Source organism: Richelia sinica FACHB-800, assembly GCF_014698825.1.
GTDB lineage: Bacteria > Cyanobacteriota > Cyanobacteriia > Cyanobacteriales > Nostocaceae > FACHB-800.
On sequence record NZ_JACJTT010000030.1, the window covers coordinates 1 to 57,671 of the forward strand.

General features: G+C 40.4%; 56 protein-coding genes, 1 tRNA gene and 1 pseudogene (1 of these 58 running past the window's edge). 22 read left to right on the forward strand and 36 right to left on the reverse strand.

Going from position 1 to position 57,671, the window contains the following annotated elements:
* Positions 1-221, reverse strand: a pseudogene (locus H6G73_RS17860) (photosystem II D2 protein (photosystem q(a) protein)); the annotation flags it as partial.
* 288 nt (positions 222-509) lie between these two features.
* Between H6G73_RS17860 and H6G73_RS17865 the strand changes: the two are divergent.
* From H6G73_RS17865 to H6G73_RS17880, 4 genes are all read left to right on the forward strand, one after another.
* Positions 510-782 carry a hypothetical protein gene (locus H6G73_RS17865; protein WP_190606929.1) on the forward strand — a complete coding sequence of 91 codons (273 nt, stop codon included), beginning with the start codon at positions 510-512 and terminating at the stop codon, positions 780-782.
* Positions 783-795: 13 nt separating this feature from the next.
* The gene (locus H6G73_RS17870) at positions 796-1,473 is read left to right on the forward strand and encodes an ABC transporter ATP-binding protein (RefSeq protein WP_190606932.1); all 678 of its coding nucleotides are present in this window, start codon (positions 796-798) and stop codon (positions 1,471-1,473) included.
* A 448-nt stretch (positions 1,474-1,921) separates the two neighbouring features.
* Positions 1,922-2,473, forward strand: a complete 552-nt coding sequence (locus tag H6G73_RS17875) for an NYN domain-containing protein (protein ID WP_190606935.1) — start codon at positions 1,922-1,924, stop codon at positions 2,471-2,473.
* Between the two features lie 153 nt (positions 2,474-2,626).
* Positions 2,627-2,698: transfer RNA gene (locus H6G73_RS17880), tRNA-Asn, on the forward strand.
* A gap of 235 nt (positions 2,699-2,933) precedes the next feature.
* Here H6G73_RS17880 and H6G73_RS17885 read toward each other — a convergent pair.
* Complete coding sequence (locus tag H6G73_RS17885; protein WP_190606937.1) at positions 2,934-3,542, reverse strand: hypothetical protein; 609 nt, start codon at positions 3,540-3,542, stop codon at positions 2,934-2,936.
* 399 nt (positions 3,543-3,941) lie between these two features.
* Here H6G73_RS17885 and H6G73_RS17890 point away from each other — a divergent pair, with 399 nt between their 5' ends.
* Complete coding sequence (locus H6G73_RS17890; RefSeq protein ID WP_190607042.1) at positions 3,942-4,331, forward strand: biotin carboxylase; 390 nt, start codon at positions 3,942-3,944, stop codon at positions 4,329-4,331.
* Positions 4,332-4,433: 102 nt separating this feature from the next.
* Here the strand turns inward: H6G73_RS17890 and H6G73_RS17895 are convergent, their stop codons facing one another.
* The 3 genes from H6G73_RS17895 to upp form a co-directional block, all read right to left on the reverse strand.
* A complete protein-coding gene (locus H6G73_RS17895; protein ID WP_190606938.1) occupies positions 4,434-4,685 on the reverse strand; it encodes a YggT family protein in 252 nt (83 codons plus the stop codon).
* Between the two features lie 137 nt (positions 4,686-4,822).
* Positions 4,823-5,170, reverse strand: a complete 348-nt coding sequence (locus tag H6G73_RS17900) for a hypothetical protein (protein WP_190606940.1) — start codon at positions 5,168-5,170, stop codon at positions 4,823-4,825.
* 74 nt (positions 5,171-5,244) lie between these two features.
* Positions 5,245-5,895, reverse strand: a complete 651-nt coding sequence (upp, locus tag H6G73_RS17905) for a uracil phosphoribosyltransferase (RefSeq protein ID WP_190606942.1) — start codon at positions 5,893-5,895, stop codon at positions 5,245-5,247.
* Positions 5,896-6,310: 415 nt separating this feature from the next.
* Between upp and crtH the strand changes: the two genes are divergently transcribed.
* Together crtH and H6G73_RS17915 are read left to right on the forward strand one after the other, a co-directional pair.
* Complete coding sequence (gene crtH, locus H6G73_RS17910) at positions 6,311-7,813, forward strand: carotenoid isomerase (RefSeq protein WP_190606944.1); 1,503 nt, start codon at positions 6,311-6,313, stop codon at positions 7,811-7,813.
* An 88-nt stretch (positions 7,814-7,901) separates the two neighbouring features.
* On the forward strand, positions 7,902-8,903 hold the full coding sequence (locus tag H6G73_RS17915) for a serine hydrolase (RefSeq protein ID WP_190606946.1): 1,002 nt from the start codon (positions 7,902-7,904) through the stop codon (positions 8,901-8,903).
* Between the two features lie 169 nt (positions 8,904-9,072).
* On the opposite strand, the gene purT is transcribed toward H6G73_RS17915, so the two are convergent.
* From purT to topA, 7 genes are all read right to left on the reverse strand, one after another.
* Positions 9,073-10,242, reverse strand: a complete 1,170-nt coding sequence (gene purT, locus H6G73_RS17920) for a formate-dependent phosphoribosylglycinamide formyltransferase (RefSeq protein WP_190606948.1) — start codon at positions 10,240-10,242, stop codon at positions 9,073-9,075.
* 35 nt (positions 10,243-10,277) lie between these two features.
* Positions 10,278-10,766, reverse strand: coding sequence for a pentapeptide repeat-containing protein (locus H6G73_RS17925; RefSeq protein ID WP_190606950.1), 489 nt, complete (start codon positions 10,764-10,766; stop codon positions 10,278-10,280).
* Positions 10,767-10,852: 86 nt separating this feature from the next.
* Positions 10,853-13,456: an HD family phosphohydrolase gene (locus tag H6G73_RS17930; protein WP_190606952.1), complete on the reverse strand. Its 2,604-nt coding sequence runs from the start codon at positions 13,454-13,456 to the stop codon at positions 10,853-10,855.
* 61 nt (positions 13,457-13,517) lie between these two features.
* Entirely contained in the window at positions 13,518-14,429 is a 912-nt protein-coding gene (locus H6G73_RS17935) for an ADP-ribosylglycohydrolase family protein (protein WP_190606954.1), read from the reverse strand.
* 91 nt (positions 14,430-14,520) lie between these two features.
* Positions 14,521-14,979, reverse strand: a complete 459-nt coding sequence (gene aroQ / locus H6G73_RS17940; protein WP_313948453.1) for a type II 3-dehydroquinate dehydratase — start codon at positions 14,977-14,979, stop codon at positions 14,521-14,523.
* 14 nt (positions 14,980-14,993) lie between these two features.
* Entirely contained in the window at positions 14,994-15,128 is a 135-nt protein-coding gene (locus tag H6G73_RS24890; protein WP_256443811.1) for a hypothetical protein, read from the reverse strand.
* A 281-nt stretch (positions 15,129-15,409) separates the two neighbouring features.
* Complete coding sequence (gene topA / locus H6G73_RS17945; protein ID WP_190606957.1) at positions 15,410-18,052, reverse strand: type I DNA topoisomerase; 2,643 nt, start codon at positions 18,050-18,052, stop codon at positions 15,410-15,412.
* 979 nt (positions 18,053-19,031) lie between these two features.
* Here topA and H6G73_RS17950 point away from each other — a divergent pair.
* On the forward strand, positions 19,032-19,340 hold the full coding sequence (locus tag H6G73_RS17950) for an RNA recognition motif domain-containing protein (RefSeq protein ID WP_190606959.1): 309 nt from the start codon (positions 19,032-19,034) through the stop codon (positions 19,338-19,340).
* A 458-nt stretch (positions 19,341-19,798) separates the two neighbouring features.
* Entirely contained in the window at positions 19,799-21,361 is a 1,563-nt protein-coding gene (locus H6G73_RS17955) for an NAD(P)H-quinone oxidoreductase subunit N (RefSeq protein WP_190606961.1), read from the forward strand.
* Between the two features lie 423 nt (positions 21,362-21,784).
* On the opposite strand, the gene H6G73_RS17960 is transcribed toward H6G73_RS17955, so the two are convergent.
* On the reverse strand, positions 21,785-23,770 hold the full coding sequence (locus tag H6G73_RS17960) for a PP2C family protein-serine/threonine phosphatase (RefSeq protein ID WP_190606962.1): 1,986 nt from the start codon (positions 23,768-23,770) through the stop codon (positions 21,785-21,787).
* 216 nt (positions 23,771-23,986) lie between these two features.
* Here H6G73_RS17960 and H6G73_RS17965 point away from each other — a divergent pair, with 216 nt between their 5' ends.
* The gene (locus H6G73_RS17965; RefSeq protein ID WP_190606964.1) at positions 23,987-24,421 is read left to right on the forward strand and encodes an NfeD family protein; all 435 of its coding nucleotides are present in this window, start codon (positions 23,987-23,989) and stop codon (positions 24,419-24,421) included.
* 46 nt (positions 24,422-24,467) lie between these two features.
* The gene (locus H6G73_RS17970; RefSeq protein WP_190606966.1) at positions 24,468-25,454 is read left to right on the forward strand and encodes an SPFH domain-containing protein; all 987 of its coding nucleotides are present in this window, start codon (positions 24,468-24,470) and stop codon (positions 25,452-25,454) included.
* 105 nt (positions 25,455-25,559) lie between these two features.
* On the opposite strand, the gene H6G73_RS17975 is transcribed toward H6G73_RS17970, so the two are convergent.
* On the reverse strand, positions 25,560-25,958 hold the full coding sequence (locus H6G73_RS17975; RefSeq protein ID WP_190606968.1) for a Fur family transcriptional regulator: 399 nt from the start codon (positions 25,956-25,958) through the stop codon (positions 25,560-25,562).
* Positions 25,959-26,076: 118 nt separating this feature from the next.
* On the opposite strand from H6G73_RS17975, the gene purS reads away from it, so the two are divergent.
* The 5 genes from purS to H6G73_RS18000 all read left to right on the forward strand — a co-directional run bounded on the left by purS (position 26,077) and on the right by H6G73_RS18000 (position 31,638).
* Positions 26,077-26,355 carry a phosphoribosylformylglycinamidine synthase subunit PurS gene (gene purS / locus H6G73_RS17980; RefSeq protein ID WP_190606970.1) on the forward strand — a complete coding sequence of 93 codons (279 nt, stop codon included), beginning with the start codon at positions 26,077-26,079 and terminating at the stop codon, positions 26,353-26,355.
* A 132-nt stretch (positions 26,356-26,487) separates the two neighbouring features.
* A complete protein-coding gene (gene purQ / locus H6G73_RS17985; RefSeq protein ID WP_190606972.1) occupies positions 26,488-27,162 on the forward strand; it encodes a phosphoribosylformylglycinamidine synthase subunit PurQ in 675 nt (224 codons plus the stop codon).
* Positions 27,163-27,382: 220 nt separating this feature from the next.
* Positions 27,383-29,317, forward strand: coding sequence for a hypothetical protein (locus tag H6G73_RS17990; protein ID WP_190606974.1), 1,935 nt, complete (start codon positions 27,383-27,385; stop codon positions 29,315-29,317).
* A 205-nt stretch (positions 29,318-29,522) separates the two neighbouring features.
* A complete protein-coding gene (locus H6G73_RS17995) occupies positions 29,523-31,046 on the forward strand; it encodes an ATP-binding response regulator (RefSeq protein WP_190606977.1) in 1,524 nt (507 codons plus the stop codon).
* Positions 31,047-31,260: 214 nt separating this feature from the next.
* Positions 31,261-31,638: a response regulator gene (locus H6G73_RS18000; protein ID WP_190606979.1), complete on the forward strand. Its 378-nt coding sequence runs from the start codon at positions 31,261-31,263 to the stop codon at positions 31,636-31,638.
* A gap of 22 nt (positions 31,639-31,660) precedes the next feature.
* On the opposite strand, the gene H6G73_RS18005 is transcribed toward H6G73_RS18000, so the two are convergent.
* From H6G73_RS18005 to H6G73_RS18060, 12 genes are all read right to left on the reverse strand, one after another.
* Complete coding sequence (locus H6G73_RS18005) at positions 31,661-32,404, reverse strand: tetratricopeptide repeat protein (RefSeq protein ID WP_190606981.1); 744 nt, start codon at positions 32,402-32,404, stop codon at positions 31,661-31,663.
* Positions 32,405-32,598: 194 nt separating this feature from the next.
* Positions 32,599-33,630: a hypothetical protein gene (locus H6G73_RS18010; RefSeq protein ID WP_190606983.1), complete on the reverse strand. Its 1,032-nt coding sequence runs from the start codon at positions 33,628-33,630 to the stop codon at positions 32,599-32,601.
* Between the two features lie 10 nt (positions 33,631-33,640).
* A complete protein-coding gene (locus H6G73_RS18015; RefSeq protein WP_190606984.1) occupies positions 33,641-33,886 on the reverse strand; it encodes a hypothetical protein in 246 nt (81 codons plus the stop codon).
* A 1,266-nt stretch (positions 33,887-35,152) separates the two neighbouring features.
* Complete coding sequence (locus tag H6G73_RS18020) at positions 35,153-35,617, reverse strand: Hsp20/alpha crystallin family protein (RefSeq protein WP_190606986.1); 465 nt, start codon at positions 35,615-35,617, stop codon at positions 35,153-35,155.
* Positions 35,618-35,948: 331 nt separating this feature from the next.
* The gene (gene lpxD / locus H6G73_RS18025; RefSeq protein WP_190606988.1) at positions 35,949-37,001 is read right to left on the reverse strand and encodes a UDP-3-O-(3-hydroxymyristoyl)glucosamine N-acyltransferase; all 1,053 of its coding nucleotides are present in this window, start codon (positions 36,999-37,001) and stop codon (positions 35,949-35,951) included.
* A 270-nt stretch (positions 37,002-37,271) separates the two neighbouring features.
* Entirely contained in the window at positions 37,272-38,504 is a 1,233-nt protein-coding gene (locus tag H6G73_RS18030) for a BaiN/RdsA family NAD(P)/FAD-dependent oxidoreductase (RefSeq protein ID WP_190606990.1), read from the reverse strand.
* A 138-nt stretch (positions 38,505-38,642) separates the two neighbouring features.
* Positions 38,643-38,807 carry a rubredoxin gene (gene rd / locus H6G73_RS18035; RefSeq protein WP_190606992.1) on the reverse strand — a complete coding sequence of 55 codons (165 nt, stop codon included), beginning with the start codon at positions 38,805-38,807 and terminating at the stop codon, positions 38,643-38,645.
* 25 nt (positions 38,808-38,832) lie between these two features.
* Positions 38,833-39,027 carry a hypothetical protein gene (locus H6G73_RS18040; RefSeq protein WP_190606994.1) on the reverse strand — a complete coding sequence of 65 codons (195 nt, stop codon included), beginning with the start codon at positions 39,025-39,027 and terminating at the stop codon, positions 38,833-38,835.
* Between the two features lie 60 nt (positions 39,028-39,087).
* The gene (gene rdgB / locus H6G73_RS18045) at positions 39,088-39,669 is read right to left on the reverse strand and encodes an RdgB/HAM1 family non-canonical purine NTP pyrophosphatase (protein ID WP_190606996.1); all 582 of its coding nucleotides are present in this window, start codon (positions 39,667-39,669) and stop codon (positions 39,088-39,090) included.
* A gap of 314 nt (positions 39,670-39,983) precedes the next feature.
* Positions 39,984-41,426 (reverse strand): phosphoglucomutase/phosphomannomutase family protein, encoded by a 1,443-nt coding sequence (locus H6G73_RS18050; RefSeq protein WP_190606997.1) that lies wholly within the window; start codon positions 41,424-41,426, stop codon positions 39,984-39,986.
* A 72-nt stretch (positions 41,427-41,498) separates the two neighbouring features.
* Positions 41,499-42,149 carry a phosphoribosylglycinamide formyltransferase gene (purN, locus tag H6G73_RS18055; RefSeq protein ID WP_190607044.1) on the reverse strand — a complete coding sequence of 217 codons (651 nt, stop codon included), beginning with the start codon at positions 42,147-42,149 and terminating at the stop codon, positions 41,499-41,501.
* A 5-nt stretch (positions 42,150-42,154) separates the two neighbouring features.
* Positions 42,155-43,153, reverse strand: a complete 999-nt coding sequence (locus H6G73_RS18060) for a type IV pilin-like G/H family protein (RefSeq protein WP_190606999.1) — start codon at positions 43,151-43,153, stop codon at positions 42,155-42,157.
* An 8-nt stretch (positions 43,154-43,161) separates the two neighbouring features.
* Between H6G73_RS18060 and H6G73_RS18065 the strand changes: the two genes are divergently transcribed.
* Complete coding sequence (locus H6G73_RS18065; RefSeq protein WP_190607001.1) at positions 43,162-44,049, forward strand: carbohydrate ABC transporter permease; 888 nt, start codon at positions 43,162-43,164, stop codon at positions 44,047-44,049.
* Positions 44,050-44,063: 14 nt separating this feature from the next.
* Here H6G73_RS18065 and H6G73_RS18070 read toward each other — a convergent pair whose 3' ends face one another.
* From H6G73_RS18070 to fraC, 3 genes are read right to left on the reverse strand one after another with little or no spacing between them, the layout of a single operon-like run.
* Positions 44,064-44,843, reverse strand: coding sequence for an ABC transporter permease (locus tag H6G73_RS18070; RefSeq protein WP_190607003.1), 780 nt, complete (start codon positions 44,841-44,843; stop codon positions 44,064-44,066).
* A 26-nt stretch (positions 44,844-44,869) separates the two neighbouring features.
* The gene (gene fraD, locus H6G73_RS18075) at positions 44,870-45,874 is read right to left on the reverse strand and encodes a septal junction protein FraD (protein ID WP_190607005.1); all 1,005 of its coding nucleotides are present in this window, start codon (positions 45,872-45,874) and stop codon (positions 44,870-44,872) included.
* 33 nt (positions 45,875-45,907) lie between these two features.
* Positions 45,908-46,441: a filament integrity protein FraC gene (gene fraC, locus H6G73_RS18080; protein ID WP_190607007.1), complete on the reverse strand. Its 534-nt coding sequence runs from the start codon at positions 46,439-46,441 to the stop codon at positions 45,908-45,910.
* Between the two features lie 238 nt (positions 46,442-46,679).
* Between fraC and H6G73_RS18085 the strand changes: the two genes are divergently transcribed.
* Complete coding sequence (locus tag H6G73_RS18085; RefSeq protein ID WP_190607010.1) at positions 46,680-47,816, forward strand: cob(I)yrinic acid a,c-diamide adenosyltransferase; 1,137 nt, start codon at positions 46,680-46,682, stop codon at positions 47,814-47,816.
* Between the two features lie 37 nt (positions 47,817-47,853).
* Here the strand turns inward: H6G73_RS18085 and H6G73_RS18090 are convergent, their stop codons facing one another.
* The 3 genes from H6G73_RS18090 to queG form a co-directional block, all read right to left on the reverse strand.
* Positions 47,854-48,420, reverse strand: a complete 567-nt coding sequence (locus H6G73_RS18090; protein WP_190607011.1) for a peptidoglycan-binding domain-containing protein — start codon at positions 48,418-48,420, stop codon at positions 47,854-47,856.
* 555 nt (positions 48,421-48,975) lie between these two features.
* Positions 48,976-49,623: an HAD-IA family hydrolase gene (locus H6G73_RS18095; RefSeq protein ID WP_190607013.1), complete on the reverse strand. Its 648-nt coding sequence runs from the start codon at positions 49,621-49,623 to the stop codon at positions 48,976-48,978.
* Positions 49,598-50,572, reverse strand: a complete 975-nt coding sequence (gene queG, locus H6G73_RS18100; RefSeq protein ID WP_190607015.1) for a tRNA epoxyqueuosine(34) reductase QueG — start codon at positions 50,570-50,572, stop codon at positions 49,598-49,600. The genes H6G73_RS18095 and queG overlap by 26 nt, the downstream gene beginning before the upstream one ends.
* A gap of 212 nt (positions 50,573-50,784) precedes the next feature.
* On the opposite strand from queG, the gene H6G73_RS18105 reads away from it, so the two are divergent.
* On the forward strand, positions 50,785-51,306 hold the full coding sequence (locus H6G73_RS18105) for an orange carotenoid protein N-terminal domain-containing protein (protein WP_190607017.1): 522 nt from the start codon (positions 50,785-50,787) through the stop codon (positions 51,304-51,306).
* A gap of 172 nt (positions 51,307-51,478) precedes the next feature.
* On the forward strand, positions 51,479-51,901 hold the full coding sequence (locus H6G73_RS18110) for a ketosteroid isomerase family protein (protein WP_190607018.1): 423 nt from the start codon (positions 51,479-51,481) through the stop codon (positions 51,899-51,901).
* Positions 51,902-51,957: 56 nt separating this feature from the next.
* On the opposite strand, the gene H6G73_RS18115 is transcribed toward H6G73_RS18110, so the two are convergent.
* From H6G73_RS18115 to H6G73_RS18130, 4 genes are all read right to left on the reverse strand, one after another.
* Entirely contained in the window at positions 51,958-52,398 is a 441-nt protein-coding gene (locus H6G73_RS18115; protein ID WP_190607020.1) for a hypothetical protein, read from the reverse strand.
* 484 nt (positions 52,399-52,882) lie between these two features.
* Positions 52,883-53,329 (reverse strand): ATP-binding protein, encoded by a 447-nt coding sequence (locus H6G73_RS18120; protein WP_190607022.1) that lies wholly within the window; start codon positions 53,327-53,329, stop codon positions 52,883-52,885.
* Between the two features lie 3 nt (positions 53,330-53,332).
* Positions 53,333-55,003 (reverse strand): SpoIIE family protein phosphatase, encoded by a 1,671-nt coding sequence (locus H6G73_RS18125; RefSeq protein WP_190607024.1) that lies wholly within the window; start codon positions 55,001-55,003, stop codon positions 53,333-53,335.
* Positions 55,004-55,144: 141 nt separating this feature from the next.
* Positions 55,145-55,846, reverse strand: coding sequence for a response regulator (locus H6G73_RS18130; RefSeq protein WP_190607025.1), 702 nt, complete (start codon positions 55,844-55,846; stop codon positions 55,145-55,147).
* A 244-nt stretch (positions 55,847-56,090) separates the two neighbouring features.
* Here H6G73_RS18130 and H6G73_RS18135 point away from each other — a divergent pair, with 244 nt between their 5' ends.
* Both H6G73_RS18135 and ftsE read left to right on the forward strand, forming a co-directional pair.
* The gene (locus H6G73_RS18135; RefSeq protein ID WP_190607027.1) at positions 56,091-56,855 is read left to right on the forward strand and encodes a WecB/TagA/CpsF family glycosyltransferase; all 765 of its coding nucleotides are present in this window, start codon (positions 56,091-56,093) and stop codon (positions 56,853-56,855) included.
* A 96-nt stretch (positions 56,856-56,951) separates the two neighbouring features.
* Positions 56,952-57,671 carry the 5' portion of a cell division ATP-binding protein FtsE gene (gene ftsE, locus H6G73_RS18140; RefSeq protein WP_190607029.1) on the forward strand. 27 nt of this gene lie beyond the right edge of the window, so 720 of the gene's 747 nt are visible here — the first part of the coding sequence; the start codon lies at positions 56,952-56,954; its stop codon lies beyond the right edge, outside the window.

Consider the following 57,671-nt stretch of genomic DNA (forward strand, 5'->3'; position numbering starts at 1 on the left):
AGGAAGTTACATCCTTCTAGGTAGGATGAGGCTAGTCCGTGGGTGTACCAGGAGGTGACGAAGGTTGTCCCTGTGAGCCAACCGCCTAGTGCTAGGAAGGCGCAGGGAAATAATAACACCCCTGACCATCCTATGAATACGAAGCGATCGCGCTTCAACCAGTCGTCTAGTACGTCAAACCACCCTCTGCTACTTGTGGGGCGGCCTACTGCGATGGTCATTAGAGAAAATCTCCAAATGTTTATAAGTACGGTTTTTAAAGATGTTAGAGATGACAATATTGCAGTCTTCGGCTAACCAGAAAGTAAGTAGATTGTCAATTTACTTAACAATTATTTACTCTCTCTCATCATAATAAGTGTAAATCTCTAATTTTTCCAGTGCTTGAGGAGATAAAATTTAATCTTGGCTATAATTCACTGATCAACAAGCAACTGGTAACTAGCGACTACTAGCCACCAACTAATAACGCTAGAATGAGTCCTACAGTGCAAATTTATTAATCCTAAATGTTTACCATTGACTTAAGCATCAAAAATACAGCGTTTCCGATATCAGTACAACGTAAGTCAGCCGAAGACGCTGAAGCTGTCTATCAGCTGATTTTGGCGGCGATGCGCTCTGGTAACCCTGATATTGTGGAGTTAAAGTGCGAAGGCAAGACCGAGAAAAAAATTGCTGTTCGCGCTAGTGAAATTTCCGGGGTACAGATTGTACAGAAAGATGGTGCTGCTACCAGTAGTGGTAGGGCACCAGGATTTTTTGCCTTAGCTGCTGAGTAACTAAGGTAAATACATGACGGTAGCGGGCATCGAAGTTAAAAATTTAAACTTCTTTTGGCCTAATGGGGAGCAAGTAATCAAATCTTGCTCTCTCCAAGTACCCAAGGGCGAATTTTGGATGCTTTTGGGTACTAATGGTAGTGGCAAATCAACTTTACTGAGATTGATAGCTGGTTTACTAGCTCCCCAAAGTGGAGAAATCGGGGTTTTACCTCCCATTGGCTTTGTGTTCCAAAATCCTGATCATCAACTGGTAATGCCTACAGTTGGTGCTGATGTGGCTTTTGGCTTGGTATCTGAAAAGTTGGCTCCTGCTCAGGTAAAAGCAAGGGTGGAAGAGGCCTTGGGGGCAGTTAATTTGCTGTCTTTACAACGTAGACCGATTTATGCGTTGTCTGGTGGACAAAAACAGCGTGTGGCTATTGCTGGTGCGATCGCTCGCCACTGCGAAGTTTTATTATTAGATGAACCGACTGCTTTACTAGATCCAGATAGTCAACTGGATTTAGTAGCTAGTGTGCGTCGTCTGGTCAAAAGTCGCGGTATAACTGCTTTATGGGTTACTCATCGCTTAGATGAATTAAATTATTGTGATGGTGCTTTCTTACTTGAAAAAGGCATATTAGTTGATACTGGTGATGCCGAACGTCTCAAACAGCGTCTAATGACTGTGGAAAATGAGGTTGTTTGATTAGCAGTATTTGCTTGTGCTCAAAATTATTATCAACTCATACTCACCAGATTTCCAGTCTATGGGTCTGGTGTTTTAGTTTGATGATGCTCAGAAGAGACTAGGGAAGAAGAAAGCAAGAAAATCTATTCATCTTTCACAGATGCAATAATTATTAACTTTACTGCACCCATATCACAATCATCTTTATACATTCGTATAAAAAACAACAAAATAATTCATTAAATAATATTCAAACATTTTAATAATTGGTTACATATCTGCTAAAAATGGGGAAAATCAGGATTTTTAGCAGCAATTTCCAAATTGGTGCTTCTATCTTCAGGTCTATATTTGCCGTACTTGGATACTTTTTATCCTATGTAACATAGTGTTACAAGGGATGCTTCAACTACTATAAAACTTATGAATGATTTTTGTTAACTCTAGAAAATTGTGATTAAAAACCATGCTCCGTTCCATCGTCCCGGCCGTTTTACTAGTAGACGGCTACAATATTATAGGCGCTTGGCCTTGCTTGAAGAAAACTCGTGATCAAGCTGGACTTGAAGCTGCACGAGGGGAATTAGTGGAAGCAATGACTAGTTATAGCTCTTTTCAGGGTTATGCAACTCAAATTGTTTTTGATGCCCAATATCAAAATGCTTCCAGTAATAGGGAAATTATTACCGAATTGGTCTCTGTTCATTACACCGACTTTGGGCAGACCGCAGATACTTATATTGAAAAAGCTTGTGCCGGATTACGAGAACAAGTCACACAATCTTTGATTTCGCGCTTCATTGTTGCGACTTCAGACCGAGCGCAACAATTAATGGTGCAGGGGTATGGTGCCGAATGGTTGTCAGCACAACAACTATGCGGTGAAGTTGAAGCAACTGTGTGTCGAATGCGGCACAAATATAATCCGCGTAAACAATCAAAAAGCCGCTTTTTAGCTCATGCTATTGATGCTAAAGCTAGACAGCGTTTGACTGAGTTGCGGATGGGATGGAAATAACGCCTCTATCCTGTCCTGGATGGCACTTTTGGATCTGTTTTTGGCTAGGTAAATTCAGTGCTTGAGCCGATTTTCCAAAAAAATCCAAAAATTTTTCCAAAAGCACTTGCCATATTCTGAAACTGGCGCTATGATAATAAACGTTGTGAGCGTTCCTCAGTAGCTCAGCGGTAGAGCGATCGACTGTTAATCGATTGGTCGCTGGTTCGAATCCAGCCTGGGGAGTTAAGTAAATTCTCAGATTATTTGCAAGGTGTGAATCTTAATTCACACCTTTGCTATTTGGTACATCTGCTACTTAAGTCTGTGACTGACAGGGTACAGGGAACAGGTGACAGAAAGAGAGGGGGATAAAAAAGAAGATATTCCTCCTTGTCTCCCTTGTCCTCTGTTTCCCCCCCCTGCCTTGTGCCTCCTGCCCTCTATTGAAACTGATCCCATATTTAATTTTTACTATCACCTAGCTTTTTGACGCACGCCAGTTACAGCGATTCCATTCGTAAATGCCTTGAATTTCGTATTCGGTGCCGTTGAGGAAGCGAATTAGACAGGTGGTTAAGGATTCATTCCCATTGTTGATTTCATTGACCTCTATGACGATACAGGGAAACCATTCCCGTTGACAGGGGCCGTTATCTTGTACCCATTCCCACAAAGCGTTGGAAACTTCGATGCGATCGCCTACTTTCAGTTTGATAGAATCTCTAGTATCAGCATATTTGTCAAAGTGATGTAATTGCACGCGATTTAACCACTGTAAACCATAGCGATCGCGGATAAACTGTACTCTACCTGAATCTTTTGCCTGCAACCAATCATTGAGCAACTGCACTTTCCAAAATCGGTTTTGCTCTTGTTCTGTTGTGACAAACTCCAACAAAGCTGTTACCTCTTCTGAAGTCAGTTCGTCTAAAGGATTATCGGCATCTGATAACGTGGTAGAATTGCCCTGAAATTGCTCAACTATTTGCAGTAATATTTGTTTTTGTTGCTCAGAAAGAGGACAGCCAGATGCACAGCATTGGTTAAAGGCCATTTGCAATGCTGTATCAATTTCATCTGGAGTCATAGTGAATAGCAATTTAAGGTTATTTATAGCAGGTGACAGGTGACAGGTGACAGGTGACAGTGCTAAAAGCCTTTCAGTATTCAGGTTTTAGTTGTGGTTCATGTCCTAACCATCTTGTCTACGGCTATATATAATTATTGCAAAGGTTAAATTAAAGTTTATAATCCCTGCATTGTAAAATTTCTGTAAGGTGATGTGGGACACAGTTCTCGGAAATCAATGCTGAAGCGATAATTGACAACGCAGTATAGTTAAAACTTATTGTGATTATTTGTTTGAGATATGGAAAGGAACAACAGCCGCTTATTACCAATTTTTCTAGCTGTCGGGGTAGAGGCTTACTTAAAAATCAAAACTCAGTTATCAAAATTGCTTAAGTTGAGCTATCTTGCTGCGGTCATGTTTTTAATTTTGGGGGTATTTGTACCTTCAGCATTGGCACTCACCCAAATTAAATTATCAGACCTAACCTACAAAGATTGTCCTCCTGAACTAGCGCAAGGTGCTGTCACTAGTAACGGTTCTGGTGCTGCCAATTGTTTTATCGTCACTGGCAAGGCTGAAAATGGTACTTATAAAACCGTTTATGATGCAGACATCTATGGACGCATTTACGACGCTAACAATGACCCTATTTTGCAAAATCGTACTCGTCTAGGTTCAATTCCTGAAGTGCCACCAGGTGTGAGTGATTTTGAATTAAGAATTTCTGTACCTGTGAACCAGCCAACACCTTTGAAGTTAAAGCAGTTTAAAGCGTCTGGTTTTACCGCCCCAGTCAGGAAGTAGGATAGCCACAAAAACTTGTAGAGACGGTGAGAAAGGGAACGTCTCTACAAACATCAATGATGCTATTAGCGAAATCCAGTACAAGCATTCAGGCTGGGGTGATTAAAATGCTGTCAATAGACTTCCCAGGAAATTGAGTGCCAAAATGGCCAGCACGGGGGAAAAGTCCATTCCACCTAATGGGGGAATAATTGAGCGAAACAGATTTAGATAAGGGTCTGTGATTTGGCTCAAAGCAGCAAATGGTTGGTTGTACCAGTTGATGGTGGGAAACCAGGTCAATAACACTCGAATAATCAACAAAGAACTATAGAGGGTAATGAAGCTGGCTAGGGTAGGAATAAGTAAACTCATGGTTAGATAGGTTTCCTGCTCAAGGTTGAGATATGATTTCTGGATTGATTTTAATTTAGCTTATGTCATTGTGTCTGTAGATATTTGGGGTCTGTATCTACGAAAATAGACATTTTTTGCTCAAAAATCACAACTTTTTACACATCTTGGGAAAGGGAACGCTCATTCACTGTCTGGGATGAATTACCATTGACGTTGCCTAACTGCTTTCGCACATCATCAATTGTGGCATTCAATTGGGCAATTTTATCTTCCAGCGATCGCCTGGCCGCATCCATTTCTATACTTTCATTAGTAGTGGCCCGCATCTGCCTTCTTCTGGGGAGAACTTCAGCGTCGCTCAGATTATTGTCGCTCAGAACATTGTCATCTGCTAATAATTCACCTTCACGACGGGAAGCCAGAACTGCACCTAAGATTCCTCCCACTAAACCACCAACAAAGGCTCCAGCTAAAAAACCACTGGTAAAACCATCTCTACTCATATTTTTACCACCTTCAACAAACCTGCAACTGTCACATAATTGAAGCTATTGTCCCGCTCTAGGTGCATCCTAGCTTAAGTTCCAAAGATGCGATCGCCAGCATCACCCAATCCCGGTACAATAAATCCTCGATCATTCACCGTTTCGTCAATAGTAGCAGCGTAAACGGTTAAACCAGGATATTCAGCACTGAGCTTCTGTAAGGCTGGGGGTGCTGCTACTACACAAATAATTCTCGTTAAGGCTGGATCGACACCTCTGTGCGTCAATTCTGCCATCGCTGTCATTATAGACCCTCCCGTTGCCAGCATCGGATCAGTAATCAAAACTCGTGTTTGTGGGTCAAACTTCTCTGGCAGTTTATTCAAATAACAGGAAGGTTCCAAAGTCTCCTCATTTCGCACCAAACCCAGATGGTAAATTGACGCTAAAGGTAATAAAGTCTGCGCTCCTTCCAACAATCCTAATCCCGCCCGTAAAATTGGTACAACCGCCACAGGAACTTGTGGGTCAACAAAAGTAGCTGGACATGCTGCTAAAGGGGTTTGCACCGTCGTATCTTGGGTTGGTAGCCAGTCTCGTGCTGCTTCATAGGTCAGCCATCGTCCTAACTCTGTAATGGCGCTGCGAAATAATACCGAAGGTGTAGCTACATCACGGACTACGCCTAGCCAATGTTTGATGAGGGGATGGGGTGGGACATAAACAAGCAATCTTTGCGTCATAGCTAGAAACGGGTAGCTTTCGATTTAGATGAGAACTGAAACACAATCATACCAAGTTTGGATTTTGGATTGAGAATATTCACGGCTAGGCATTTTCATTCCCTCACTCCAGCCATAGCACCCCAGATTATTGAAAATATTTTGCATTAACAGTTGACAGCCATTCTCAATCAAGGCTATATTGTTATACAGTGTTCTCCTCTCTTTAAAGGATCGGCAGACGGGATGAGCCGGCGGTAGCAGGCTTCTCCCTCTTTTTTATGTCTAGAGACTATTTAAACAACCAAAAAATATCTAAATTGCCTATTTCATCAACAGATTCCTGGCGTGGTATTATCTTACATATGTTTTGAAAAATACAAAAATTGAAACTCCTATCACTATCCCTAGAGTTATTTTTAATTTTTAATTGTCTATGTCCCCTGATTCCACTTTTGATGTCATTGTGATTGGTTCTGGTATTGGTGGTTTAGTTACAGCCACCCAATTAGCAGCAAAAGGGGCAAAAGTATTAGTTTTAGAACGTTATCTTATTCCTGGTGGTAGTGCAGGTTATTTTGAACGCCAAGGTTATAAATTTGATGTTGGTGCTTCCATGATTTTTGGTTTAGGTAATCAGGGGACAACAAACTTACTAACTCGTGCCTTAGCTGCCGTGAATGTACATATTCACAGCATTCCTGATCCAATACAGATTCACTACCATCTACCTAATGAATTAGATATCAAAGTAGACAGATTGTATGAAAAGTTTTTGCAAAACCTGACGGATTATTTCCCCCATGAAGCAATGGGTATTCGTCGTTTTTATGATGAATGCCAAAAAGTTTTTAACTGCCTTAATAATATTGAGTTGCTATCTTTAGAAGAACCTAAGTATTTATTGCGTGTATTTTTTCAACATCCCTTAGCTTGTTTAGGATTACTTAAGTATTTACCTCTAAATGCCGGCGATATTGCTCGAAAATATATTACAGATCCACTATTATTAAAATTTATCGATATAGAATGCTATTGCTGGTCAGTAGTACCAGCAGATATGACACCAATGATTAATGCGGGGATGGTGTTTTCTGATCGACATTATGGTGGTGTAAATTATCCTCAAGGTGGAGTGGGAGTAATTGCCCAAAAGTTGGTTGAAGGCTTGAAACAAGCAGGTGGTGAGATTAAATACCAAGCCAGAGTAACGAAAATCATCACCGAAAAAGGACAGGCTGTAGGTGTACGACTAGCCAATGGTACAGAATTTTATGGTAAAAAAATAGTATCCAATAGCACACGTTGGGATACTTTTACAAAATTACTTCCCCAAGAACACCTGCCTAATAATGAGAAAAAATGGCAACAAGCCTATGAAAAATCACCCAGCTTCTTGAGTTTACATATGGGTGTGAAGGCAGAAGTTTTACCTACGGCAACAGCATGTCATCATATCATCTTGGAAGACTGGCAGCAGATGACAGCATCAATGGGGACTCTGTTTGTTTCCATTCCCACCTTACTAGACCCAAATTTAGCGCCTCCAGGACATCATATTATCCACGCCTTTACACCAGACTGGATTGTTCATTGGCAAGGACTTTCAGCAACGGAATACAGAGAAAAGAAAGGGCTAGTGGCAGGAAAAATCATTGAACGCTTAGAAAAGGTTTTCCCTGGCTTAAATGCAGGATTAGATTATTTAGAAGTAGGGACACCACGCACCCATCGTCGCTTTTTGGGAAGAATGGATGGAACTTACGGCCCCATACCCAGACGGAAATTGTGGGGGTTATTGTCAATGCCGTTTAATCGCACCGCTATTCCTGGTCTGTATTGTGTGGGAGATAGTACCTTCCCTGGTCAGGGTTTGAATGCAGTGGCTTTTTCTGGTTTTGCGTGTGCTCATCGTATTGCTGAAGATTTGCGACTTTGAGATGTTGATATTTTCGGCATCCAAATTTTTCAGCTTGTGTTTTAATCAAACGAATGCTTCGTGTTTCCACATCGGTTATTGTTCATTCATGCAACTCACACACAAAACTCATATTTTCAAAGCCAGTTTGCTGCTATCTGGTGTTTTTAGTGCTTTTCTCTGGGGTGCAACAGTCAAAGCTGCTATTCCCAGTAGTCAACCGGTACAGGAAAATATTCCCCAGGTGACTAATGGCAATCAATTTGCTGGTGTGGTGCCTTTGAATTCTCCTATGCAGGAATTAGAACCACAGATTAAAGCATTGATGCACCGCTATAGCTTTCTAGATACGGGAATGTTTTTCCTAGATTTGGAGACTGGCAATTATTTGGATATAGGAGGCGATCGCGTTTTTCCCGCAGCCAGTACAATTAAATTGCCAATTCTTGTGGCTTTCTTTCAAGATTTAGATGCTGGTAAGGTCAGTCTGGATGAAAAGTTAACCATGCGGAGTGACTTGGTAACTGGTGGTTCTGGAGAAATGCAATATCAGCGGGTTGGCAAAAAGTACACGGCCTTAGAAACCGTGACCAAAATGATTGTCATCAGCGACAATACTGCAACCAACATGATTATTGATCGTTTGGGTGGAATTGCCAAACTGAATCAGCGTTTTCGCAGTTGGGGACTGCAAGATACAGTCATTCGTCATCTGTTAGCTGACTTGCGGGGAACCAATACCAGCAGTTCGGAGGATATGGCACGGGTATTAGCTTTATTGGTGAATGATAAACTCGTTTCTAGCTCCAGCAAAGAACAAGTATTAGATATTCTCCGTCATACAAAAACCCGCACATTACTTCCCGCAGGTTTAGGGAAAGGTGCGGTTATTGCTCACAAAACCGGCGATATTGGTTTTCTCATCGGCAATGCTGGGTTTGTCACTATGCCCAATGGAAAGCATTATTTGGCAGCAATTTATGTTAAACGCCCTTACAAAGACTCTAGAGGTAGGGACTTCATTCGCCAAGTTTCCCATCTAGTTTATGATTACCTCAGCCACCCTCACCCTGTGGCATCAGTGAATTCTTCTCATAGTTTTACTAGATAGAATGTGTTGAGTAGTGAGTAGTTAATTACTCACTACTACATGGGATTTTTTGCGTAAATGTTTTTTGTTTCGCGCTTCGCGTTCACGTAGTGTGCCGTAGGCATTCCCGTTCACGTTAGCGTCTCCGAAGGAGAAGGGTAGGCGCAAAGAAGAACGCAAGAGGTCTTCTCTAAACTAGTTTCACTTTACTTGCTGCTTTGGTGGCTTTTTCCCTAGCTGCTTGCACATTGTCACCTTTAGCTAAAGCTACTCCCATGCGTCGATAAGGATGAGCAGCAGGTTTACCAAATAATCTAATATCTACATCTTTTTCTGCTAAGGCTTCTGCCACCCCTGTAAAAGCAATATAATCTGATTTTTCTGAGGCTAAAATCACTGCACTGGCAGCAGGGCCTAGTTGTTCAATGTGGGGAATTGGTAAACCTAAAACAGCGCGGAGATGCAATTCAAATTCATTCAAATTTTGAGAGATTAAAGTTACCATTCCCGTATCATGGGGACGGGGAGAAAGTTCTGAGAAAATTACTTCATCTTTGGTGATAAAAAACTCTACTCCAAATATACCTGCACCACCTAAAGCATCAGTAACTTTTTTCGCTATTTCTTCGGCTGCGAGGATTTTATCTTCAGAAATATTTGCAGGTTGCCAAGATTCTTGATAATCACCTCTTTCTTGACGGTGGCCGATGGGAGAACAGAAAATTGTCGGTGCATCCCACTGTTTAATGGTGAGTAAAGTAATCTCAATTTCAAAATTAATAAACTCTTCAACTATTACTTTTTGACTGTCACCACGAGAATTAGCGATCGCATAATTCCAAGCCTGTTCTACTTCACCTCGATTTTGCACCACAGATTGACCTTTACCAGAGGATGACATCACTGGTTTCACCACATTAGGAAAGCCAATTTCTGCGGATACTGCTATTAATTCTCCTAAGGTGACAGCATAACCATATTTAGCTGTTCTCACTCCCAATTCTCGATGTGCTAATTCCCGAATTCTATCCCGGTTCATGGTGTAATTAGTCGCAGCGGCAGTGGGAATTACTGTAATTCCCCTTTGTTCAAATTCTAATAACTTTTCAGTTCTAATTGCTTCAATTTCGGGAATAATCAAATCTGGCTGATGCTTACTGACCACTGCTTCTAAATCTTCTGCACTCAGCATGGAAATTACTTCAGCACAGTCGGCCACTTGCATTGCAGGAGCATTAGCATATCTATCAACCGCAATGACATAATTACCCAAACGTTGGGCAGCAATGACAAATTCTTTACCAAGTTCTCCTGAACCTAGCAGCATCAATTTTTGGGGAAGTTTTAGCACCTTGTTCATGAATTTATGCAATAAATAGTCACAATCTTTTCATGTTAATCATCATCTGAACTATTGAATAAAGCACCACGCATTTGTAAATCTTTACGTTGTTTATCTGTTAATCCAATCCCTGCACCAAATTGACATCCTACTACTAAAGTATCGTTCCACATAGTTTCATTTAATGTAGCATCAGTTAAATTAGCATTGCTCAAATCAGCTTGAGTGAAATTAACAAATAGCAAATCAGCATGAATTAAACTACTACCTTGAAGATTGGCACCACATAGGTTACCTCTAATCAGATTCACGTAATCTAAATTGAGATTTGACAAATCTGCTCCCACTAAATTAGGAAATTTTAAAGATTTTGGCTGATATAAAAATTTTATTATACAATTAATATTGGCTTCATTTAAAGCTAACTTAGCTAAATAATCATAACGAGCAATTCCTAATTTTTCAAGAATAGATAAACGCTGTTGATAATCTTGGTTCAGAAAATTCACAGCATTATCTCTCGGATTTTGATAATCAAGCATCTTGGGTTCTAATCAGATTGACAATTAATCAATTTATTTTCACTATTTTTCCATAGCAAACTACCCTAATGGCTATTTAGCAAAGCCTATTTTATCCTCTGCTTAGGATAGGCAATGCGTTTGTGGTGGAATTGTTGCCATACTTCGACAAAAATTTGAGCAATTTGCGTCATCTCTTCCCTTTTTAATCCTGACTCTGCCAATTGCCCATCTTGCCACCTAGCGCGGAGAATATTGTTTAACATATTTATTGCTTGTTCTGGTGTGCCATCCTTTAAACTCCGCAAGGCAGCTTCACTGGAATCTGCTAACATCACAATTCCCGTTTCTCTTGATTGGGGAATTGGCCCATCGTAACGAAAATCAGCTTCATTAACTTCAATGTTGGGTTGTTCTTTAGCTATTTGTTGTGCTTGGTGATAGAAATAGGCAATGGTCATTGTTCCCTGGTGTTCGGGAATAAACGCTTGAATTGCTGTTGGTAAACTGTGTTTTTTTGCCATGACCAACCCTTCGGTCACGTGCTTTTTAATAATTGCGGCACTTTGCCAAGGGTCTTTAATTTCTGTTTCATGTTTATTGGGGCCTGCCATTTGATTTTCGATAAATCCTTGGGGGTCGTGCATTTTCCCAATATCGTGATACAGTGTACCAGCCCTAACTAGTTCCACGTTACATCCCAATTCTTTAGCAGCAGCTTCTGCTAAGGTAGCAACTAGTAAAGTATGTTGAAAAGTGCCTGGTGTTTCTGTCGCGAGTCGCTGTAACAAAGGTCGATTGGGATTTGCTAGTTCTGCTAACCGAATGGGGGTTATTAAATCAAATATTTTTTCGAGATAGGGACTGATACCTAAAGCCACCACACTCCAAGCTAAACCAGAGACAGCAAATAAACCTGTTTCTTGGAGGACAAAATACCAACTGGAACCAAAAACTGCACCGGTGAAGATTTTGAAAATCAGGTAAATACTGCCTTGAATCACAGCAATCACTATACCTAATAATGCTAACTCTTCACGCGATCGCAATTTGGGTGCAACAACACTGCTAAATACTCCCCCTACCAACCCTGCAACTAAGCCAATTTTACTAGCATCTAAGCCGATGGGAAGGATGAATGATAGTAACCCAACTACGGTGACACCCAAGGTAGAACCATAGAAGCTACCTAGTAATAAACCCATGCCACTCCAGGTAGTATAAGGCAATCCCAAAGCTAACACACCCGGTGTACTTAAGGTTAGCAATAAAATCAACAAGCGATCGCGTTGTCGTAATTGACTTTTACTGAGCTTTTCTACCCAAACAAATATTCCCACAGCCGCAGTTACTACCCCAGTTAAAACCGTCAACTGCAACCAATTCACCCTGATGCCAACTAAATGATAGTGCTTTAAAACCTCTAGTTTCCACTCAGTAATTATCTCGCCTTTTTTGACAATTACTTCTCCTTGTTTAACTTTCACCATCACAGGTGTAACATTATCAGCAGCTTGTTGTGCTTGTTGTTTAGTTTTATCTGCATCTGGTTTTAAATTTGCTTCTAATACGGACAATAATATTTTGCTAGCTAAAGATTCTGCTTCATTAGGTACAGTACCTTGGATTTGTAATTTCACTGCTTCACTTAAAAGCTCATCTGGCAATCCTACTGCTATACCTTGGGTGAGGATTTTTTCTACACTTTGATGAATTGCCGCTTGGGTTGTAGACCAATCATCATCAGATAATTCCAACAACACAGTTTCGTTATATATATTTTCTTGTGCTGCTAATTTATTTTTTGCTGCGTTATATTTTTTTCTCGCTTGATTAATTGGATAAATAATACTAGACAAATTTTTGTTGGCATTGGTAGCAAGATAAGTTTCTAATTCCTTGAAAGCACGATTTAATTCTACGTTGTCGATTTGTTTGATTTCTGATTGAGGCAAATTTTCGGGTTCTAATATTGGTAGGGAGACAACTGACCCGTGGGGCTTGAGAACTGGATTAGCTTGAAACCGTTTTTGATCACGATTTTGGAGAATCAATTGTAATTGTTGCCATTCTGATTCAGAACAGGAACGCAGATAACGTTGGCTAGCAATCGATAAAAATGAAATATCAAAGAAAGGAAAAGCACCAGCCACATTTCTCAATTCTTTGCCAGTAGTAATTATTTGTTGGAGATTTTGGTTAATTTTTTGATTAATTTCCTGGTCAATCATTAAAATAGGCAGTGCTTGTATTTTCGCTGCCTTGCGGTTCATTTCTGTTTTTTCTTTATCTTCCACTTCATCTGTAGAGGGAGCAATGAAGGTTTGATTAGCTGGTATTCCTACCTTTAATTTTGGTTGTCTATATAAATCTTTACCTACTACACCTGTGAGAGAAATAATCGATATAACCAACAACACAGAAGAACGTTTTTTATGCACAAAACTCAACATCACTGTTTCCATTCTGCCTGGTGATGTAGTTAATTGGGCCGATTTTCTACGTTTTTGTTGTCCACCCTGTTTACTTCCCGGTGATAAATACAAAAGTAAATCTTTGAGAATTTTTTGGTGTAATTTTGGGTTTCCCTGTTGTCCCATTTGAGTAATTACTAAATCTAACCATGTAGTTTTAGGGGATAACAGTTGGTGCTGTTGCTGCCATTCCCTTAACCGCTGGCTCAAGGATTGCCAAAATTCCTTGGTGTTCATTACGCTGATTTATGTGTTACTCAATAGAGATAGGAAAATCATGGAAATTACTTGACTAAATTTATCTTGGGCGAATAATATGAGGAGCTGCAAAGATAGACAAGGGAGTGAATCCTAAGGATATGCTATCTTCTGTTGGGGCGATCGCACTATTTTCTGGAGCAAGATTATACACCCCTGACCACACTGCCACAAGTTTATCGGCTAATTCTAACATTTCCACAAAATTGCTCAATCCCCATGTGGGTAACTCCGTCGCTGCGGCTAAAATCTGCCAATTAATGGGTATGCCTAAACTACTGTTATAAGCCCCGGATAAAGCCCCTGCCAGAATGCCTCTGACATCCTGCTGTTTTAAGCTTAAATGAGTTGCTCTGCCTATGGTGAGTGGAAAGTCTTCTAAGGTGGTAAGAAAACAATACAGGGCAATAGCTAGGCTTTGAATTAGTGGTTCTTCCTTAGCCAATAAAGCCTCTACCTGTGCTAGTGCTTTTCCTTGTTGGACAAATATATTGACTTTTTCTAAAATTTGTGGTAATTGGGTGTCAGTTTGATGGAGAAATTCTACAGTTGAAGGGATAAAAGTTTGATGATCTAACTTCTCATTCAAAGACTGAGCGATCGCATATCCTAATATTAAAGTTGTATCTTTGACCACTGGGTCATCTGGCCAGAGATTTTGGAGTTGAAGTAAACCTGATCTGAGTTTGGCAGGACTTTCGTGGAAAAAAATTGCTAGTGGTATGGTGGTGAAAAGAATTTTGTCCCAACTCTGGTGATTTTCTGCACCCACAGATAATTGATTTTGCAGCTTTAACCAATGCTCTAGGTCAAATCTCCCCAAAGAGATTAAACTTTTTGTGCCCACAACAGCCATTTCCCCCAAATGACTGATATGTTGGTCAGCTAATCTGGCTCCCAGAAAAGCCCCTAAAAAAGTTCCCCTTACCCGATTTACCAGAGAATAACGCATAAAATTGGATATTTTAAATTTTAGACTTTGGATAAATCTCACCAAAATCTAAATAAGGGTGATTACCATCAGATAATCAACCCCAAGACAGTTAAACGGATTTTTCTCGCAAATGGTGAACTAGTGCTTGTAAACCCAATACATAACTTTGAGCGCCAAAGCCACTGATTTGGCCAATTGCCACTGGTGCTATGTAAGAATGATGACGAAATTCTTCTCGACGATATATATTACTAAGGTGTACTTCTACTGTAGGCAAATTTACCCCAGCGATCGCATCACGTAATGCCACACTAGTATGGGTATATGCTCCAGCATTAATCAAAATTCCCTGATAATCACCCAAAGCGCTGTGAATTTTATCTACTAAAACCCCTTCGTGATTGGATTGCACAGGAAATACCCCCACTTGCAGTTTAGTAGCTTCTAACTCCAGCAACCGATTAATATCTGCCAAACTTAAAGAACCGTAAATACCAGGCTCCCGTTGTCCTAGCAAATTTAAATTCGGCCCATGTACTACCAAAATACTTATAGGTGGCAACGTCAACTCCCTTCAGGACTTTAGCGACGACGCGGTTCATTTACAGGAATCGGAATCAGTTCCGGTTCAGCCTCAGCCTCTGGCCCTAGCAGGGCTTCAATTAGCTTACGTGCTAATTCTTTAAGCTTTTCCAGTACCTTTTCTATATAATCCATTGAACTGACCGCTCCTGAGTAATACCTCAATATTAATTTATTGGTTCGCAGAAACTGGTGTATTGTTGCACCGCAGGCCTCGAATCTGGCTGACACTTTCATGCAAAGTTGCTGATTAGGCAATGAAAAAATCCAGTTTTGTGTCTTGCCTTACTTCTTAGAGTATCACATTCATTTAAATAGGTGGGGAAGGAGTTGAGAAGTCCAGAATTACCTAGCTCTGCAACTAGCTGTTAAAAGAGTCACCTATCTAGAATCTCTCCCTCCTCCCTGTACCCTGCCTATTTCTTCTTCGTACTCGTTGTCGAAGATTTAGCTGTTGATTTAGTAGTTGATTTAGTGGTTTTGGTAGTCGTTGATTTAGTAGTTTTGCGCTTGGTTGATGATTTTGCTGCTAGTAACTCCAAAGCCATCTCTAGAGTCACATCTTCTACTGTCTTACCTTCAGGAATTCCCACATTAGTTTTGTTGTACTTAATGTAGGGCCCATAGGGGCCGTCGTAGATATTAATCGGTGAATCATCTTCTGGATGTAAGCCTAGTTCGCGCAAAGCTGCTTTTGACTTGCTGCTGCTAGCCCGTCCTTTTTTCGGTTCTGCCAATAACTGTAATGCCCGTGCCAAGGTGACTGTTAAAACATCATCTCCAGCTTTTAAAGAGCGATAGTCTTTACCATCCTTGCCTTGGTCATGAACCACATAGGGGCCAAAACGTCCTAAACTCGCTTGAATTTTGCCACCAGTTTCTGGATGTACTCCCAATGTACGAGGTAGGGCCAATAAACCCACAGCCATATCTAAGGTGATATTTTCGGCTGTGACTCCTTTGGGTAGGGAAGCTTGTTTTGGCTTGGGGTTTTCCTCTGTTTTGTCTCCTAACTGCACATAGGGGCCATAGGTGCCAATTTTCATATAAATTGGTTCACCTGTTTCTGGATGGCGACCTAATTCATCTGGACCCGTGGTTTTTTGTTTGAGAATCACCTCTACTTGTTTGGGGTCGAGGTCTGCGGGGGTGAGGTCTTTGGGAATGGATGCAGTAACTACGCTTTCGCCATTGTCCACTTCAATATACGGGCCGTATTTACCAATGCGAACTTTGGCATCTAAATTTTCTAGTTCTACAGTTCTAGCTTTATTAGCATCTATTTGGCTTTCTTGTTCCTTGACAAGAGTTTCTAAGCCTTTTTCCCCTAAATAAAACTCTCGCAGATAGGGCAACCAGTTGACTTCTCCTTCGGCAATGTCATCTAGAGTTTGCTCCATTTTGGAAGTAAAACTGGGGTCAACAATATCTGGGAAATGCTTTTCCAGCAGGTCTGTGACGGCGAAGGCGGTAAAAGTAGGAATTAGAGCGTTACTTACTAATTGGGCGTATCCTTTATCCAGGATAGTGCCAATAATACTGGCGTAGGTACTAGGACGGCCAATACCTTCACTTTCTAGGGTTTTAACTAAGGTAGCTTCAGTATAACGGGCTGGGGGCTGGGTTTCATGTCCTACTGCTGCCAGTTCGGTACAATCGGGATGATCCCCTACTTTCAAGGCTGGTAAAATTACTTCTTGGTCTTCTAATGCCGCTTCGGGATCATCGGAACCTTCAACGTAAGCGCGTAAATAGCCGGGGAAGTCAATGCGTTTACCAGAGGAACGAAAGCCAGCGTCTTCTACTTGCAGTTGAACAGTAATTTGTGTTTGGCGAGAGTCTGCCATTTGACAGGCAACGGTACGCTTCCAAATCAAATCATAAACCGCTAGTTCTCGACCGCTTAAGCCGGTTTCCTGGGGTGTGCGGAAACTACTACCTGCTGGGCGGATAGCTTCGTGGGCTTCCTGTGCGCCTTTGGATTTGGTGGTGTATTGTCGAGGTTGGGGACTAAGGTACTGTTTACCGTACAATTGTTCCACACAGCTACGAGCAGCAGCGATAGCTTGTTCTGACAAATGCACCGAGTCTGTCCGCATATAGGTAATATACCCTTGCTCGTACAGATTTTGAGCAATACGCATGGTGTCCCTAGCGGACAAGCGGAGTTTACGGTTAGATTCCTGTTGCAGTGTCGATGTAGTAAAGGGTGGTGCAGGTTTGCGGGTGACTGGTCTTTCTTCAATATCAGTCACCTGCCAGATTTTGCCTGTTAACCTTTCTTTCAAGGCTTCTGCTTGCTCTTCATTTAACAACACCACATTGCGCCCTGGGGCAATTTGGCCGGTGGCTGGGTCAAAATCACTACCTGTAGCAACTTTTGTGCCACCAACTGTCACCAACTGGGAGGTAAAGGGGGTTTTTTCCTGTAATAAGCTGGCTTTTAAATCCCAATAACTGCCAGCATGAAAAGCCCGTCTTTGTCGTTCCTTATTGACCAACAGCCGCACCGCTACAGACTGGACTCGTCCAGCAGATAAACCCCAGGCAATTTTTTTCCATAACAATGGAGATAGGGTATATCCTACCAACCGATCTAAAATCCGTCTGGTTTCTTGGGCACGAACTAATTGCTCATCGATGTTACGGCAATTTTTCAAAGCTTTTTGGATAGCGTCTTTGGTGATTTCGTGAAACACCATCCGCTTGGTTGGCACTTTTGGTTTTAATAATTGGTACAAATGCCAACTAATGCTTTCACCTTCACGGTCTTCGTCAGTTGCCAAAATCAACTGGTCTACATCTTTTAAGGCATCTTTGAGTTGGGTAACAACTTTCTTTTTGTCTTTGGGGACAACATACACCGGTTCAAAGTCGGAGTCTATATTCACCCCAAGCTGTGCCCATTTTTCCCCTTTGACGGCCGCGGGAATTTCGCTAGACGACTGGGGTAGGTCACGTACATGACCCATCGAAGCCTCTACCCGATAGTCTTTGGGCAGGTAGTTACGAATGGTACGAGCTTTGGTCGGAGATTCGACGATGACGAGAGTTGACATGGAAATTTTAAAAAAAGAATAGCTGTGAAGCTAAACAGTCAAGTTGAGATAATTTCGACGAAATGTCAAGATGCTCTCCTTCGCTAGAGGATGAAGTGAGGCATTTGGATTGAACTAGTAAACCCCCTAGCTGAAAGCAGCACCTATAATTTCATCCACCAAAGTGTGACGGTTACAGGACACTGTTAGGAGTATTTTCTCCTTTATCCTTTATAGTTCATCTGACTTGGGGGCTAATATCGCTTTAGTGATTTCATCCTTACACAAACTGTCTGATAGAGCAAAGGAATTATATTTTTGATCTATTTTCTTTGATCTACTTTTGCCCTGATGATGAATGAAATCTCTGGCGTTCTACTTTATTAATGTTTAACTGATGTCATCCATAACTGGCGAATTAGGTGTTTAAAATACCCCTTGCAGTTTCATCCTGCCATAGGTTACGGTTTTGAGAACTGGGAAAAATGCGTAATCTCAAGATTAAATTTACCTAACGTTTTTCATTCCCCACACTCTCCTCTTCAGCTTGTGCCACAATTCAACCATACTGGAGTGAAAAAGCAAAGTCAGGTGTTGAAGAAGGTGGATAAAAGAGCGATCGCACAACAGAGAAGATTAAATTATACATGCTTCCCTAGTATTCAAGTTGACGATCTCCACAGACAATCGGATGGTGAAGGAACATGGTCGGTATCGTCACTCCCTGCCAATATAATATTGTTCACATTGGCTACCCCAGATTGCAGAAAATTAGGAAAATAATGTTATTGTACTACTAGTGCAGGTTGCTGTACCTGTTGTAACTGTTCATAACCATCCCCAGCCTCGAAAATCTCCTACTTGCGCCTTGCACCACAGGCAATTGTGCTAGTATATATATGGAGAAGTAAGTTCGGCGGTACTGTATCTTGGTTTTAGCAATAATTTCAAGCGGCTCTCCGAATAAACATCTCTGCATCAATGGATTCTGGAGAGTTTCATGTCAATTTACGTAGGTAACCTATCCTACAGCGTCACTGAGGATGACCTATCTAAAGTATTTTCTGAGTATGGTTCTGTAACACGTGTACAGTTGCCCACAGATCGAGAAACTGGCCGCGCACGCGGTTTTGGCTTTGTGGAAATGGAATCATCAGCTGCTGAAGAAGCAGCCATTCAAGCTCTTGATGGTGCTGAATGGATGGGTCGCGTGATGAAAGTGAATAAAGCTAGACCACGGGAAGAAAAAGGTACTCGTTCTGGTGGTTGGGGAAAAAATAATTCTGGATACTCACGAGGCGGTTATTAAGTCTTGATCTAGTTCCCCTTAATAAAAGCTAATTCAGCTTTTTCAACTAAATCATCCCAAAGTCAGCAGTTCAGTCATTTACTGGACTGTTTATTTTGTGCTGGGCAAGAAGATATGGGAAGAAATTAATGTATAAATTCTGATTGGGCAAAGCGGTGTCAGCCTTACTTCTGTTCACCATAGCTCCACTCACTGTGCGAAGCACTCCTAAACTCCTTTCAATTTAAACATAATTTAATCTGATAGTTAGTATAGTATCTAGACTAGGGAAAAGCTGCACAATTGACTGGAAATATCTGATATTTAATTACGGAATAGAGGCTGATTCTGTATGATTTGTGTTCTTTGACTAAAAACTCAGAAAAAACAGAGAAAGATAAATGCAATTTTGGTCAAGAACTATAGATAGAATGAACTCAGTTAGCCTTGATGTCTAATCGCCAAAACCTATACATATCATGGATTTTGCTAATCTTGCATCTCAGTTGAATGCTGGCACTATTTTGCCGGAGGGAATTGTCATTATCACCCTGTTGGGGGTTTTGATTGTTGATTTGATTTTAGGGCGTACATCTTCTCGCTGGATTGGATATCTAGCGATCGCAGGTTTACTAGCCTCGATTGCTGCCCTGTGTTTACAATGGGATGCTATCAATCCCATTGCCTTTAGCGGTGGCTTTAATGGCGATGATTTAAGTATTGTGTTTCGCGGTATTGTCGCTTTATCTGCTGCCGTGACAATCTTAATGTCAATTCGCTACGTTGAGCAGAGTGGTACTGCTTTAGCAGAATTCATCGCGATTTTATTAACTGCTACTCTGGGCGGAATGTTTGTTTCTGGGTCCAGTGAATTAGTGATGATTTTCATCTCCCTAGAAACCTTGAGTATTTCCTCTTACTTATTGACAGGTTATACAAAGCGTGACCCCCGTTCCAATGAAGCAGCACTGAAATACCTGTTAATTGGTGCTTCTAGCACAGCAGTATTTTTGTATGGTGCGTCGCTGTTGTACGGTTTATCTGGTGGACAGACAGAACTAAGTGCGATCGCTAATGGTATTGCGACAGCTAACGTAGGTCAATCTCTAGGTTTAGTGATTGCCCTCGTGTTTGTGATTGCAGGTATTGGGTTTAAAATCTCTGCTGCACCCTTCCACCAATGGACACCAGACGTGTATGAAGGTGCACCCACCCCAGTCATTGCCTTTTTATCCGTTGGTTCTAAAGCCGCAGGTTTTGCTCTAGCTATTCGGTTGTTAACCACTGTTTTCCCCCTTGTCGCGGAAGAATGGAGATTTGTGTTTACAGCCCTAGCGGTACTGAGTATGATTTTGGGTAACGTGGTAGCCCTGGCTCAAACCAGCATGAAACGGATGTTAGCCTATTCTTCCATTGCCCAAGCTGGCTTTGTGATGATTGGTTTAATTGCTGGAACTGATGCCGGCTATGCCAGCATGATTTTCTACTTGCTGGTTTACCTGTTCATGAACCTGTGCGGTTTCACCTGTGTGATTCTCTTCTCTCTTCGCACCGGTACCGACCAAATCAACGATTACTCTGGCTTGTATCAAAAAGACCCCTTGTTAACACTCGGTTTAAGCATTTCTTTGCTCTCCTTGGGTGGTATTCCTCCTCTCGCTGGATTTTTTGGCAAGATTTACTTATTCTGGGCAGGTTGGCAAGCTGGTTTATATTGGCTAGTCTTACTAGGCTTAGTTACCAGCGTTGTTTCTATTTACTACTACATTCGTGTCATCAAGATGATGGTGGTCAAAGAACCACAGGAAATGTCGGATGTAGTCAGAAATTATCCAGAAGTACGTTGGAATTTGCCTGGATTTAGACCTTTACAAGTTGGTTTGATTGTCACTTTAATTGCTACTTCCATTGCTGGTATTTTGTCAAATCCCCTCTTTACTTTGGCAAATAATTCAGTAACTCATACTGCCATTTTGCAAGCAGCAACTATTGTGCATACACAAGCCAGTGCAATCACTACTAATCAAGCAGAGGATTTGTAATTGATTGGTTATGGTTAGTGGGTATTGGGTGATGAAGTTTTCTTCTCCCCAATTCCCATTTATATAGCAGGTGACAGGTAACAGGTGACAGGTAAGCCAGCGCGGTCTTGGGGGTTTCCCCCATGAGCGACTGGTGCACCCCGAAGGGGTGACAGTGCTAAAAGCCTTTGTTTGTCTCTGTTTTAGCTGTAGTTAATGTCCTAACTTCCTTGTCTACGGCTATAGATGGCAGAAAGTAGAATTTTAAGCTAGTTAAATTAGTACACCAATAAGATAAAAAATTGATTTTAGAACGTATACAGTAATTAACTGTAGGAATTCTATTTTGATGTTTGAAAAAAGCTTTTAAATTTTGATTTCTTCTTTTCTATTCCCTGTTTCTAAACCAAGGTGTGGGAACAGTAATCACACAGGTTGACCATATCACCTATTCCTATTGCCTGTTACTTGCTTTATCTGCAAGCATATTTGCTGCACAGAAGGTGGTAGTTGACTACAAGTCTTCTCAAAGGAACGAGGATATAGATAAGACCAAGCAAATAAGCCTATACCTGTACTTCCTAGTAGCACTACCAATAATCCTCCCAGAAGTACGAGTTTTTTGCTGCGACGTTTGGGTAGTATCTCTGGGTCAGGGATAGGTTCTGCTGCCATTTCTGTATCTGTCTCAGGAGATTCAGGTTCTGGTTCAGGTTGCGGTTCAGGTTCTGGGACTGCCGCTGCTGGTGGTTCAGGTTCTGGGATGTCTGGGGTCTCTAGGGCAGAAGCATCTATTTCTGGTAAAGGTAGGGGTACATCTTCCTGTAAGGATGGGGGCGACACTTGGCAAACAGTCATCACTACAGAAGTGTTGTCATGACCATTTTTTTCATTGGCTAAGTTAATCCAACTACTGACGGCATCTCCTACAGACATTTGACCATTCAAGACCGGGATGGCAAATTGTCGCCAAGATTTTTCTACCCAGTGGCGATCGCTTAGTCCATCAGAACACAATAATAAAATGCCATCTTCTTCCAAAATTAAGCGTTGAATCTCGAAGTGCAAGTGATCCGCTTCTCTAATTCCCAAGGCTTGGGTTAAGGCATTTGCCTCTGGCTTTTGTAGTGCTTGACGGTACAAACCCCGTCCCAGTCGCACTTCCCTTGTAGCCATATCATCGTCAATGGTGAGTAGTTGGCAATAGTTCCGAGTTATCCAATAAGCGCGGCTATCACCTATATGGGATATGTACAGTTCATGGGCATTTTCTAACTGTCGGTCATCCCAGGTTGTTACTTTTTGGGGTATTTGTACAGCCATCACCAAAGTAGTTGCCATCCTTTCCCTACCTTGGCGTTGTTGTTCTTCATTCCGTGCCCAAATTAAATTATTGACCACCCGCAAACTAGCTTCTAGCTGCTGTTGCAATAAATCAGGTGGTACAATTTGTGTTTCTTGTTGTACTTCCGTCAGCAAAGCACGGATTTGTAATTTTAAAGACTGTACTGCTAATTGACTAGCTACTTCTCCACCTTCATGGCCACCTATACCATCACACACAATTGATAAGCGGGGCAGTAAAAACTCATCTCCAGAGTCTAAGCCATGGGGATAGCAATTGTCCTCATTATGCTTCATCCTGGGGCCTGTATCCGTTGCCCCTGCCACTGCCAATGTCAGAGGCAAATCTGCGGCTAATGTGAGTAAGAGTTGATTGAGTTGATGACTAATGGCAAGTAAATCAACTTCAGGTGCATACATCTGTTGGATGATATGAGCCAAGTCTGGGGTAATGGTAGTATTACCCCCAGCCACCCAAGACTGCCATACAGTGGCTAAATCTTTTACAGTCAGCGGTTCTTCACTCTGGTGCAGTTCTAATAAGCGTACACACCAACCTTGAACACGGATATTGTCCGGGAAAGTTAAACTTTTGGCTACCCCCAAGGTAGACAAAGGCAACCACAATTGAAGAATTTGCCATAGCCAGTATACTTGTCTAACTGTGGTTGCCTGATCCCAAGCTTCTGTAATGGTGGGATAAAGATTGCCCATTTCATCTATGGGTGCATTTTCTAAGAGGAGAATATTACCAACCGCTGAAGAAGTAACTATTCCATAAGCTTGGGGAATATGCAATTGATATGGATATAAGCGTAGATAGGGGATAACCTGGGTTGGTAATTCTGGGGGAATATCTGGTGTGAGTGCTGGTTGGGTATCTAGCCAAATCCGCTGTGTAATGACTTCATACCTATCTATAACTTTTGTACCAACGGCAAATTCGGTGGCTACAGGGCCTACTGCCCAAAGATATCGATAAACCAGGGGTGTCTGACAATGACCACACACACTATATCCTATGGGGTTAATGGGGCGATCGCACTCTGGATTAGAACAATGAATAATTCTTTCGGTAGAAATCATGAAAGTTTATATCTTAAAAAAAATTAACTCGTAAATTTCAATTAACTTTGGCGGTCACTGCACAGAAGGGCGGAATAGACTGGATTTTATATACCTGTAACTTTAAATTTTGACCTTATGCCATCAGAATCAATTTATTTTTTGTAAATCAAAAGAGTCTAATTGTATCTAATCGTAGAAATGCCTTCATGTAAATGTAGTGTCTAAGGTGACGCTATGCCAAGTTATACCTCTATTTGGCTTCTGGCAGGTTCAGTTCTGTGTTTAATGGAACTTTTCTTCCCCTCGGCTTTTGTGGCTTTCATGATGGGGATTAGTGCCTTTGTGATTGCTGTACTGTCCATGGTGGGTTTAGTCAATACCTGGTGGCAGGTATTGCTATGGCTATTGCTTTCTTCCCTATTGGTTGTGTTGTCTCGACGCTTTCTGCAACCGCGACGGCGTAAATCCAAGATTCAGGATGCAGTTATGGCGGAAACTTTAACGGAAATTCCCACAGGACAAGTTGGTCGAGTTTTATACGAAGGAAATTCTTGGCGGGCAAAATGTGATGATGACAAACTCAGCTTACCCGCAAATCAAAGAGTGTATGTGGTGAGAAGGGAGGGAACCACTTTAATTGTCATGCCAGAAAATTTACTGCATAGCTAAGTAATATCAACAAGAAAAACTGGAAGATTTTCAGGAAAATAAATATATGGAACAGTTTTTATTACTAGTGTTTTTAGCCTTGGGTGGTTCTGCCGTAGCTGGTTCTGTCCGGGTTGTTAATCAAGGGAACGAAGCCTTGGTGGAACGATTGGGGAGTTATAACCAAAAGTTAGTTCCTGGTCTCAATTTTGTCTTCCCTTTCATTGATAAGGTGGTATATCAAGAGACGATTCGGGAAAAGGTGTTAGATATTCCGCCCCAAAAGTGCATTACCCGTGACAATGTGGGAATTGAAGTGGATGCGGTCGTTTATTGGCGGATTGTGGATATGGAGAAGGCTTGGTATAAAGTTGAAAATCTCCAATCAGCAATGGTAAATTTGGTTTTGACTCAAATTCGCTCGGAAATGGGTCAATTAGAGTTAGATGAAACCTTTACTGCCCGGGCCCAAATCAATGAATTGTTGTTGCGAGATTTAGATATTGCTACTGACCCTTGGGGTGTAAAAGTAACCAGAGTGGAGTTACGGGATATTATTCCTTCTCAAGCGGTGCGGGAGTCGATGGAGTTGCAAATGTCTGCTGAAAGACGCAGAAGGGCAGCGATTTTGACTTCAGAGGGCGATCGCGAAGCTGCGGTAAATAGTGCCAAGGGTAAGGCTGATGCTCAAGTTTTGGAAGCGGAAGCGAGACAAAAATCTTTAATTTTGCAAGCGGAAGCAGAACAAAAAGCCATTGTCATGAAAGCCCAAGCTGAACGTCAGCAACAGGTTTTGAAAGCACAGGCTATTGCTGAGTCAGCGGAGATTATTGCCCAAAGAATGAAGGCCAACCCAGAGGCACACAAAGCTTTAGAAGTGCTGTTTGCGTTGGGTTATCTGGATATGGGGGCAACAATTGGTAGGAGTGATAGTAGCAAGGTGATGTTTATCGATCCACGCAGCATTCCCGCTACTCTAGAGGGTATCCGTTCTATTGTCTCTGATGCACCTACAGATTCTCACCCTCTTTTTCAAAAAGACATTTCTAGCTGATATGGCAGGTAACAGGTGACGGGTGACAGTGCCAAAAGCCTTTGGCTGTCTAATGTTTTAGTGTTAGTTAATGTCCTCACCACTCTGTCCATTGCTATATTCTCCCTACTGATTCACTTCTTGATGAAGTTGACATGTGTTACACAGTCCAAAAAATTCGAGGGTGTGGTAGAACACTTTAAATTTGTGGGTAGATTCTAATTGGTGTTCTAGATCATGGACAGGACATTGATTAATGGGGATGGAAAGTCCACATTGGAGGCATGTGAGGTGATGTTTATCTTGCTGTGCTAGGCTATAGAGGGCTTCACCATTGGCCAAAGTCCGCATTTGTACCATACCTTCGAGTTTTAGGGCTTCTAGGGAGCGATAAACTGTGGCTAAACCCATGCTTTGATTGCGACTACGTAGTTCTACATAAATATCCTGGGCAGAAATGCCTTGCTTGAGGTTTTTCAATAAAGTTAAAATTCGCTCTTGACTGCGGGTACGTATGGCTCTCATAGACTGTTTTTGTTAAATTGGCATATTTTCGGGGCAGATATAGCTGCTCTGTGATCATATTTTCACTCAGTTGGAACAGAAAGTTATAGTATAGCGATCGCAGCATTCAGCAAAAGCCGTGCAAAGGAAGTATCTAGCCAAAATTTTCGTCACCCTCCGTCCTTCAGTTTTAGACCCTGCTGGTGTGGCTGTCCAATCTGGCCTCAAACAAATGGGTTATGGTAACGTTGAGCAAGTGAGAATCGGGAAGTACATGGAATTAACTCTCACTGCACCTGACGAGACAAAAGCCCGTAATGATTTGAATCAAATATGTGACCAAATGTTAGCAAATCCAGTGATTGAAAATTATCGCTTTGATTTGATTGAGGTGGAAACCCAAACGGGGGTGTTCTGAAGTAGGTAATTGATGATTGATGATTGGTAATGGGGGTAAAGAAGGGAAAAGGGTTAATTCCAGTTTCTTTCTCACCCTCTCTCTTTCATCACATAGCACTGACAATGACAACTGACAATTGACAAACAAACAATGAAATTTGGGGTTTTAGTTTTTCCTGGCTCTAATTGCGATCGCGACGTTGCTTATGTCACCAGAGATTTACTCTCACAGCCAACCCGGATGGTTTGGCATCAGGACACGGACATTAGCGATATTGACGTGGTAATTATTCCTGGTGGGTTTAGTTATGGGGATTATTTGCGTTGTGGAGCGATCGCTCGCTTTTCTCCTGTGATGCGTGAGGTGATTGCCCATGCCCAACGGGGTAAGTTGGTTCTCGGTATTTGCAATGGTTTTCAGGTACTAACGGAAGCTGGTTTGTTACCGGGAATCTTGGCTAGAAATCAAAATTTGCACTTTATTTGCGATCGCGTCCCCCTCAAGGTTGAGCGTAATAATTTACCTTGGACTCAAGGATACACAGTCGGGGAAATTATCACCTTACCTATTGCCCACGGAGAGGGCCGATTTTATACTGATAAATCGACTTTAGCACAACTTGAAGATAACGGGCAAGTTTTATTCCGTTACCAAGGTGAAAACCCCAATGGTTCCCTCAATTATATTGCCGGAATTTGTAACATTCAGGGCAATGTTTTAGGCATGATGCCACATCCAGAAAGAGCTGCAGACAGTGCTTTAGGTAATAGTGATGGTTTAAGATTATTCAAGGGAATATTAGAGCAAGTACCAGCCTTAGCTTAATAGTAAATCGGCTTTTTTAGCATTGTAAATCACAAACAATAACTAATTTCTCTAGTCCGCCTATGCGGACTTTGTTTTTATTGATGATATTAGTCGCAATTTCTCGTCCAGAGCGTAGTAATAACTACGATAAAGTTTCTATAGATTTGTTATTTTCTCAATAGAATATACCAATAGCGAGAGAATTTGTAATAGCTGCGGTCATGAGATTAATCAGCAAATGTCAAATGTATATAAATTGAAAGAATTTCGTCACTGGATACAAGCATTTGAATATTGGCTATTACAGAACGAAAATGATGTTAAAGACTTGTTGATATTGCCACTTTTTCAATATTTAGGATATCCAGATCGTTGTCGGCGTGAAAATTACCGATCACAGTTTAATATAGACGAATATTTACAAGATACAGAAATAGAATATATTTATTTCAATACTAATGATATCGCTTATCAAAATGAAAATAGTTCTTTAGTGATTGTTGCCACGGAACATCCGAACAATCAGAGATTTAATGCGGCTATAGAAAAGTCTCAAGTTTATCTTACTAGTATAAAGCCATTGTTTTTGATGATGACTAATGGCTACCATCTCAAAGTTTTTCAATGCTTGAGATATCGACGGGAAGAGTTAATTTTTGATTTAACCATAGAGTCATTCCGCAACAGTGAAATAGCGGCTGATTTTTACGATAAATTAAATTTTTCATCAATTAAAAACATTAAGAAAAATGCCGACAATAATTTTAATCATCCAAATTATATTTTTTTGGAAAAATCTCTGCGACGATATCCCAAACTACAATCATTGTTAGAAACAAGTGATTTTAAACCTACAACCTGGCAAGAAGACAACCGTCTCGTCGTGATTAAGCCCAAGGTATTAATTGATTGTCAATTACCTCAAGCCTTTGGTGAAGGTAATTGTGTGATTGAGTTTAGTAGTAATATTTTACGGGGATTAAAAATTCATTTAAGCCACGAAGAGATTTTAAGTAGTTTAATGGTTGGCTTAAAAACCAGACCGGAATGGGGATGTCGTTATTTTATTCAGCCTCTCGATGAGAATACGTTTGCAGCTACTTTAGGACAAACAAGTTTAGTTATTTCTGAGTTGGAAGCGACGGATTTATGTTTATGTGTTGATGCTATTTGTCATCAATATCAAAAATCGATGATTGAAGCTGAGAATAGCTTAGAAACATGGGCTTTTCCATTGATGAAATTCGATCATGTTCGTGGCTTACATCTTTTTTCTATTGAGCAACGTTTATGGGAATTAATGCAAAATTTCGCCCATGAATTTAATTATGCTCAAGGTAAATCAGAATGGCATATTTTTAATGAAGAAGGACATTCTATTCGGATTAGTCGAGGCATTCACGATCATGCGTTTATCTTACCAAAAGCTAGCAGCAGTTTATCTTTATTACCCCATAGCCGCATTCATATTTTATATGCCATCAATGATGTGCATCTAAAATCTTTAGAACGAGGTAAAGTCAATTCATGGCAACAAAATATCGGGTCTAGAGGGACTTGGACAGCTAAATATACTCAACATTGGTTATTAGAGAAATTTATTCCCTATGTTGTGAATTACTATTCTCAGCAGCTACAAGTGTCGGAGGTGGAATTACTGGCAAAAATTATCAATTTGCATGTTGAGCGACAACCAATCACAAACATTGATCAAATTAGAGATTTTTTACCGTATTTACGAGATATTCAAGATTGGTTAAACCATTCTCGGAAAAATATCGCCTCTTTTCTTTTACGAGGATATTATCAAGCATTTATCGAATTGGTAAGAAATACTGATGCGTCAATCCTGGGTATAGATTATATTAACGGCATTTTACAAACTATAGCCTGGAACAACATACAAGTACCAGGAGTAATAGTTGACAGTAATTTTCAGCCTGGTAATTTTAAAGATGCTTGGAATTATTTACACGCGCAATTTATAAAAATCAAAAATTACCAATATGAAAGTAGCTATCAAGCCGATTTAATGACGCGCATATTTATCTGGTTAATTGACTATGGAAAAATAAATTATTCCCAGGTGCAACTGAATCATGCTAAACAAGCACTACTGCCATTATGGGAATTAAGTAGGTTTGAAATGCGTCATGTTTATTCATATCGATGATGAATATGGGTCAGTAATTTCTATCATCATCTCTAATAATCTGGTGTTAAAATTTCCTAAATATAGTAATGGACAGAGCAGTTAGGACATTAACTAAGGCTAAAACTTAGACAAACAAAAGCTTTTAGAACTGTCACCTGTTAACTGTCACCTGCTATAGATGGTGATATGTCTATTTAAAAATTTTGTTTTTCTTGATGTATAAATGTCTAATCATCAAATCAGTTCTCCCAAAGCCGATATTTTAGTTATTGATGATACACCTGAAAATCTGAATTTACTAGCAGCAATGCTGAAAACCCAAGGCTATAAGGTGCGGAGTGTAACTAAAGGTTCTACCGGTTTAAGGGGTGCTTTAGCTGCACCTCCTGATTTGATTTTATTAGATGTGAATATGCCAGAAATGAATGGTTATGAAGTCTGTCAGCAGTTGAAAAATTATGACCAAACTCGTGAAATTCCGGTGATTTTTATTAGTGCTTTGGGTGATGTCCTAGATAAGGTCAAAGCATTTGCCATGGGAGGTGTGGACTACATCACCAAACCTTTTCAGGTGGAGGAAGTGTTAGCAAGGATTGAAAACCACCTGACAATTCGCAGATTACAACAACAGTTACAAAACCAAAATCTCCTGTTACAGCAGGAAATCTATGAACGGTCTAAGGCAGAAGAAAAGTTTACTAAAGTTTTTCGTTCTAGTCCTAATCCCATCATCATTATTACTTTACAGGAAGGACGAATTATAGACATTAATCCTAGTTTTCTCAAAATGAGTGGTTATAGATTAGAGGATTTGATTGGACACCAAGCTTTAGAGTTAAATTGGGGGAAGGATTCACAAACTATTGCTCACGCTATTTCTAGCTTGCCAGAAGTTGGCTCTATATACAATCAAGAATTTGAATTTTTGACGAAATATGGTGATATCAAAATTATTTTGCTTTCTATAGAATTAATTGAATTATCAGGATTGGTGTGTGGTTTATTAATTGCCAATGACATTACAGAAAGAAAACGTTTAGAAAATGAATTTATTTCTCTAGTGAGTCATGAACTGCGTACACCTCTGACCTCAATTATGGGGGCAATGGATTTGTTAGAAACTCAACAATTGGGAACTCTAACAGAACAGGGAAAAAAGGTGATGAAAATTGCCAGTAGCAATACGGAAAGACTGATTAGACTGGTGAATGATATTCTCGATTTAGAGCGGATGAAAGCGGGAAAAATTGTGATGCGTAAGGTCAAGTATAATGCCGCTGATCTAATGATCAACGCGACAGATGCTATGCAAGCAATGGCAGATCAGTTACAAATCAAGTTAGTTGTTCATCCTCTCCCTGTAACTCTGTGGTGTGACCCAGACAGATTGTTACAAACTTTAATTAATTTACTCAATAACGCAATTAAATTTTCCCAACCTGGTGATCAGATTTGGTTGAGTGCAACTTTAACAGCACAACCAGATGAAACTTTATCTCACACATCTTCTCAATCCCTACTACTAACTATTCAAGACCAAGGTCGAGGTATTCCAGAGGATAAACTACAGACTATTTTTGAGCCTTTTCAACAGGTGGATGCTTCTGATTCCCGGCAAAAAGGAGGGACAGGTTTGGGGTTAGCCATTTGTCGTAATATTGTGCAGCAACATCAGGGAAAAATTTGGGTGCAGAGCAAATTGGGTGAAGGTAGTATTTTTTATGTGCTTTTACCTTTAATTAAGTAATATTATATGATTTGATATGATTTTTACTGATTAAAGTCATTCATGACTTGCTGTTGATCAGTTGTTATATCTCCCCTAGTTCTCCCCTTTTGTTTTTTATAATTTTTCAAATTTATATGTAATGTTATGTTTGGTCAATTTTGAGGAGGAGATTAAATCCATACTCTTGCTGAACTGTTAACAAGTTTAAAATGTGAATTTTAATTGAGGTATCATGAGCCGAACTATTTTGATCGTAGATGATGAAGAGGATGTGCGAGCGATCGCTACATTGGGGATAGAAATGAGTTCTGGATGGGAAGTATTGACCGCTAGTTCTGGTCAGGAAGCTGTGGATGAAGCAACTCAACATCGACCAGATATCATTTTGCTAGATATGATGATGCCTGATATGGATGGACGGGAAACTCTCCAGCAGTTAAAGGCTAATCCCGTGACTGAACAAATTCCTGTGATTTTAGTCACTGCTAAATTCCAGCAATCTGATCAAGATGTTTTTACTAATTTACCAGTTGCGGCTATTTTATCTAAACCCTTCCGTCCGTTAAAACTAGCTGAACAAATCCGATCTATCTTAGGTTGGGTGCCTTAAGAGCGGAATCTTGGTAATCTCCTCACTGAATCAGTGTTTGAAATCTTTCGTTCTTACGAACCTTGTCAAAATCTGGATCAGTTTTGGCCAGTTGACGATATTTATCGGGAAAGATTTCAATAGCTTTTTGCAGATTTTCTAGAGTTAATTCAATGTTGTTTTGCAAAGCATAATTACAGGCTTTGTTGTAGTATGCCTGATGCAAATTTGGTTTAATGCTGATGGCTTGATTATAGGAAGCTAGAGCTTCTTTATAGCGCTGTAATTTGGTGAGAGCGATACCACGATTAATCCAAGCTTCAAACTTGTCAGACTGAATAGCTATAGCTTCGTCATAGGCTTTGACAGCTTCCTCATAGCGACGCAAAGCAGTGAGAACATTACCCCGATTATACCAAGCTTCATCTTTGTTGGGGCGCAGAGCGATCGCTTTATCATAGGACGCTAAGGCTTCTTCGTATCTTTGTAACCCAGTTAAGGCGTTACCACGATTGACCCAAATTTCTTCCGTATCAGCTTTGAGGGTAATGGCTTGATCATACGCAGCCAAAGCTTCTAAATAACGCTGAGAATCTAATAAATTATTGCCTTGTAATAATAAACTTTCCGCTTTCTGCTTATCTTGAACTTCTGTTAATAGTTGAGAAACGTTACTTTCTTGTACTACTTGCTTGGCGTTTTCTGTTGACGAATTGGCCAAGCCACCACACCCGAAGGAAAATACAGCAATAAAGCCAGAAACAATCAAGCAGCGCCAAACAACCATGCTGCACCTACAAAACTCATACTGATGATGCTAAAACTGATTGAGGTTAAAAAAGCGTATCCAAATCAACGAATTGCTGGGAATAGTGTTTATTTTTGCAGAAATAATTTTTTTAATTTTGGGAATTATACCATAATTTGTTGCCATTGAAAATGCCCATTTGGGAGGGTGCGTGAGTAACGCACCATTGGGGTTTAAACTGGGATGATTTTTCTTGCGTCCCAGGTATATAAGCCTATTTGGTCAGGAACTCTAGAGAATCTGCCAATGCGATGACCTCTAGATAGTTCATTCAAAACTTTGTTTTTGACTTCTCTGAGATCCTCAGCATCTAGTTCACCATAGATACCATTTACGACTTGGTTAACGCTGAAAACTTGCCCCTGATGCTGTTCTAAAAAAGAGGTGATGGCATCAATTAAAAACAGTCCATCAAACTGTCTGACCATGGGTACTACCCTAGTTTTTAGGGGTAGGAAGGCTTTTTTCTTTTTCGGTTGAATACTTTTAGGTACTCTGGTAGTGGATGGTGCTAATAAGCTTAAATCCAGGGTATAACAACCCGGTTCATTGGGAATAGCAGACCAATAACCTCTTTCTCGTCCCTGAGTCAAGGATGACTGGACTCTACCTTTGACAATTTTGAACAGGGTAGATTCTAGTTCACCATAGAGCGATCGCACAATAAAATCTATATGGCAAACTGTACCCGTATATTCTTGCAATAGTCTTCTAATGGCATCCATCCTCCGCAAGGCTTGATACTGGGGTAGCATAGGGACTTCGGCCCCTTTAATGAAAGGATGATGAATCTCTCTGTCTGGGGAGGGAGTAGAGATAGCAACTACCGCTGCTGTGTCATTTTGGTCTTCATCAGCGGGTGCTAGTTGCTGGGAATTTGCAAGTTCCAACTCTGAAGACTCCAACAACTCAAAGTCAGAATCATCATGACCCAACTCAGAACCGTCATCAGACGAAAGAAAAAAGAGTGAATCTTGTTGTCTAGCACCGATAGTTTGATTAGTAGTGTGAAGAGGTGAAAGCTGATTATCCTCGTTAGCAAAAGACCAAGTTGATAATAAAGCTTCTACATGATCTAGTTGCGATCGCGCTTCAATGAATAAACGTTGATACTCTTGAGTTAGACCTGCATAATAGTCTCTTAATTCCAACAAAGGCGTAATAAATACGTCCGGGGGGGGTTTGAGTTGTCCGTTAGCATTCATGGCAGTTAAATTAACCTAAATCAGAATCACTTTTGTAAGTCATTGGTCGGGGTTTTGCCTTACTAGATCCTTGTGTCGATTTCTTTGGTGGTTGGGGTGGACGACAGCTTTCGCAATACAACGGTCGAGGCCCGAAAGTTTCACGTTTAGTTGCTTGATTACACTCTTTACAGACAAAATTGAAAACACGAGTGTGAATCAGTCGTTGATGCGCTCTTACAGTATATTCCCGAACATCAATTAGTTTTGTGGCCATAGTTTAGGAATGATAATTTCTGTTTTCTTAATATAGCTATTCAAGCAAATGAAACTGTATCAGTGTATGTTTTAGTGCAAATTTTCTGAAAATTCTGAGCCAGAATCTTTCAGATAAGTTGACAGCGATAGCTTTGGAGACACTTTTGTTTTACTTGCTGAAAGTAGAAAATTTGATCACAAGATTCTCTATAAACTCATGTTCAACCTATAGCTTGTGATCCGCTTTTGTCAGCATCTATCTGTAGGATTATTCATCTGATTCAATACATTATCTTAGGAGTATTTTTTTACATTCTGCACTTGGACAGAGTGGATGTTGATTAATAGTTATACCATTAAGGCTTTGTGATGTGATAGGGAGACTATTGCCCGCAAATTCTGATACATATTACCTTCTCTCAGGGTTGAGCATTGCTCAAACCCTACTACAGTATTCGTATCATCATGACAGTGAAACGGTATGAAGTTGAATCACAGCTGTTCCTATCTCAATTCTCTCCATCCTGGTATCCCCATGATTGACCAAATTGCTATTCTGAATATGTATGTGCAAATATGACAAATAAGTGTCGCATTTTTACATATATTCCGATAGTGACCAAGTTGTGCTCAATAATAAGCAGCAAAGCCATCAAATCATAGGATAGCTTTGCCCCTATATTGTATTTTCTCTCTGATGGGGTATGATGTTCAATTTGGTCTTTTTGCTTATTCATCACCTGGAACAACAAGAGACCTAGCAGAGGACTTTTAATTTTTGCTATTTATCTTGTGAAATTGCGCCTATTCATCTCTCTGTTGATAGTCTTCTTCGCTAAAAATTACCATATCAACAAGAGTAGCTTTTTCTTCGCATTTTCTGATACCAAAAATCTTGATGTCACCGCACATTTGTTAAAAACATTACACCATTTTTTATGTAATAAGAGTAGATAATAGTGGTCAAGATTCCCACCCTACAAGATTTTTACCATTTATATCTGTACGTCATTTTCTGGCACTATGCTGTATCATATTTGTAGATTGGGTTAAGGAAAAAATCCAAAATTTACATTTTCTCAGGTTGTTTTGGGTTTCCCTTAGTTCAACCCAATCTACAGGGATAAATTTTATGGTCAGTCATCACCCGAACTTGATGTTAGAGGTTGAATAACTTTGATTTATTCCCCTATTAGTGTTAGAGACGTTCTATCAGAACGTCTCTGAAAAATTATTCATTCAACAACCAGCAATACAAGTTACTACTGACTTGTGATACCCATAACTAGCCAATATTCACCTTGATTGCTTTCCGTCTTTCTGCTTCGGCTTTTGGTAGAGTGAGAGTCAAAATTCCGTCTTTGTATTCAGCTTGTACCTGCTCATTTTGAACTTCTACAGGTAAAGGAATTACTCGTTGAAATCTACCATAACGAAATTCTGACCGAGTGTAACCATCTTGTTCAGTTTTAGTTTCTGATTTCCGTTCACCACTGATGGAAACTGAGTCAGTTGTGACTTCAACATTAATATCTTTAGGTTCTAAACCAGGAATTTCCAATCTCAAATGGAGTTCATGATCAGTTTCTGCCAATTCAGCAGCAGGAACGAAACTAAATTTTTCGCTGTCCCCATTCGGTGGTATTAATCTACCAAAAAGACGATTCATTTGTCTTTGCAGATTATCCATTTCAGCAAATGGTTCTAAGCGTTCAATGTCCCGGAATGGTTCCCAACGAATGAGTGCCATAACTATCTCCTTCTCAATGGGGAATTGAGTTTGGGGATGCTCAATCTTAAGCTTCTATTCTGTCAAGCGACATGACGCTTGCTATATTCAATCTTTATTCATTTGAAGCTTAATCTTTAGCTTCCTAATTATAAAATAACATTCACTTTAGGTAGTAGTAGGTTCGGTTTGATGAATCAGAACATCGCAATAGCCGTACCTCCTATCCAAACTGTTTCAGTGTCTATTTTTATTTCCTCATCAGGGAGGAAATGTGGAAAATTTATCAATCAGAGTATCAGTGAAGGATGAAAATCCTCCACTAATTACAATACTCAAGGTGAATGATGATTCAATCTTTCTTAAGTGCGAATTGACGTTGTACTTGTTTGACAACTTGATAAATTTCTGGCAATCGATTGTGGATTGCCGCTATTTTCAGATAAAGTTTGTAAGGAATAGCTGGACTACCAGAAACAATCTCTCCCGGTGCAACATCGCTGTGAATTCCAGTTTGAGCAGATGCGATCGCACCATCCCCAATTTTCACCTGATTAGCAATACCTGTCTGTCCAGCTAAAGTGACTCGATTGCCAACTTTCACCCCTCCGGCCATTCCTGCTTGACCGGCAATTACACAACCCGAACCAATTTGACACCCGTGGCCGATTTGCACTAAATTATCGATTTTCGTATTACTTCCCACTCTGGTTTCTCCCACTGCGGGACGGTCGATAGCACTATTACAACCAACTTCTACCCCATCTTCTAACACGGTGTACCCTGATTGCTCCATTTTTAGCCATCCCGTACGGGTAGGAACAAAACCAAAACCTTCTGCACCAATCACAGCACCACTGTGTACGACGCAATCTGCACCAATGCGGCTACGTTCATGAATTGTGCAGTTAGAGTGTAAGGTAGTGCGATCGCCTATTTTAGCTTCTGGATAAATTACGACATTGGGATGAATAATGGCACCATCACCAATTTCTACATTTTGTTGAACCACTACATGGGGGCCAATATAAACATCACTCCCAACCTTAGCTGTGGGATGAATTACCGCACTGGGATGAATTTCTGGGGAAGGACGATAGGGTTGATAAAATAGAGCGATCGCTTTGGCAAATACTAATCTTGGTTCTGGGGTCGCTAACCACACTATCCCTCTTTGCGTGGCCAGACTCTGTAGTTGCTCATCTGCTGGTAAAATCAAAGCACTTGCAGCCGTAGAATTCACCATAGCTGCAAATTTTGACCCTTCAATATAACTAATTTCACCACGTCCCGCTTCATCGATGGCTGCAACTCCAGTGATGTCTGGATCTAATCCTGGGTTAGTGGTGAGACTATGAACTTTAGCTGCATCACCTAATTTATTAACAATTTCGCTGAATAGCATGATTGAGTTTTGAGCATCAGATGTTGATGACCATTATCATGCCTCATACCAATTAAAAATGAAAAACTGTAGCAGCATAAATATTTTTGGCGTTGCTGATGAATGGGATGATTTTTGTTTCGCGCAAAGTCGCAAAGTCGCAAAGAATCTAGGTGTACCTTTGGCTAATAATCTCAATTCATCCCGTATTTTTTGTTGCACGCAGAGAAGAAAACACAAACAAGGGCTTTCAAGTCAAATTTGCCTGATTATTTATGCACATGAATATTACTACTTGCCCAGATCCTGCCCTGCTAAATAGGCTGTAGTCCAAGCACTTTGGAAGTTAAAGCCCCCGGTAATGCCATCAATATCTAATACTTCTCCAGCAAAGTATAAGCCAGGGACTAAGCGACTGGCCATGGTTTTAAAGTTGACTTCTTTGAGCTTAATTCCTCCACAGGTGACAAATTCTTCTTTAAATACACCTTTGCCGGAGATGAGATATTGACCTTGGATGATTTCTTGATGGAGAAGATGCAAGGCTTTGTTAGAAATTTCTGCCCAATGGGTATCTGGTGGGATATCTGCACGATTGACCAAATATTGCCACAGACGATGGGGTAAGTTCACACCACGATGTAAGGCGATCGCTTTTTTGCCCCATTCTTGTTTTACACTTAAAAGGTTTTGTTTGACTTCCTCTTGTTGCAGATTTGGCAACCAATTTATGTATAGTTTGCACTGATAATGATTTTCTCGCAGCATTCTCGCACCCCAAGCAGAAAGCTTCAACACTGCTGGGCCGCTTACACCCCAATGGGTAATTAACAAAGGGCCTGTTTGTTGTAATTGTGGCTGATTAGGAATAGATAATCGTAAATAAACAGGATCTACACTAATTCCTGCCAGAGATCGCAATTGTGGTTCTGCAATATTAAAAGTAAATAGAGAGGGAACAGGAGTTTCTATTTGATGCCCTAATTCCTGAGCAATTTTATAACCGATCGCACTACTACCTGTGGCAAGAAGGAGGCGATCGCATTCTATGGTTTCTCCTGATTTGAGAAAGATTGCAAATCCTGGTGCTGTGGATTGTCGCTTAACTGCAACTACTGGGTTACCAATTCGCACATCTACCCCTGCTTGGGATGCAGCTTTAATTAAACATTCGACGATAGTTTCCGACCTGTCTGTAATCGGGAACATCCGACCGTCAGCTTCAGTTTTTAACTTCACTCCACGGGATGCAAACCAAGCAACTGTGTCCTGGGGTTGAAAGCGAGTAAAAGCCCCTCTGAGTGCTTTGCCACCTCTGGGATAATTTTGGACTAATTCTTCTGGAGAAAAACAAGCATGGGTGACATTACAGCGTCCACCACCAGAAATGAGAACTTTTGCTAGGGGTTGGCGACTGGCTTCGATTAAGGTAACTTGGGCTTGGGGATTAGCTTCTGCACAGGATATCGCCCCAAAGAATCCTGCGGCCCCTCCACCAATAACAACTACTGTAATTTGTGGCAATTTGAATCTTGTTTAAATAATAGGTAGATGATGTAATCAACAATAGTTTTGTCTGCTCACTTGTGAAAGCAAGGAAAAGATTGAACCTGAAAACTTTGATGAAATAATACTTTGCCAATCTGTAATTTTGAATTAGTATTAGCTTTCTTCTAGTTCAAATTCATCTTTTGTTGCCCCACAAACTGGACAAAACCAACTTTCGGGAATATCTTCAAAGGCTGTTCCTGGTTCAATATTATTTTCTGGGTCTCCTTGTTCTGGGTCGTATTCATAACCACAAATAGTACATATATATTTTTCCATATCTTGCCCCTGGTAATCAATTCAACTACAGTCGCCACCAAGTCCTTTGAGCATAGCTAATCATGGCCAGTGCGATCGCCCCCAAGAATAATAATAAAATTATGCCTCCAGGTATAAAAGTTAAAATTTCCAAGCCTCTCATAATGAAGATGGCTATAGCTATACCTAGCAGCATTCCAAAAATTTGAGTTATCTTACGATTGAGGGAGGACTGACTCACAATTATTTTCCTCTTAGCTAGACAAAGGGTATGGGCAGCAAGGGCTAATTAACACCCCAATCATAGCTCTAAAATTTTGATTAATCGAGGTACTAAATCTTTCAAAGCCTTACCGCGATGACTGATGGATTTCTTTTCACTTGGTGTCATCTCTGCAAAGGTCAATTGCTTCTCTGGGACATAAAACACAGGGTCATAACCAAAACCCCCTTCTCCACGAGGGGCATCCAAAATTTCCCCGCGACAAATACCCTCAGATTGAATGATTATCTCACCTTGGGGATTGGCTACAGCGATCGCACAGACAAATTGTGCTTGACGATTTTCTGAAGTTCCCAGTTCTTTTAATAACCTAGCAATGCGTTCAGCATCACTATTGCCGTAACGGGCAGAATAGACACCAGGGGCACCATTTAGTTCATCTACCCCTAAACCAGAATCATCAGCGATCGCCCAATTCCCTGTAGCTTTTGCCACCTGAGAAGCCTTTAAAGCCGCATTTTCCGCAAAGGTTATTCCTGTTTCTTCCACATCTAAATCTTCTGGCTTCAAGGTTAATTCCCACCCTGAATCAGCTAGATAAGCTTGCATTTCTCGCAACTTACCGGGATTACCTGTAGCAACTACTAGTAATTTGGTCATAGTCAATTAAAATTTACTCAAAATTTGGATTGTTTAGTGGCAAGCGTGAGGAAAGAAACCCAACATCATCAATGCTTTGGTTGGGTCATGGTCTTGTAGAGACGTTCCATCAAACATCTCTACATTGTTTAGTGGATAAGTTGATGATATAGCAACGGACAGGGCGGTTAGGACAAGGGAAGGGGGACAAGGAAGACAAGGACGAATATCTTCTTTTTTCTCCTCTACTCCCCCCTCTCCTCTACTCCCCCCTCTCCTCTACTCCCCCTCTATTTCTGTCACCTGTCACCTGTCACCTGCTATACTTCTTCCTCCTAGTTTGCCTCTGCCCAAGTTTTAGCCCAAGCCAGAGTTTCATGTACTTGTTCTATGGTGGGTGCTTCACAGTAGAGTCGTAATACTGGTTCAGTGCCACTAAACCGAATCATTAACCAACTTTGATCAGCGAGGCGGAATTTGTAACCATCTATGGTCTGACAATCAATAACGGCTTTTCCGGCAATTTCTTGTAAAGGTTGACTTTGCAGTTGTGCTAATAGTTTTCCCCTGACTTCCATACTAGCTAGGGGTAAATCTATGCGATCGTAGGAAGAGATAAAGTTGGTTTGTTGTTGTAGGTAGCGATAATAATCACCTAAATCAAGACCTGATTCCACAATGGCTTCTAATACGTACAGTGCCGAGAGGAGGGCATCCCGTTCGGGAATATGGCTACCATAGCCAATACCGCCAGATTCTTCTCCACCCAGTAATACTTCTGTAGCTAACATGCGGTCAGCAATATATTTGTAACCAACTGCGGTTTCATGCACTGCTAGATGATGTAAGGCAGCTACAAGGGGTATCAAGTCGGAACCACTCACTGTTTTGACTATTTCACCTTGGAAGTTACGACGACGGGTGAGGTGGTCAATTAAGATGGGAATGAGAATTTGAGAACTGAGGAAATTAGCATCTTGGTCTACAGCCGCAATGCGATCGCAGTCCCCATCAAATACTAATCCGACTGTTAAATCTGATTGACTAGTTTGGCGATGATTTTTAATAACTGCAAATAACTGGGATAGATACTTGGGTAGAGGTTCCGGCGCACCACCACCAAATAAAGGGTCGCGATCGCTATTAATTTCTTTAACTTGTTCGCCTAATAATCTCCCTAAACCGCTAGCTGCCGCACCGTGCATCACATCTACAAATAAGGTGAGTCTACCAGAGGCGATCGCTTGCTGAATTTTGCTAATATCAACTTTTCCTTCCAAAGCACGGCAATAACTCGGCCAAGGATCGAATTTCTCTACTTTTCCGGGGGTTGGGGCGGGTGCAACTCCTGTGGCTAATAATGTTTCAATTTCTTTGGTTACTTCTGGAGGCACAGAACCACCAAAGGCACTCTTGACTTTTAACCCCAAATATGAACCAGGATTATGACTGGCAGTAATCACTAAAGCACCCAAGGCATTGAGTTCTTTAGCTGCCCAACTATAAGCGGGAGTGGGGGCAAAAGTTTCGCTAAATAGTACATCAAACCCAACAGCCGTGACAGCATCTGCGACCACGCGGGCAAACTCTTCTGCCATAAAGCGGCGATCGTAACCGACAATAATGGTACGGCTACCCACCGTAGGGAAATAGGTATTGTGTAATACTTGGGCTGCTACTGGCGCTACTAGGGCTAGGCGTTCAAAGGTGAAGTCATCACCAATGACACCCCGCCAGCCATCTGTACCAAACTTGATCGGGTTAGCTACAACTGGCATGGAGATATCCTAAAATTTCTAACTGTGGATTTTAGCATTGATGCAAAATCATACAATGATTTCATTATCTATTTATTTCTGTGCAGCGAGAGCGATCGCTAAAGGTAAAATCCGGTGTTCCTGCACCTGAATTCTCCCATGCAATGTTTCTGGTGTATCATCTGGCAAAACTGGTACAGCCGCTTGCATCAAAATCGGGCCACTATCCATTTCTAGACACAATAGATGCACCGTACAACCAGTGATTTTGACTCCCGCTTCTAAGGCTTGTTCTACAGCCCGCACACCTTTAAAACTAGGCAATAAACTAGGGTGAATATTAATCATTTTGTTGGGAAAAGCATCAATCAGTACCTGGGACACCAACCGCATCCACCCTGCCATAATTACCCATTCCACCTCGTATTGATGTAATGTCTGCACAATTTGGCGGTCAAATTCTTCCCGACTTGGATAATCACGGTGATTTAACAACACAGACTCAACACCACGATTTTTTGCTCTTACCGCCGCCTTAGCCGAAGGATTATTGTAGATTAAAACTTGGATTTGGGCATTGAGTTTACCATCCTCAATTGCTTGGGCCACAACTTCAAAATTACTACCATTACCAGAAGCCATAATCCCCAATTTCACAGGTGCCCTTGATGAAGCATCAACCAGGGAAATGTGAGGAGAAATTAAACTAGCCGTATTAATTAGGGAATCTTCACTCATAAACATCACAATTACTTTAACAAAATCGAACCAGCCGGACATTTAATTTGCTGTGCAGCCGTTTTGGGTATCTTTGGTGGTGCTGGTGCTTTAGTTGCAGGTTTAACAGTTTCACAAATATTCGTTTGTGTCAGGAGTTCTCCTTGATTATTCTGCACAAACACAATGCCTGTATAACTTTTCATGCCTGGTTTTTTCGCCGTTGCTGTATGAATCACACTACGAGTTCTTCTGCCTATAGAGATGCGATAACGGTAATTTTCATCTTCTGATTTCATCTCCATTTCTAATTGGTCAATAGTGCGAGCAAATTTATTAAATTTTAAATAGTGGGATTGTTGAGCGCGATTCATTGCCTCAATCTTTTCTTGACCTATACTGACTGATTTACTAGATTGACTGGCAGTTTTAGCATCATATAAATTCACATTAGTAGGTAATTTAGCTTCATCAGAAATTTTTTTGAATAGAGAAGCTTGAGCAGAAAAATCTTTTGGTCTAGCATTACCAGGGTCAGTACCATCAATTTGTAACTTCAGTTGACCATCTGCCGTAAAAGCAAAAATAGTCTGGACAGGTTGGGCATAATCAGGCACAGTCACATCAATTTGCATAGGTTGAGTTTGAGTATCAATCCGATATTCAAATGGCACTGCTAACGAACTTTCTTTTTCATCAACAATTAAAAACATTTTCCCTTCAGGAGCAAAAATTAAATTCATTTTCACAGGTAATGAAGGGTCTTGAATTTGCCACTGACCAAGCAACTTTTGTTGAACCGTCTCCACTGAAGAAACAGCAGGTTGAGATACAGTAGATGTTGGTGCTGTATCTGGTTGAGCAAAGACGTAGGGATTCATCGCTAAAGGCATTGCTAAAACTAAACTAGCAGTTAGCAACTTAGCGCAACGTAGTTTGTCAAAACAAGGTAAAATTTGCATCATGTAGCGATTCCATTCTATTAACAGCATCTTAGCAGTACCTAATACTAAAGCTACATTCCAGTACAAACAATTTTATGAAAAAAACTCACGATTTTCATTGGCAATGGTTAGATGATGATAGCTTTGCAGCTTGGATTTTTCTCACTCCAGCAGCGATTTTGTTAGGCTTATTTGTTATTTGGCCAATCACCTATTTGTTTTATCTGAGTTTCACCGCAGGTAGTTTTACTTCTACAGGTACTCATTGGGTCGGTTTAAAAAATTACTGGCGGTTGCTCGTCAATGCGGATTTTTGGCAAGTCTTATTCAATACTATTTACTTTACGCTGGGAAGTATCATCCCCAGTTTAGTTATACCCTTGGGATTAGCAGTTTTATTGAATCGTTCCCTAGCTTTCCGGGGAGTTTTACGTAGTGCCTATTTTCTTCCTTCTATTATCTCCCTTGTGGCTGCCGGTTTAGGATTTCGCTGGTTATTTCAAACTACTGGGCCAGTGAATGGTTTGTTAAGTTTCTTGACTATTCCTCCTATTCCTTGGTTAGGAGATACTTTCTGGGCCATGCCAGTTCTAATTTTATTTAGTATTTGGAAACAAATCGGCTTCAACATGGTTGTATTTCTGGCTGGGTTACAAGCCATTTCTCCCAGTCGTTACGAAGCTGCGGAATTAGATGGTGCCAATTCTTGGCAACAATTTCGCCATATCACCATCCCAGGACTAAAACCTACTTTAATCTTTGCCACGGTCACCACAGCTATATTTACATTGAGAAGCTTTGAGCCTGTGTATATTATCACTGGTGGCGGCCCCTTGAATGCTACTAATTTATTGGTTTATTACACTTACCAAGAAGCCTTTAGTCAATTTGATTTTGGCTATGCTGCCGCAGTTGCTAGCGTACTCTTGGTTGTGACTTTGCTATTAGTTTATTTACAATTAAGAACTTGGGGAGAGGAGTAATATGGGAGATTAATTTAAAACTCCCGACGTAAAAATAAAATCACAGCAATCGCTAACAACAGGAAACTATACAGCAAACCATAACCAGCATTATTCATCAATATTGTTGGTGTTGGTAGTGCTTGGAGTCCATATACAGCATCATTTTTCAAGTCTAAACGCGATAAATCTGGTAAAATAAGGTATAAACCCTGTGTCAATTTTTCTATGCCGGGGTTGCGACTTAAACGACCCAGTTGTACTAAATCTTGGGTGATATTTCCCATTAAATAAACAGCAAAGGTTAAGGCTGTGGCAATGAGAGAACTGGTAAAGACTCCTAAGGTAATGGCTACAGCTGTAATCAAACTTAATTGCAAAAATAAGAAACCCACAGCAATGAGAATACTGGTAGGTGAATAGGACATTTTGGCAAATTGCAAAAATCCTAAATATATCAGCGTCATGGCTGCCAGTAATACGCCTAATACCGCAGATAAACCCAAGTATTTACTCGTGATAAATTCGCTGCGACTGATGGGTTTAGCTATAAGCACCAAAATAGTGCGTTTTTCAATTTCTTTGTTGACTAGTCCAGTGCCAACAAAAACAGCCACTATTAAGCCAATGATATTCATCACGGCTAAACCCACGTCTAAAAATATTTTGTCAGCACTAACAGCCGCAAATTCAGGAATAGCGCGAAAAGCCACAGCGATAATCAGGGCGTAAAAACCGATAATATAGAGGATGCGATCGCGTATCACTTCCTGAAAGACATTTTTTGCTAAAACTAAGGTTCTACCAATATTCATAGCTGATTCTAAATTTATGCTCCCTGTTACTGTTGTGGTGGAGGTGCACCTTTAATTAATCTCGTCTTGTCACAAAAAATTTCTGCTTTGGCGTTTTTCACATCGGGTTTGGTGGTATCACCCACAGGTTTAATTGTGCAGGATTTTTTCAGATAGTAACCTCTAGGATCTGCACTCGGCCCATTCCAAATAGTCAAAATATCTAATCTATATCCTGATTTGACATTCACTACTCTTGGTTCTACTCGCCATAAATCTTGCTCTTTAACCTTCGCTAATTTCTCAATCAAGACATCTTGACTGATATTATCTAGTCTTTCGTTAGATTTTAATAGCCATTTCTCGACTTCTGACCAAGGCTTATTCTCAATTTGTGACTCAATTAACGGTTGGATTTTATTTAAAATTAAGCTACCATTTTTCGGCTGTTTATTATTTGGCTCAATGCCAATGACGAAAGCACTTTTTTGGAAGTTTTCTGTTAATAGGCTAGGATATTCCTTCACCCATTTATCAATGACGAAATAAAATTGTAGCCAACAACTGAGCAGCATACACCAAGCCAGTAAAACGATGATTTTTTGCCTTTCTTCCACCTTCGGTAATTTGGCTGTGGTCGTGGTGCCATTACCTTCAAAAAAACTTGGTACTGCTGTAATAAATGCTGCCAGAGTGGGCCAAATAACTATGGTTTTTGGTGTGACTACATTAACTTGATGACCAAAGGCAAAGACGCTGACCAAAAATCCGGTAATTAATGCACCCACCGGCATGAAAGTGCCAGGCACTCTCGCTGGGTCATCTGTGGTATACCAAGAAGTTCCAGCAATTAAAAATATCCAACCGCCAAAGGCGATAATATCTTTGACCAAACCAGTTGCGAAATAAGATAAGGCCCAAGAAAACAGACTTAAATAAATAAAGGTTTGCCAAGAATAGGCTTTAGGAGGAGTGATGAGTTTTTGGACACCTACCAATAATTCTTGGAAAAAATTAAATAAGCTGAATAAATCTTTAAATAAAGATTGCATAATTGCCTCTCAAAAACTTTGGTAATTCCTTGATTAACGAGCACGAATTAATAAGATAAAAGTTATGGCAGTATAACTCAAGGAATTAGCGATAAGTGTTGTAGTTACTAAATTCGTATTTTGTAACTTATATCTATTAAATTGTATTCCTCGTTGGCGGGTATTTAAAACGGGTTCTGTTTTTCTAACACTGGTGTCTAGAGCAATAATTAAGAATTTTAAAATCAAAAATTTGACGATAAATGTGCCAAAAAATATCACAAATGCCGTCAAAATAATTAATGAATGGGTATTAGCTAATTTCAAGTTATTGAAGAATATATAACTCATCAATTCTGATTTGATGCCCACAGGCAGAATTGGTTCTAGGAAAAAAAAGACATTCCAGCCAATCACACTAGAAAAAACATTCATAGAAATGGCATAGAAAATACTGGTCTTTTTGTCAAATTTTAACCATCGATTGAGTATATATGCTTCTATGGGAATAGTAATCAGTAAAAAGAGAACTTGAAAGAAAAAAGTCGTAATTGGTAATACTCTGGGTAATGTTAAATCTTCAGGCATATTCGGTTAACAGTCAGGGTTAACTCTAGAGAGTATAACTGAGATAAGACAGGTGATGGGGGAATTATCTCATGGTTTTTCTTGTTGGCAAGTTTAGTGATATAGTATACACAAATATTTATAATTAATACATAAATTTATCTTTCAATCACTGAGCTACCAAAGAAAAATTGCCTCTACCTCATCAGGGCCGAGGTTCGATAAGATTAGAGACTGCCAAGTTACAGTTTTTGTAGAAATGACAAGGAACGGCATTGGTATTCGTACAGCGCAAGTACGTTCAGAGCGACTTACTGGTCAAATTCACGTCTATGATGGAGCGGGTAAAGGTAAGTCCCAAGCTGCTTTAGGCGTAGTATTACGTTCTATTGGTTTGGGGATAAATACGTCCAATAATTCCCACCGCGTCCTATTATTGCGCTTTCTGAAAGGGCCAGAACGGGATTATGATGAGGATGGAGCGATCGCTGCTCTCCAACGTGGCTTTCCCCATTTGATTGACCAAGTTCGGACAGGAAGAGCCGAGTTTTTTGGCCCCGATGAAATCACAGCCTTTGACCGTGAGGAGGCTTTGCGGGGATGGGATGTAGCCAAAGGAGCGATCGCTTCTGGTTTATATTCTGTAGTAGTATTAGACGAAATTAACCCAGTTTTAGACTTGGGTTTACTGCCTGTAGATGAAGTGGTGCGGACATTAAAAGCCAAACCCCAAGAACTGGAAATCATCGCTACTGGCCGTGCTGCACCTGCCAAGTTACTTGATATTGCCGATTTACATTCAGAAATGAAACCCCAGCACCATCCCACTGCGGAAACACTGCTGATTGAAGGCATAGAAATTTATACAGGTGCGGGTAAAGGAAAATCCACCAGTGCCTTAGGAAAAGCTCTAAAAGCCATTGGTCGCGGCATTAATCATCCTGGTTCCACCCGTGTATTTATTATGCAGTGGCTCAAAGGTGGCAGCGGTTATACTGAAGATGCAGCGATCGCTGCCTTACAACAATCCTATCCAGAAGTTGTAGATCATCAACGTTGTGGCCGGGATGCCATTGTTTGGCGTAACTCCCGTCAAGAGCTAGACTATGTAGAAGCAGAAAGAGGCTGGGAAATTGCCAAAACTGCGATCGCTTCCGGTATTTATAAAACTATCATCCTGGACGAACTCAACCCCACCGTTGATTTAGAGCTACTCCCCGTCGAACCTATTGTTCAAGCCTTACTACGTAAACCCCGTGACACAGAAATTATCATCACTGGACGTTGTCAAAATCAACCAGCTTATTTTGACCTAGCCAGCATTCACTCTGAAGTTTATTGTCACAAACACTATGCTAATCAAGGCGTAGAACTTAAACGAGGTGTAGATTTTTAAACCAGCAGATAATGAAAATTCACAACATAATTAATGGTCAATTCCTAATAGTTAAAGCTAACCAAGTTCGCTGTCCTACTACACCATCAACTGATAAACGTCGTTGATTTTGAAAAGCTCTAACTGCTGTTTCTGTTAAAGGGCCAAATCTGCCATCCACACCAATACCATAGCCATTAGATATGAGTAACTTTTGCAATACTCTCACCGCTACACCAGAGCTACCAAAACTGAGAATAGGCATCGGTTGACGATTAAATTTTTGATACCTAGCTAATAACTTCACATCTTCCTTACTTGTTCGCGGCTGGTCTTGAGCATTAGCCGCTTTTAAAGAAATTTGTGATAACTGTTTTTGTTTAACTGTTCTAGCTATTTTGTCTCTTCTCAGTGCCAGTGCTATTTTTGTAGATTGATAATTAGCCTCTGCACTCATAAATTCAGGTGGCGTAATTTGAGCAGCAATAACTAACCTATTTGGCTGACTTTTAATTAACTTTTGTTCCCCATCTTCCCACTGAAATGGTTGCTGCTGCGGTAAATGGGGTAAATTTGGTTGTATGCTGCCTAACACGCCCGTCATTAGCAGACCTATTTCAGTCATTGTGGTTCATGTTACTAAAATCTATATTCCTTTTGACAGACAAAATTTTCATCTTCCGGAAAGGAGCATAATCATTTGCATAAAATCATCATGAATTTTCACTAGAGCACATCCCAATATATATTTCACCCTAGTTATTCTCATCTTCCTTGAGTATTATCAAAGTCGTATTATTAACAAGTTTTTGTATATGATTAAATACCTAGATGAATTCTGTTACAACAAGTTTTTTAAAGTTTTATCAAAGCTGAATAAAATATCTGGAAATTGGCAATGTTGGCATGAATTAAAAAATAAAAAAGTTAGAATAATGGATTTATTTATCTAAATAAGGTTTTCTGTTCGCGTAGCGTGCCGTCAGGCATAAAAGTTAGCTGTGAGGGCTTAGAGTATGGCCACGCTTCGCGAACGGAAGTTGCAGAAGTATGGCTGATGCTTCCAGCACGCTACGCGAACAGAAGTTTAAAAATGCAATAATTCAGCCGTCATGGCATGAATAATTCTGTAACTCCTGCAACTCCTGTAACTTCTGATTATGTATCTGTGTAATTTATTCTACAAGCCACCATTCAAGGAATTGACCGCATCAACTAATTCACTGGGATGTTGAATCAAAATATCTGGATTACATCTAGCTAATGCCTCTGTAGAATTAAATCCCCAACTCACAGCAATGACTTTAATATTTGCTTTTTTAGAAGCTTCTATATCTCTTGTTTCATCTCCAACATAAACTACCATTTGGGGTTGGATTTGCTTTTGACGTAAAACATTATTAATAATGGTAGTCTTACCAAAAATTGTGACTCCTGTATAGACAAAATCAAACAGATAATCTAAATCATGATTATTTAGAAAAAGGCTGACGTTTTCTTGAGAATTAGAAGTAATGATACCGAGATGATATCCTTGATTATTTAATTGTTCTAAAGCCATTTCTATTCCTGAAATAGGTTGCAATTCAGAAATTTGATTTTTTAATTCTGCTTTTACCTTTTTAATTAAAAAAGGAGCTTTAAATAAAGGAAAGCCGGAATATTTGAGAATTTCTCTAGCTGTTAAGTTTTTCAGTTTCAAAAGCTCACTGGGAGTAATTGGTATGTAACCAAACTCTAGAGCAAAGCGATTAGCAATGCTGACCACGGCATCTAATGTATCAGCGATAGTTCCATCAAAATCAAAAATTATTACTTTCTTGGTCATTCTTTTGACTAGATGCCTCTAAATTTGCACGAGCATTGCGTCGTAACATTTCTGGTTTAATTCGCCTTAGGGCTGAAGCAGTAAAATGTTTATCCCACTCTTCATGGGAAATTTGCGCTAATTCTACCAGTTTCGGAGCCAAATTCCCAGGATAAGGTTGAAAATCTGTGACATTACTACTTTGTGAAAATCGCTGATTCCAAGGACAAACATCTTGACAAATATCGCAACCAGCAACCCAACCTTGCAGATGAGATTTAATTTCCTGAGGCAATTCTTCAGCCCGATTTTCAATGGTATGGTAAGCAATACAGCGATTAGCATCTACCACAAATGGTTTTGTAATTGCCCTGGTGGGACAAGCTTGCAAACATCGAGTGCAAGTTCCACAATGTTGAGTAGCAGGGCGATCGCTCTCTAACTCTAAATTAGTTAAGACCTCACCCAAAAATACCCAAGATCCATACTCTCTGGTAATCACATTCCCGTTTTTAGCAATCCAACCAATACCTGCTCTTTGTGCCCAAACTTTATCCTGTACTGGCCCCGTATCCGCGTAATAACGGGCTTTAATACCGTCGCCACAGGACTCTAACCAGGTACTCAATTGCTTGAGTTTTTTGTACATCACCTTATGGTAATCCCGTCCCCAAGCGTAGCGAGATATCTTCCCATACTCTTCCCCTTCTGGACGTTCATGGGGTGTGTAGTAATTTAATGCCACGCAAACGAGCGATCGCACATCTGGCATCACTAGCTTAATATCCTGGCGCTTCATATTCTCCATCCACGCCATATCAGCTTGATAGCCCAACTTTAACCAAGTTTGCAGTCTATCCCCCTCACCATCATCTAACCCATCTACAGCTGCAATCCCAACTTGATTAAAACCTAACTCTTTGGCTTTCACTTTAATGACCATACTGGTAATTAAGCCATGCTGATTCATATTGCTGATGCCTGGGTGTTCAAAATCTTGCGGCAGCGATTATACACTTCAGTTTTGAATTTAACATTTAATTTTCTTACTCTCTCTATATGTAAACTTTATTTGCATTTTATTAAGAAATAATGCAATATAGATAACAAGAGGTTAAACAACGCACAGTTATGCCTCTAACAAATTCACAGATTACTTAGTTAATCGACTGTGGAGAAATCATGACATTCACTTCTGATTCAGCTTTAACCCCTTCTTCTGGTGCTTTCAACTACAGCACTCAGCAAACCGATGCTGTTGCTTCTACCACTGCTGTACTCAAAGCTCTCAGCGTGGATGATCAGCTAGCTGTACTGTGGTATGCCTACACGGAAATGGGACGTTCTATTACTCCCGCAGCTACCGGCGCTGCCCGTCTACAACTAGCAGAGGGTCTGTTGAATCAAATTAAACAGATGTCCCATGCAGAACAACTAGAAGTAATGCGGGACTTAGTCGCTCAAAGAAACACTCAATTCTCTCGTGCTTACGGTCTTCTGAGCAACAATACCAAACTCGCCTTTTGGTACGAATTAGCTGAATTGATGGCTAAAGGCTTTGTAGTTCCAGTACCTCCTGGCTATCAAATTTCCCGTGATGGCGCTCAAGTATTAGAAACACTCAAAGAACTAGATTTTGGTCAGCAAATTACTGTTTTGAGAAAAGTCGCTTCAGACATGGGCGTTGACCCACTAGCTGATTAAGTAAGCTACAGGTGATAGTAACCATTCATAACTAGCCGCTGCTAATTAAGAATTTTTGATATCTTTCCAACCTCAATGTTTTGCCAATAAATAGTTCTCAGGTTCAAACCTGGGAACTATTCTTACTATGGACATAACCAATACTATTAAAGTAGTAATTGAAAATTTCTTTATGAATAATACGGACTGTTTACAATACTCAACATTTGACCTTGAAGGGATTACAGCCACATCAGTGATAGATTATTTTATCACTCTCAACGCTGGACAATTTCAAGATACAGCAGCCTTATTTGCAGAACATGGTGTTATGTATCCACCTTTTGAGTCTGGCATTATTGGACCTGAAGCTATATCTAACTATTTATACAAAGAAGCCCAAGACCTAAAAGCCGAACCGCACCAGGGCATAACTGAAGATTTACCAAATCAGCAAATCCAAATTCAAGTCACAGGTAAAGCACACACCTCGTGGTGCAGTGTCAATGTTCTTTGGCTATTCCTTCTTAATCAGCAACAGCAAATAATGGAAGCTAAAATCAAGCTTTTAGCATCACCTCAAGAATTATTGGCTTTGCGTCCTCCCAATCAATAGCTTTTATCTGGAAAGACCGAATATTCAAACAGAAATGACAGCTAATGCAATTGTACTTAACCTTTGCTGGCAGTAGTTTGTTGCAAGGAACGCATCAGCAGTTTTCTCCCTAATTCAACATCTGATGCTGCACATTGCCAATCTGGATGGGCTGTAATTAGCAGGCTATCTAAACTTTCCTGGTCAAATAAATGCCACACAGGAGCATTGTTGACTTCTGACTCTACCGCGTAGCAATTGTTAGAAACACAATAAATTGTGCAGCTACTGGCAATTCTCTCTAAAGTCATTGTCTGTCCTGGTTGTAGAGAGCGGAATTGGCGAATAAATTGTTTAAATTCTTCAAACGAGCCAACAATTAACCCAGGCAAAGCTACTGTGAGATTTTGCTCCCCATTTACCGCCATCCAATAGTGGCGACTAGGATCGATTCCTTCTAGCCAACGGGATTCATCATCAAGACGATAGCGTGGTGATAAGCAAAATAAAGTTTTCATAGGTGCAATTACAAATTAACCTCTATTCTGCGGTTTTTCTGTTACCCAGCAGGGTTTTACAGACTGTGCCACAGTAGCCTTTGTTTAAGTATTTGATAAGTAGCGCCTATAAATCAAATAAAGTTAGCAAAAGTTATTAAACTACTTAATATTTCTTAAAGTATCCAGTTTATCTATATTTAACCAACAGAAATGGCTGTCCTGAGATGACATCAGATTGCAAGTATAGCAGGTGACAGGTGACAGGTAAGCCAGCGCGGTCTTGGGGTTTCCCCCATGAGCGACTGGCGCACCCCTATGGCTAACGCCACGCTCCGCGAACGGGGTGACAGTGCTAAAAGCCTTTGGCTGTCTAAGTTTTAGTGTTAGTTAATGTCCTAACTGCTCTGTCCATTGCTATAAATTGCCATCAATTAGCTATATAGTGACCCAGAAATATATTTATATTTACACTCTAGAGGGAAAATTATAATTACTTTTATTTCTATTCGATGGTGTTAGATTGTTCAAGAATGAATTCCGGCAAGGTAGCTTCAAGCTTGAGACAGTTACCACCATTAACTTGTAGTTGATATTCTACTTTGTCCATTAACCGATTCATGATTAACCAACCATAACCACCTTCTTGTTTATCATCCGGTTGGGGGGCATTGTAATTGGCAATATCGTACCCTTGACCATAATCCCAAATTTCCAGGGATAAGTCCCGATTTTTTAATTCTAAGCGCAGTAAAACTGGTGAATTGGGCGTATCTTTGTGGGCATGACGCACAACATTAGAATAGGCTTCCACCAGTGCTAAACGCAACCGCACTGATTGCCGTGACCAATCCACAGATTCCCCTAATTGGAGTTTTAAGCATCCCAGCAACCATTCTTCAACGATATTTAAAAAACTCAAGTCACTTGGTACTTGAAGTTCACTTTTCATTAGTTAAAAAACCTCCAGAGAAAGTATTGTTTGGTCGTCTTCTTGGATTTGGTTATCTGCTTGGATCAGGGTAAGTAAGTTTTGAAGTGACAGTGGTTGAGGCTGCTGTTGTATCAGTTGCCACAGTCCTTCTTGATTTAACATAGAATACTCAATTGCATTAGTATCATTTTCATTTATTTTATGCTTAACTTTTGTAGATATTTTTGCTTCCGTAATGCCATCGCTGGTGAAGAGTAAGGTATCACCTGCGTCCAGGGTTAAACGACCTGCTTCAGCTTGCCAATGGGGCAAAATTCCTAAAGGTATACTGCGGACTTTGAGGTATTTTGGCGGGACAGATATAGTGTCTTGACATGACCACAGTAGTGGATAAATGTGACCAGCATTAGCATAAGTGAGTTCCCTAGTAGTAGGGTTATAACATGCTATTACCAAAGTGATGAAGCAATTGTTACTAATTAAATCATCTCCCAAGGCATGGTTAAGATTTTGCATGAGTAAATTTGGTTCTGCTGGTGCTTCTTGAGATAGTTCCCTACGTAATAAGGAAATTGCACTAGCCATGAACAAAGCTGCTGGTACACCTTTACCGGAAACATCACCAACTGCTAGCCACAAGTTACCTTTGGAATGGACAAATACTTCAAAAAAATCCCCTCCTACTTCCCGTGCAGGGTAACAGCAAGCTTGTACTTTTACACCTGCAATTTCTGGTAAGGTTTGGCGAAGTAGATTATTTTGAATTTGCCGAGCTACTTCTAATTCAGCCCGTATTTGCTGTTGTTTTTCTTGTAAGCTTTGGTAAAGTTTGGCTTGAGAAAGTGCTAAAGATGCCTGTTCAGCGACACTGTTAATGAGTTGAATTTCTTGGTCTTGCCAAAGTTGTTGCTGATCTGAATGATAGAGAGCTAGTACAGCTAGGAGATGCTGTTGATAAACTAAGGGAACGACTAAATATTGTCCCGCATTGCTATTGTAGAGAGCCGCTGTTAGTTGATGTTTTTGACTCTGAAATACTTTTTCGATTAATGGTTGAGGAGCAAAGGTAGAATGCGAATTGGCTGAGGGCAGTGTGTGATAGAAAAACTGTTTATCAGTGAGGCGATCGCTCTCAACAATTCTCAGTAGCCCATCAGTAGCCGAAAATGCCTGTCCCAAGGTATCGACCACCTTTTGCAACATGCTGTCATATTCTACAGACTCTTGAATTGCCCTGGTGACAGCATTAAATAAAGATTCCCTTTGTAAAGCCTGACGTAGCTCCCAAGTGCGTTTTTTGACTAGCCGATAAGTATCACAGGCTTGCTCAACTAATCCTCTGAGCCGTTCTGGATTCCAAGGTTTAGTAATATATTTAAATACTTGTCCAGAGTTAATTGCATCAACTAAATCTTCAACATCAGTAAAACCTGTCAGTAAAATCCGAATTGTGTCAGGAAAACGGTCTACCGTCCGACTCAACAATTCTGTGCCATTCATGCCCGGCATTCTTTGATCGGAGATAATGACTGCCATTTCTCCTTCTTGATCTAAAATTTTCAAGGCTTCAATGGCATTTTTAGCTCTAAATACTTTAAAGTCTCTTCTAAAGGAGCGGTAGAGTAAATCTAAATTATCTGGTTCATCATCTACCACCATCAGCTTGAGCTTGTCTAACTCTTTTTCACCCATATCTGAATATATTATTGGTAGTGAAACAGCAACATATCCCTAAGTTGTATTCTCTAGTGAGAAGCTATTAACCAGTTGTTAGCCTTTCAAAACCCAGGACCAAGCACTTTTTGCTGCAACCATCGGGCTAACTTAATCAATCTAGCCTACTAAGCCAGAACGTAAAGCCCGAACTGCTGCTTGAGTCCGGTCATCAGCAGACAACTTATTAAGAATGTTGCGAACGTGAGTTTTGACTGTGCCAATTGTGATATACAGCCTTTCGGCAATAATTGCATTGCTACATCCTTCTACTATTAATTGTAACACTTCTAATTCTCTTTCTGTCAGGGTGGTTGTATCAACAGGCTGTGGATTTTCCCCTAAGTCTGATTTACTTGATGATGGCGAAGCATCTGATGGTAGAGGGTTTTGCTGTGCCTGTTGTAAAACAATGCGAGCGATCGCTGGATCTATCCAAGCATTACCATTATGAGTGACTCGCACAGCCTCTAGTAAGTTATCTAACTTTGTATCCTTCATACAATAGGAGTCCGCACCTGCTGCAAAAGCGGCTAACACAGATTCTTTATTATCTTGCAAAGTCAGAATTACTACTTTTGGAGTAGTATCTTCACTGTCTGTAGCTTTTACCTCTCTGGTCAATTCAATGCCATCTTTATCTGGTAAACCAATATCAACAATTGCAATATCTGGTTGTAAATTTTGCAACATTCTCAATCCATCGGTAGCGTTGGCAGCTTCCCCCACTACTTCTATTTCTGCTTTTTGTAGTAATGCTGTACGAATACCCACACGAGTCAAGTCGTGGTCTTCAATTAAAGCAATACGAATTTTATTCATAAGAAAATCTGTTTTTTACCACACTGTAACATTGAGTTGACAATATAGTTCACCATGAGCGAAAACCAAGTATCAAAGTTTGACAGGACAAAAAATGCAAAAGAAGTCAAAATTTATTTTTTACTGATGTGATTCCCAAAAATCAACAGAGTTTTTGCTGAATACCTGATGAAAAAGAATCTGTCTAGAAAAAAATTTGATAAACTAACCTTCGAGATTATCTGGTGTCAATCTCATTTAACTTATGTATAAATCGCCTAAATCATTTTCAGTGTTGGGGTTGCCAGTTCATGTCATGACCAATTATCCCAACTGGCTACTAGAATGCCTATACCAAGGTAGGGGAACTCATGTGGTAACGCTCAATGCAGAAATGACCATGCAGGCAGAGCGGAATACTTCTTTAGCTGAAGTAATTCATCAAGCTGAGTTAGTTATTCCCGATGGAGCCGGAGTAGTTTTGTATTTGCAGTTGCTGTTAGGACAAAATGTGCAACGTTGTCCAGGAATTGAATTAGCAGAAAAACTCTTCACAGAAATCGGACAAAAACAAACTGCAACTCAAGTATTTTTCTATGGAGGTGCACCAGGAGTAGCAGCCAAAGCAGCAGCTAGTTGGCAACAAAAAATTCCCCAGTTACAGATAGTAGGTACTCATTCTGGCTATCACTCCCCAGAAGAAGAAGCAAAATTACTAGCAACCTTGGCAGATTTACAACCGCAGATAATTTTGGTGGGATTGGGAGTACCACGTCAAGAATTATGGATTGCCCAAAACCGTCATTTATGTCCCCATGCTGTGTGGATTGGTGTGGGTGGTAGCTTTGATATTTGGTCAGGCAGTAAAACCCGCGCTCCTGGTTGGTTAGCTAATAACAACTTAGAGTGGTTGTATCGTCTGTATAAAGAGCCTTGGCGGTGGCAGAGAATGCTAGCTTTGCCTGAGTTTGCCCTCAAAGCACTAGTTTATCGTTTGAGTGGCAAATCAGTGAATAGTGCTGAGTGTTGATCATTGAAAAATTTATTCTCCCAGGGTTGCCCTGGGTTATGAATATTCTGATCAGCTTGTGGTTTTGGCTCTGGTGGGTGAGGTTAAGTGGAAGTTATGCCAATATTAACAACTCAAAATAATCAGGAAGAATCTTTACTAGATACAGATAAAAGTAATTCACAACCCAAAAGTCAGGTTGGGACTATGGTAGAGTTACACTCTGTCACCAAAATTTATCCTAATGGTTATCATGCCTTGGTGGATGCGAGCATTAAAATTAATAAGGGTGAGTTTCTATTTATTACTGGTCCCAGTGGTTCTGGTAAATCGACTTTTTTGAAGTTGTTATATGGCGCAGAATTGCCCACCCAAGGGGAAGTAATTGTTGATAATTTGAATTTAACTGGTTTGCGGGGCGATCGCTTATCATTGTTCCGTCGTCGCATTGGTATTGTCTTTCAAGACTACAAACTCATTCACCAACGCACAGTCGCAGAAAATGTATCATTTGTACTACAGGCTCAAGGGTACACTCGCAAAGAAATTCAACGTCGCTTAGAACCAACTTTAAAATTAGTGGGTTTATCATCCAAAGCCAATTGTTTCCCAGATCAGTTATCTGGAGGAGAACAGCAGCGGGTAAGTATTGCACGGGCAATTGTTGGTACACCACCCCTACTATTAGCTGATGAACCGACAGGTAATCTAGACCCGGATAATTCCTGGCAAGTTATACAGGTGTTGCAAAAATTAAATTCTTTTGGTGCCACCGTCATTGTCACAACCCATGACGAACAACTAGTAAGGCGTTGCAATCAGCCAGTTGTACAAGTT

Coding starts and splice junctions, on each gene's coding strand:
- H6G73_RS18130 (WP_190607025.1), bottom strand. CDS start 55,846: ATGAATAAAATTCGTATTGCTTTAATTGAAGACCACGACTTGACTCGT.
- H6G73_RS18050 (WP_190606997.1), bottom strand. CDS start 41,426: ATGCCAGTTGTAGCTAACCCGATCAAGTTTGGTACAGATGGCTGGCGG.
- purQ (WP_190606972.1), top strand. CDS start 26,488: ATGAAATTTGGGGTTTTAGTTTTTCCTGGCTCTAATTGCGATCGCGAC.
- H6G73_RS17960 (WP_190606962.1), bottom strand. CDS start 23,770: ATGATTTCTACCGAAAGAATTATTCATTGTTCTAATCCAGAGTGCGAT.
- H6G73_RS17885 (WP_190606937.1), bottom strand. CDS start 3,542: ATGACTCCAGATGAAATTGATACAGCATTGCAAATGGCCTTTAACCAA.
- H6G73_RS18120 (WP_190607022.1), bottom strand. CDS start 53,329: ATGAAAAGTGAACTTCAAGTACCAAGTGACTTGAGTTTTTTAAATATC.
- queG (WP_190607015.1), bottom strand. CDS start 50,572: ATGAATCAGCATGGCTTAATTACCAGTATGGTCATTAAAGTGAAAGCC.
- H6G73_RS17895 (WP_190606938.1), bottom strand. CDS start 4,685: ATGAGTTTACTTATTCCTACCCTAGCCAGCTTCATTACCCTCTATAGT.
- H6G73_RS17965 (WP_190606964.1), top strand. CDS start 23,987: ATGCCAAGTTATACCTCTATTTGGCTTCTGGCAGGTTCAGTTCTGTGT.
- H6G73_RS18005 (WP_190606981.1), bottom strand. CDS start 32,404: ATGGTTGTTTGGCGCTGCTTGATTGTTTCTGGCTTTATTGCTGTATTT.
- crtH (WP_190606944.1), top strand. CDS start 6,311: ATGTCCCCTGATTCCACTTTTGATGTCATTGTGATTGGTTCTGGTATT.
- H6G73_RS18000 (WP_190606979.1), top strand. CDS start 31,261: ATGAGCCGAACTATTTTGATCGTAGATGATGAAGAGGATGTGCGAGCG.
- purN (WP_190607044.1), bottom strand. CDS start 42,149: ATGTTTATGAGTGAAGATTCCCTAATTAATACGGCTAGTTTAATTTCT.
- H6G73_RS17915 (WP_190606946.1), top strand. CDS start 7,902: ATGCAACTCACACACAAAACTCATATTTTCAAAGCCAGTTTGCTGCTA.
- H6G73_RS17865 (WP_190606929.1), top strand. CDS start 510: ATGTTTACCATTGACTTAAGCATCAAAAATACAGCGTTTCCGATATCA.
- H6G73_RS18085 (WP_190607010.1), top strand. CDS start 46,680: ATGACAAGGAACGGCATTGGTATTCGTACAGCGCAAGTACGTTCAGAG.
- fraD (WP_190607005.1), bottom strand. CDS start 45,874: ATGCAATCTTTATTTAAAGATTTATTCAGCTTATTTAATTTTTTCCAA.
- H6G73_RS17955 (WP_190606961.1), top strand. CDS start 19,799: ATGGATTTTGCTAATCTTGCATCTCAGTTGAATGCTGGCACTATTTTG.
- H6G73_RS17875 (WP_190606935.1), top strand. CDS start 1,922: ATGCTCCGTTCCATCGTCCCGGCCGTTTTACTAGTAGACGGCTACAAT.
- upp (WP_190606942.1), bottom strand. CDS start 5,895: ATGACGCAAAGATTGCTTGTTTATGTCCCACCCCATCCCCTCATCAAA.
- rdgB (WP_190606996.1), bottom strand. CDS start 39,669: ATGACCAAATTACTAGTAGTTGCTACAGGTAATCCCGGTAAGTTGCGA.
- H6G73_RS18095 (WP_190607013.1), bottom strand. CDS start 49,623: ATGACCAAGAAAGTAATAATTTTTGATTTTGATGGAACTATCGCTGAT.
- H6G73_RS17890 (WP_190607042.1), top strand. CDS start 3,942: ATGTTTTTAATTTTGGGGGTATTTGTACCTTCAGCATTGGCACTCACC.
- lpxD (WP_190606988.1), bottom strand. CDS start 37,001: ATGCTATTCAGCGAAATTGTTAATAAATTAGGTGATGCAGCTAAAGTT.
- rd (WP_190606992.1), bottom strand. CDS start 38,807: ATGGAAAAATATATATGTACTATTTGTGGTTATGAATACGACCCAGAA.
- fraC (WP_190607007.1), bottom strand. CDS start 46,441: ATGCCTGAAGATTTAACATTACCCAGAGTATTACCAATTACGACTTTT.
- H6G73_RS18070 (WP_190607003.1), bottom strand. CDS start 44,843: ATGAATATTGGTAGAACCTTAGTTTTAGCAAAAAATGTCTTTCAGGAA.
- H6G73_RS18020 (WP_190606986.1), bottom strand. CDS start 35,617: ATGGCACTCATTCGTTGGGAACCATTCCGGGACATTGAACGCTTAGAA.
- H6G73_RS18125 (WP_190607024.1), bottom strand. CDS start 55,003: ATGGGTGAAAAAGAGTTAGACAAGCTCAAGCTGATGGTGGTAGATGAT.
- H6G73_RS18105 (WP_190607017.1), top strand. CDS start 50,785: ATGACATTCACTTCTGATTCAGCTTTAACCCCTTCTTCTGGTGCTTTC.
- H6G73_RS18010 (WP_190606983.1), bottom strand. CDS start 33,630: ATGAATGCTAACGGACAACTCAAACCCCCCCCGGACGTATTTATTACG.
- purT (WP_190606948.1), bottom strand. CDS start 10,242: ATGAACAAGGTGCTAAAACTTCCCCAAAAATTGATGCTGCTAGGTTCA.
- H6G73_RS18110 (WP_190607018.1), top strand. CDS start 51,479: ATGAATAATACGGACTGTTTACAATACTCAACATTTGACCTTGAAGGG.
- topA (WP_190606957.1), bottom strand. CDS start 18,052: ATGTCAACTCTCGTCATCGTCGAATCTCCGACCAAAGCTCGTACCATT.
- H6G73_RS17970 (WP_190606966.1), top strand. CDS start 24,468: ATGGAACAGTTTTTATTACTAGTGTTTTTAGCCTTGGGTGGTTCTGCC.
- H6G73_RS24890 (WP_256443811.1), bottom strand. CDS start 15,128: ATGGATTATATAGAAAAGGTACTGGAAAAGCTTAAAGAATTAGCACGT.
- H6G73_RS17930 (WP_190606952.1), bottom strand. CDS start 13,456: ATGAACACCAAGGAATTTTGGCAATCCTTGAGCCAGCGGTTAAGGGAA.
- H6G73_RS18115 (WP_190607020.1), bottom strand. CDS start 52,398: ATGAAAACTTTATTTTGCTTATCACCACGCTATCGTCTTGATGATGAA.
- H6G73_RS17995 (WP_190606977.1), top strand. CDS start 29,523: ATGTCTAATCATCAAATCAGTTCTCCCAAAGCCGATATTTTAGTTATT.
- H6G73_RS17900 (WP_190606940.1), bottom strand. CDS start 5,170: ATGAGTAGAGATGGTTTTACCAGTGGTTTTTTAGCTGGAGCCTTTGTT.
- H6G73_RS18090 (WP_190607011.1), bottom strand. CDS start 48,420: ATGACTGAAATAGGTCTGCTAATGACGGGCGTGTTAGGCAGCATACAA.
- H6G73_RS17950 (WP_190606959.1), top strand. CDS start 19,032: ATGTCAATTTACGTAGGTAACCTATCCTACAGCGTCACTGAGGATGAC.
- H6G73_RS17935 (WP_190606954.1), bottom strand. CDS start 14,429: ATGCGTTATTCTCTGGTAAATCGGGTAAGGGGAACTTTTTTAGGGGCT.
- H6G73_RS18015 (WP_190606984.1), bottom strand. CDS start 33,886: ATGGCCACAAAACTAATTGATGTTCGGGAATATACTGTAAGAGCGCAT.
- H6G73_RS17975 (WP_190606968.1), bottom strand. CDS start 25,958: ATGAGAGCCATACGTACCCGCAGTCAAGAGCGAATTTTAACTTTATTG.
- H6G73_RS17925 (WP_190606950.1), bottom strand. CDS start 10,766: ATGCTTGATTATCAAAATCCGAGAGATAATGCTGTGAATTTTCTGAAC.
- H6G73_RS18065 (WP_190607001.1), top strand. CDS start 43,162: ATGAAAAAAACTCACGATTTTCATTGGCAATGGTTAGATGATGATAGC.
- H6G73_RS17990 (WP_190606974.1), top strand. CDS start 27,383: ATGTCAAATGTATATAAATTGAAAGAATTTCGTCACTGGATACAAGCA.
- H6G73_RS17870 (WP_190606932.1), top strand. CDS start 796: ATGACGGTAGCGGGCATCGAAGTTAAAAATTTAAACTTCTTTTGGCCT.
- H6G73_RS18135 (WP_190607027.1), top strand. CDS start 56,091: ATGTATAAATCGCCTAAATCATTTTCAGTGTTGGGGTTGCCAGTTCAT.